This is a genomic window from Paenibacillus dendrobii (genome assembly GCF_009807035.1).
GTDB lineage: Bacteria > Bacillota > Bacilli > Paenibacillales > Paenibacillaceae > Paenibacillus_AQ > Paenibacillus_AQ dendrobii.
This window is the reverse complement of sequence record NZ_WUBI01000001.1, coordinates 288,358-346,028: the sequence shown is the minus strand read 5'-3', so window position 1 is coordinate 346,028 and position 57,671 is coordinate 288,358. Positions and strand designations below refer to the sequence as shown.

At 44.1% G+C, this 57,671-nt stretch carries 62 protein-coding genes (2 of these 62 only partly in view); 10 read left to right on the top strand and 52 right to left on the bottom strand.

Annotated elements, in window-relative coordinates; translation table 11 throughout:
• From GRF59_RS01450 to metH, 19 genes are all read right to left on the bottom strand, one after another.
• Positions 1-538: the 5' portion of a hypothetical protein gene (locus tag GRF59_RS01450; RefSeq protein ID WP_160495895.1), read on the bottom strand. It extends 461 nt beyond the left edge of the window; only the first 538 of its 999 coding nucleotides appear in the window; it begins with the start codon at positions 536-538; its stop codon lies beyond the left edge, outside the window.
• A complete protein-coding gene (locus GRF59_RS01445) occupies positions 525-1,079 on the bottom strand; it encodes a hypothetical protein (protein WP_160495894.1) in 555 nt (184 codons plus the stop codon). Before GRF59_RS01445 ends, GRF59_RS01450 begins: the two co-directional genes overlap by 14 nt.
• The gene (locus GRF59_RS01440) at positions 1,076-1,483 is read right to left on the bottom strand and encodes a hypothetical protein (RefSeq protein WP_160495893.1); all 408 of its coding nucleotides are present in this window, start codon (positions 1,481-1,483) and stop codon (positions 1,076-1,078) included. Before GRF59_RS01440 ends, GRF59_RS01445 begins: the two co-directional genes overlap by 4 nt.
• 28 nt (positions 1,484-1,511) lie before the next feature.
• Positions 1,512-1,994, bottom strand: coding sequence for an ABC transporter permease (locus GRF59_RS01435; protein WP_160495892.1), 483 nt, complete (start codon positions 1,992-1,994; stop codon positions 1,512-1,514).
• Between the two features lie 14 nt (positions 1,995-2,008).
• Entirely contained in the window at positions 2,009-3,889 is a 1,881-nt protein-coding gene (locus GRF59_RS01430) for a hypothetical protein (protein WP_237391584.1), read from the bottom strand.
• A gap of 184 nt (positions 3,890-4,073) precedes the next feature.
• Positions 4,074-5,984 carry a P-loop NTPase family protein gene (locus GRF59_RS01425; protein ID WP_160495890.1) on the bottom strand — a complete coding sequence of 637 codons (1,911 nt, stop codon included), beginning with the start codon at positions 5,982-5,984 and terminating at the stop codon, positions 4,074-4,076.
• Positions 5,985-6,833, bottom strand: coding sequence for a hypothetical protein (locus tag GRF59_RS01420; protein WP_160495889.1), 849 nt, complete (start codon positions 6,831-6,833; stop codon positions 5,985-5,987).
• Positions 6,830-7,546 (bottom strand): hypothetical protein, encoded by a 717-nt coding sequence (locus tag GRF59_RS01415; protein WP_160495888.1) that lies wholly within the window; start codon positions 7,544-7,546, stop codon positions 6,830-6,832. The genes GRF59_RS01420 and GRF59_RS01415 overlap by 4 nt, the downstream gene beginning before the upstream one ends.
• A 55-nt stretch (positions 7,547-7,601) precedes the next feature.
• Positions 7,602-8,729: an SAF domain-containing protein gene (locus tag GRF59_RS01410; RefSeq protein WP_160495887.1), complete on the bottom strand. Its 1,128-nt coding sequence runs from the start codon at positions 8,727-8,729 to the stop codon at positions 7,602-7,604.
• Positions 8,730-8,758: 29 nt separating this feature from the next.
• The gene (locus GRF59_RS01405; protein ID WP_160495886.1) at positions 8,759-10,240 is read right to left on the bottom strand and encodes a protein kinase domain-containing protein; all 1,482 of its coding nucleotides are present in this window, start codon (positions 10,238-10,240) and stop codon (positions 8,759-8,761) included.
• A gap of 237 nt (positions 10,241-10,477) precedes the next feature.
• A complete protein-coding gene (locus GRF59_RS01400; RefSeq protein ID WP_202128462.1) occupies positions 10,478-11,533 on the bottom strand; it encodes an SAM-dependent methyltransferase in 1,056 nt (351 codons plus the stop codon).
• A 6-nt stretch (positions 11,534-11,539) separates the two neighbouring features.
• Positions 11,540-12,313, bottom strand: a complete 774-nt coding sequence (locus GRF59_RS01395) for an ABC transporter ATP-binding protein (protein WP_160495885.1) — start codon at positions 12,311-12,313, stop codon at positions 11,540-11,542.
• Positions 12,310-12,630 (bottom strand): thioredoxin family protein, encoded by a 321-nt coding sequence (locus tag GRF59_RS01390; protein WP_160495884.1) that lies wholly within the window; start codon positions 12,628-12,630, stop codon positions 12,310-12,312. The genes GRF59_RS01395 and GRF59_RS01390 overlap by 4 nt, the downstream gene beginning before the upstream one ends.
• A 2-nt stretch (positions 12,631-12,632) precedes the next feature.
• The gene (locus tag GRF59_RS01385) at positions 12,633-12,968 is read right to left on the bottom strand and encodes a cyclic-phosphate processing receiver domain-containing protein (protein WP_160495883.1); all 336 of its coding nucleotides are present in this window, start codon (positions 12,966-12,968) and stop codon (positions 12,633-12,635) included.
• A gap of 45 nt (positions 12,969-13,013) precedes the next feature.
• Entirely contained in the window at positions 13,014-13,865 is an 852-nt protein-coding gene (locus tag GRF59_RS01380; RefSeq protein ID WP_160495882.1) for a deoxyribonuclease IV, read from the bottom strand.
• Entirely contained in the window at positions 13,855-14,670 is an 816-nt protein-coding gene (locus tag GRF59_RS01375) for an Fpg/Nei family DNA glycosylase (protein ID WP_160495881.1), read from the bottom strand. Before GRF59_RS01375 ends, GRF59_RS01380 begins: the two co-directional genes overlap by 11 nt.
• A gap of 40 nt (positions 14,671-14,710) precedes the next feature.
• The gene (locus GRF59_RS01370; RefSeq protein WP_160495880.1) at positions 14,711-15,526 is read right to left on the bottom strand and encodes a TIGR01457 family HAD-type hydrolase; all 816 of its coding nucleotides are present in this window, start codon (positions 15,524-15,526) and stop codon (positions 14,711-14,713) included.
• Between the two features lie 452 nt (positions 15,527-15,978).
• Positions 15,979-16,908: a ribonuclease Z gene (gene rnz, locus GRF59_RS01365; protein WP_160495879.1), complete on the bottom strand. Its 930-nt coding sequence runs from the start codon at positions 16,906-16,908 to the stop codon at positions 15,979-15,981.
• Between the two features lie 154 nt (positions 16,909-17,062).
• Positions 17,063-20,506 (bottom strand): methionine synthase, encoded by a 3,444-nt coding sequence (gene metH, locus GRF59_RS01360; RefSeq protein ID WP_160495878.1) that lies wholly within the window; start codon positions 20,504-20,506, stop codon positions 17,063-17,065.
• 170 nt (positions 20,507-20,676) lie between these two features.
• On the opposite strand from metH, the gene GRF59_RS01355 reads away from it, so the two are divergent.
• Positions 20,677-21,219 (top strand): 1,2-dihydroxy-3-keto-5-methylthiopentene dioxygenase, encoded by a 543-nt coding sequence (locus GRF59_RS01355; protein ID WP_160495877.1) that lies wholly within the window; start codon positions 20,677-20,679, stop codon positions 21,217-21,219.
• A gap of 138 nt (positions 21,220-21,357) precedes the next feature.
• On the opposite strand, the gene GRF59_RS01350 is transcribed toward GRF59_RS01355, so the two are convergent.
• From GRF59_RS01350 to GRF59_RS01330, 5 genes are all read right to left on the bottom strand, one after another.
• Positions 21,358-21,768: a FixH family protein gene (locus GRF59_RS01350; RefSeq protein ID WP_160495876.1), complete on the bottom strand. Its 411-nt coding sequence runs from the start codon at positions 21,766-21,768 to the stop codon at positions 21,358-21,360.
• Positions 21,769-22,000: 232 nt separating this feature from the next.
• Positions 22,001-22,792 carry an HAD family hydrolase gene (locus GRF59_RS01345; protein WP_160495875.1) on the bottom strand — a complete coding sequence of 264 codons (792 nt, stop codon included), beginning with the start codon at positions 22,790-22,792 and terminating at the stop codon, positions 22,001-22,003.
• A 30-nt stretch (positions 22,793-22,822) separates the two neighbouring features.
• On the bottom strand, positions 22,823-23,365 hold the full coding sequence (locus tag GRF59_RS01340) for a hypothetical protein (RefSeq protein WP_160495874.1): 543 nt from the start codon (positions 23,363-23,365) through the stop codon (positions 22,823-22,825).
• A 33-nt stretch (positions 23,366-23,398) separates the two neighbouring features.
• On the bottom strand, positions 23,399-23,593 hold the full coding sequence (locus GRF59_RS01335; protein ID WP_160495873.1) for a DUF896 domain-containing protein: 195 nt from the start codon (positions 23,591-23,593) through the stop codon (positions 23,399-23,401).
• 96 nt (positions 23,594-23,689) lie between these two features.
• The gene (locus GRF59_RS01330; protein ID WP_160495872.1) at positions 23,690-24,073 is read right to left on the bottom strand and encodes a LysM peptidoglycan-binding domain-containing protein; all 384 of its coding nucleotides are present in this window, start codon (positions 24,071-24,073) and stop codon (positions 23,690-23,692) included.
• Positions 24,074-24,361: 288 nt separating this feature from the next.
• Here GRF59_RS01330 and lexA point away from each other — a divergent pair, with 288 nt between their 5' ends.
• Complete coding sequence (gene lexA / locus GRF59_RS01325) at positions 24,362-24,988, top strand: transcriptional repressor LexA (RefSeq protein ID WP_136605957.1); 627 nt, start codon at positions 24,362-24,364, stop codon at positions 24,986-24,988.
• A gap of 71 nt (positions 24,989-25,059) precedes the next feature.
• On the opposite strand, the gene GRF59_RS01320 is transcribed toward lexA, so the two are convergent.
• The 7 genes from GRF59_RS01320 to GRF59_RS01290 all read right to left on the bottom strand — a co-directional run bounded on the left by GRF59_RS01320 (position 25,060) and on the right by GRF59_RS01290 (position 33,289).
• Positions 25,060-26,106, bottom strand: coding sequence for a serine hydrolase domain-containing protein (locus GRF59_RS01320; RefSeq protein WP_237391583.1), 1,047 nt, complete (start codon positions 26,104-26,106; stop codon positions 25,060-25,062).
• Between the two features lie 241 nt (positions 26,107-26,347).
• The gene (locus GRF59_RS01315) at positions 26,348-27,541 is read right to left on the bottom strand and encodes a response regulator (protein WP_160495871.1); all 1,194 of its coding nucleotides are present in this window, start codon (positions 27,539-27,541) and stop codon (positions 26,348-26,350) included.
• A complete protein-coding gene (locus GRF59_RS01310) occupies positions 27,519-29,258 on the bottom strand; it encodes a sensor histidine kinase (protein WP_341479988.1) in 1,740 nt (579 codons plus the stop codon). The genes GRF59_RS01315 and GRF59_RS01310 overlap by 23 nt, the downstream gene beginning before the upstream one ends.
• Positions 29,259-29,422: 164 nt before the next feature.
• The gene (locus GRF59_RS01305; protein ID WP_160495870.1) at positions 29,423-30,301 is read right to left on the bottom strand and encodes a carbohydrate ABC transporter permease; all 879 of its coding nucleotides are present in this window, start codon (positions 30,299-30,301) and stop codon (positions 29,423-29,425) included.
• Positions 30,302-30,316: 15 nt separating this feature from the next.
• Entirely contained in the window at positions 30,317-31,207 is an 891-nt protein-coding gene (locus GRF59_RS01300) for an ABC transporter permease subunit (RefSeq protein WP_160495869.1), read from the bottom strand.
• Positions 31,208-31,300: 93 nt separating this feature from the next.
• Positions 31,301-32,653 carry an extracellular solute-binding protein gene (locus GRF59_RS01295; protein WP_160495868.1) on the bottom strand — a complete coding sequence of 451 codons (1,353 nt, stop codon included), beginning with the start codon at positions 32,651-32,653 and terminating at the stop codon, positions 31,301-31,303.
• Positions 32,654-32,905: 252 nt separating this feature from the next.
• Positions 32,906-33,289, bottom strand: coding sequence for a hypothetical protein (locus GRF59_RS01290; protein ID WP_160495867.1), 384 nt, complete (start codon positions 33,287-33,289; stop codon positions 32,906-32,908).
• Between the two features lie 222 nt (positions 33,290-33,511).
• Here GRF59_RS01290 and GRF59_RS01285 point away from each other — a divergent pair, with 222 nt between their 5' ends.
• Positions 33,512-33,700 (top strand): hypothetical protein, encoded by a 189-nt coding sequence (locus GRF59_RS01285; protein ID WP_160495866.1) that lies wholly within the window; start codon positions 33,512-33,514, stop codon positions 33,698-33,700.
• A 115-nt stretch (positions 33,701-33,815) separates the two neighbouring features.
• On the opposite strand, the gene GRF59_RS01280 is transcribed toward GRF59_RS01285, so the two are convergent.
• Positions 33,816-33,938, bottom strand: coding sequence for a dihydroorotate dehydrogenase (locus GRF59_RS01280; RefSeq protein ID WP_160495865.1), 123 nt, complete (start codon positions 33,936-33,938; stop codon positions 33,816-33,818).
• A gap of 202 nt (positions 33,939-34,140) precedes the next feature.
• Here GRF59_RS01280 and GRF59_RS01275 point away from each other — a divergent pair, with 202 nt between their 5' ends.
• Both GRF59_RS01275 and GRF59_RS01270 read left to right on the top strand, forming a co-directional pair.
• A complete protein-coding gene (locus tag GRF59_RS01275) occupies positions 34,141-34,344 on the top strand; it encodes a hypothetical protein (RefSeq protein WP_160495864.1) in 204 nt (67 codons plus the stop codon).
• Between the two features lie 59 nt (positions 34,345-34,403).
• Positions 34,404-34,805, top strand: coding sequence for a hypothetical protein (locus GRF59_RS01270; RefSeq protein ID WP_160495863.1), 402 nt, complete (start codon positions 34,404-34,406; stop codon positions 34,803-34,805).
• A 225-nt stretch (positions 34,806-35,030) separates the two neighbouring features.
• On the opposite strand, the gene GRF59_RS01265 is transcribed toward GRF59_RS01270, so the two are convergent.
• Positions 35,031-35,456, bottom strand: coding sequence for a hypothetical protein (locus tag GRF59_RS01265; protein ID WP_160495862.1), 426 nt, complete (start codon positions 35,454-35,456; stop codon positions 35,031-35,033).
• 355 nt (positions 35,457-35,811) lie between these two features.
• On the opposite strand from GRF59_RS01265, the gene GRF59_RS01260 reads away from it, so the two are divergent.
• A complete protein-coding gene (locus tag GRF59_RS01260) occupies positions 35,812-36,069 on the top strand; it encodes a hypothetical protein (protein WP_160495861.1) in 258 nt (85 codons plus the stop codon).
• 860 nt (positions 36,070-36,929) lie between these two features.
• Here GRF59_RS01260 and GRF59_RS01255 read toward each other — a convergent pair.
• The 5 genes from GRF59_RS01255 to GRF59_RS01245 all read right to left on the bottom strand — a co-directional run bounded on the left by GRF59_RS01255 (position 36,930) and on the right by GRF59_RS01245 (position 39,971).
• Positions 36,930-37,385, bottom strand: coding sequence for a hypothetical protein (locus GRF59_RS01255; protein ID WP_160495860.1), 456 nt, complete (start codon positions 37,383-37,385; stop codon positions 36,930-36,932).
• Positions 37,386-38,016: 631 nt separating this feature from the next.
• Complete coding sequence (locus GRF59_RS01250) at positions 38,017-38,397, bottom strand: hypothetical protein (RefSeq protein WP_160495859.1); 381 nt, start codon at positions 38,395-38,397, stop codon at positions 38,017-38,019.
• 523 nt (positions 38,398-38,920) lie between these two features.
• Positions 38,921-39,022 (bottom strand): YjcZ family sporulation protein, encoded by a 102-nt coding sequence (locus GRF59_RS29595; RefSeq protein ID WP_237391582.1) that lies wholly within the window; start codon positions 39,020-39,022, stop codon positions 38,921-38,923.
• Between the two features lie 189 nt (positions 39,023-39,211).
• Positions 39,212-39,328 (bottom strand): YjcZ family sporulation protein, encoded by a 117-nt coding sequence (locus tag GRF59_RS29590; RefSeq protein ID WP_237391581.1) that lies wholly within the window; start codon positions 39,326-39,328, stop codon positions 39,212-39,214.
• Between the two features lie 430 nt (positions 39,329-39,758).
• Positions 39,759-39,971, bottom strand: coding sequence for a DNA adenine methylase (locus GRF59_RS01245; RefSeq protein WP_423802941.1), 213 nt, complete (start codon positions 39,969-39,971; stop codon positions 39,759-39,761).
• Between the two features lie 98 nt (positions 39,972-40,069).
• Between GRF59_RS01245 and GRF59_RS01240 the strand changes: the two genes are divergently transcribed.
• Complete coding sequence (locus GRF59_RS01240; RefSeq protein ID WP_160495858.1) at positions 40,070-40,294, top strand: hypothetical protein; 225 nt, start codon at positions 40,070-40,072, stop codon at positions 40,292-40,294.
• A gap of 141 nt (positions 40,295-40,435) precedes the next feature.
• Complete coding sequence (locus tag GRF59_RS01235) at positions 40,436-40,648, top strand: hypothetical protein (protein ID WP_160495857.1); 213 nt, start codon at positions 40,436-40,438, stop codon at positions 40,646-40,648.
• A gap of 897 nt (positions 40,649-41,545) precedes the next feature.
• Here GRF59_RS01235 and GRF59_RS01230 read toward each other — a convergent pair.
• The gene (locus GRF59_RS01230; protein ID WP_237391580.1) at positions 41,546-42,541 is read right to left on the bottom strand and encodes an NmrA/HSCARG family protein; all 996 of its coding nucleotides are present in this window, start codon (positions 42,539-42,541) and stop codon (positions 41,546-41,548) included.
• A 210-nt stretch (positions 42,542-42,751) separates the two neighbouring features.
• The gene (locus GRF59_RS30200) at positions 42,752-43,114 is read right to left on the bottom strand and encodes an LLM class oxidoreductase (protein WP_423802916.1); all 363 of its coding nucleotides are present in this window, start codon (positions 43,112-43,114) and stop codon (positions 42,752-42,754) included.
• 660 nt (positions 43,115-43,774) lie between these two features.
• Between GRF59_RS30200 and GRF59_RS01220 the strand changes: the two genes are divergently transcribed.
• On the top strand, positions 43,775-44,101 hold the full coding sequence (locus GRF59_RS01220) for a winged helix-turn-helix transcriptional regulator (protein WP_160495856.1): 327 nt from the start codon (positions 43,775-43,777) through the stop codon (positions 44,099-44,101).
• 1,001 nt (positions 44,102-45,102) lie between these two features.
• On the opposite strand, the gene GRF59_RS01215 is transcribed toward GRF59_RS01220, so the two are convergent.
• The 6 genes from GRF59_RS01215 to hflX form a co-directional block, all read right to left on the bottom strand.
• A complete protein-coding gene (locus GRF59_RS01215; protein WP_160495855.1) occupies positions 45,103-45,642 on the bottom strand; it encodes a hypothetical protein in 540 nt (179 codons plus the stop codon).
• Positions 45,643-45,859: 217 nt separating this feature from the next.
• Positions 45,860-46,957: a serine/threonine-protein kinase gene (locus GRF59_RS01210; protein ID WP_160495854.1), complete on the bottom strand. Its 1,098-nt coding sequence runs from the start codon at positions 46,955-46,957 to the stop codon at positions 45,860-45,862.
• 543 nt (positions 46,958-47,500) lie between these two features.
• Entirely contained in the window at positions 47,501-48,829 is a 1,329-nt protein-coding gene (glnA, locus tag GRF59_RS01205; protein WP_160495853.1) for a type I glutamate--ammonia ligase, read from the bottom strand.
• Between the two features lie 32 nt (positions 48,830-48,861).
• Positions 48,862-49,275 carry a MerR family transcriptional regulator gene (locus GRF59_RS01200; protein ID WP_160495852.1) on the bottom strand — a complete coding sequence of 138 codons (414 nt, stop codon included), beginning with the start codon at positions 49,273-49,275 and terminating at the stop codon, positions 48,862-48,864.
• Positions 49,276-49,359: 84 nt separating this feature from the next.
• Positions 49,360-50,613, bottom strand: coding sequence for a methionine gamma-lyase family protein (locus GRF59_RS01195; protein WP_160495851.1), 1,254 nt, complete (start codon positions 50,611-50,613; stop codon positions 49,360-49,362).
• A gap of 31 nt (positions 50,614-50,644) precedes the next feature.
• Positions 50,645-51,934 (bottom strand): GTPase HflX, encoded by a 1,290-nt coding sequence (gene hflX / locus GRF59_RS01190; protein WP_160495850.1) that lies wholly within the window; start codon positions 51,932-51,934, stop codon positions 50,645-50,647.
• Between the two features lie 428 nt (positions 51,935-52,362).
• Between hflX and GRF59_RS01185 the strand changes: the two genes are divergently transcribed.
• Entirely contained in the window at positions 52,363-52,716 is a 354-nt protein-coding gene (locus tag GRF59_RS01185) for a hypothetical protein (protein WP_160495849.1), read from the top strand.
• A gap of 103 nt (positions 52,717-52,819) precedes the next feature.
• Here the strand turns inward: GRF59_RS01185 and GRF59_RS01180 are convergent, their stop codons facing one another.
• The 6 genes from GRF59_RS01180 to GRF59_RS01155 all read right to left on the bottom strand — a co-directional run.
• Complete coding sequence (locus GRF59_RS01180; RefSeq protein ID WP_160495848.1) at positions 52,820-53,023, bottom strand: hypothetical protein; 204 nt, start codon at positions 53,021-53,023, stop codon at positions 52,820-52,822.
• Positions 53,024-53,110: 87 nt separating this feature from the next.
• Complete coding sequence (locus tag GRF59_RS01175; protein WP_160495847.1) at positions 53,111-54,043, bottom strand: AAA family ATPase; 933 nt, start codon at positions 54,041-54,043, stop codon at positions 53,111-53,113.
• 455 nt (positions 54,044-54,498) lie between these two features.
• A complete protein-coding gene (locus GRF59_RS01170; protein WP_160495846.1) occupies positions 54,499-54,672 on the bottom strand; it encodes a hypothetical protein in 174 nt (57 codons plus the stop codon).
• A 77-nt stretch (positions 54,673-54,749) separates the two neighbouring features.
• A complete protein-coding gene (locus tag GRF59_RS01165; protein WP_237391579.1) occupies positions 54,750-55,409 on the bottom strand; it encodes a YdcF family protein in 660 nt (219 codons plus the stop codon).
• The gene (locus tag GRF59_RS01160) at positions 55,406-55,963 is read right to left on the bottom strand and encodes a ribonuclease FAU-1 family protein (RefSeq protein ID WP_160495845.1); all 558 of its coding nucleotides are present in this window, start codon (positions 55,961-55,963) and stop codon (positions 55,406-55,408) included. Before GRF59_RS01160 ends, GRF59_RS01165 begins: the two co-directional genes overlap by 4 nt.
• 164 nt (positions 55,964-56,127) lie before the next feature.
• A protein-coding gene (locus tag GRF59_RS01155) for a penicillin-binding protein 1A (protein WP_160495844.1) crosses the window boundary here: on the bottom strand, positions 56,128-57,671 show its 3' portion. The gene runs 1,132 nt beyond the window's last position; the window shows 1,544 of its 2,676 coding nt (coding positions 1,133-2,676); its start codon lies off the right edge, out of view; its stop codon occupies positions 56,128-56,130.

The window sequence follows — 57,671 nt, the reverse complement described above, 5'->3', positions numbered from 1 at the left end:
GCTCTTTCTGTAAACCTTGAATCCAGCTTCCTGTCTGTTCCTCATAAATCTCCACGACATTATCCAGGGTAAACCGGATGAGATTACCATTCTCGTCACTGTAAGTGTAAGGTTTCTTGGGACTCCAAACATGCCTGATTAACGTCTCATGATCTTTGCCTGCAAACTCTTCGTCAGCATATATGTAATATCCGTCATAGTCTACGACTGCGATGGCTGGGATGTAATAATCCAGCGTCTGCTGTGCAGGCAAATCATCCTCAATACCAAGATTAGAGTACAAACTGCGATAAAAAACAGCAACGGCAAGCTCCTTGTCAGAGCGAAAGAATTTGGAGGAGCCGTATCCAGCCTCCCACTCCTGTTTCTCATTCGTATTCAGAACGCTTGCACCATCTTGTACGGCCGTACGCAAAGCTGTTACATACTTCATCTCCAAATAATGTACCGATTGCTGATCCTTGATTTGGAATCCACTCAACAGAAACAAAGGTATAAAAATGATAACAAAGACAATCGAAAAATCAGTAATCTTCATTAAGCACCATACCCCCGTACGGATATGCCAAGACTGGAACATTCCCCGATATCGAGCCGGTAACAAAATCCATCATCAGGGTACCTGCCGTACGATTGACGTTCTTGACAGTGACCTTAAAAAAATCCCCGACGTTCACTTTATATTTTCGTAATTCATCGTCCTTTGGCAGCGCTTGATCCGGAAAGAGTACCGACATAATATCGACCGTGTAATACCCTGCGTAAGATACATCAATATCATGCTGAAACGTAGACGGATCCGCAGCATCCGTGTACACCGGGGTATATTTTTTATGTAAGTGCTCCATTTGAACATCGAAATCATTTCCTGTCGCATGGATCTCACTCAGGAAATCTTGATACATGGTTGGCGTAAGATATCCTTTGTTTCTGACTGCATCCACGAATTGCGTGAGCGCATTATACACCACCAGCCGAGACAAATCATCCTGCTTCTGATACGCTTCTGCTGACGGGTAAACGAACATCAATGCCACCGCAATAAGTACAGCTACGAATTTTGAAACCGCACTGGTCATAAGTCATCCTCTTCCAGAAGAAGCTTGTAAAACTGTATTTCGATCAACTTCCCATTTATGTCCCTGTTATACACCGCACGATAATTCGCATCGATTTGAAAAATGGATTGGCTAATAAGCTCAACAGCAACCGTCTCCAAAACCATGGTATCATCTACTTGTATTTTCACGCCGCTATTAATATGGTCCACCGTCATCACGATCGCCTGAGTGCCGCTAAAAATATCCGGTTTTGCTGTTTTTAACGTGGTATGAACACTTCTTGTCTGTCCACCTAGAGTCATTACCGCATGATTTAATACAAGATTAATCTGGCTCGTTAAACCCAGCGTGTAGAAGCAGGCACTTAAAAATAAAACGACGACCACGCTAAGGGTTATCATATTTTGCGCATTATCGTTCAACAGCCCAGCCTCCCTTCATTCTTAAGGACTACTGTTCAAAAATGAGACCGCGAACGACATTGGATTTATCCTTGATGATACTTGCTTTAAACTTACCGCTTGGATTTACATACTCATTGCTGGATTCCAAAAGCGTATTTTTCAATTCTCCTTCCCTGATTTCCGTGCTGATTACGGAGCCGTACTTATCGTCATTTAGGTCCCCGCTAATGTAGAGGCTGTTTCCGTACCATTGACCGACCTTGTTTTTTCCCGTTTTTACCAGAATGCCAAACTGATCTTTGTCCCTGAATTTGCGGAGTGCGTTTGTAACTTGTGAGCCGCTGATGCTCGTTCCGTCATATACGGTAAAGGAAGCTTGTGACAGTTCGGTTTGAATGTCCGAAAAATTGTTTTGCGCGGTTTTAGTAGCCTCCTGTGCCGATATAAACAGAATCACAACAATGGTAATTAATGCGATCGTCAGGAAGATGCCAGCGGCAACCTTTAATGCGCTTGAAGCATTATTCATTTGACAACAACTCCTTATATTTTTTGAATTTGCTCATAATACACATTCATTTGCATGAAGCTCATTACAATTAGCGGGATTACCAGATACATAAATATCAGGGCGTACATGGGAGCAAAACCGAGCATCTTACCCAGTCCAGCTTTGGTATCAATCATTTTCTCGTATTCCTGCTTTCGCTGCTCAAAATAAAAAGACATCTCATTCTCAAGATCGTCAAAGGCCTGAACGATGGGGATTTTGTCCACGCATAACAGCAGCTTGTCCACGATCCTTTGAAATTCCGTCAAAGTGACATCCTCTTTCAATTGAACGAGCGCCGCTTCCGCACCATGATCGAAATGCAAAACGCACTTCTGGATCGGTGTCTTAAAAATAATCGCGAAACGGTTCATCCACTCCAAGATCTCTTCAACCGAAATCCGTTCCATTTCACGCAGCATGGATATGACCGTCTGAAACTGATAGACTTCGTGGCGCATATCCATATAACGGATCTTCCGCTGAAAATAGAGAAGCCAAAGCGGAAATTGATAGCCCACCCAGCCAATAAGAATTGCCGCCAAAAGTTCCCACCACTTCATATATTCCTCGTTATATGCCTTTAGCTTGGATAAAATCCGATTTGTCGAGGCGACCCTCAGATCTTTGCTTTCAGGAAGATGCTCCTGCTTGTCGTTAAGCCTTGTGGCGATCTCCTCATAGCTGGCGGCGGGAGACATACCGACGTCCTTCATGATCTCCAGGTCCTGTTTACTGAGACTCGTTCCCGCTTCTCTCTGATCGCTGGACACCTGACCGAAAAAGGTCGTACCGTTAACGGGATCATGCAAAATATGATTTCTGGCCGTTTGATGCAATATCATTATCGTGGTCATCGTAATTGCAAAAGCCAGAACAAAAAACACAATTCTCCGGATATAGAACCACTCATACCTCAGATGCGTGCTGCTTTCCTTTAGTAGACGAATGATCTTGGCATAAGCCGGTGTCGCAGGGCGTGGAGCCATGAATGAAGCAGCTTGCCTACCCCAGCGAAAGGAAGAAAGATACTGTTCCCAGGACTTTTTCCTGTTTTCCGAACGAAATGCCGTTTCATTATCCTGCTGAAGACGTTGAAGCAATACGAAGGAAAGAATAATGACCACATAGATAACGATTTTCGTGACATAACCCAGCTTGCTTGTGTAAAACTCATCCATAGCCGGAAAGCTGCTACGAGCCCATCTTTCAATTGGCTTGGTAAAAAACACAGGCGCTAGGGAGATGACGTTCAAGCCTTTCAAAAGATAATCCAGTTTGTCTCTCCGCAGGATTTCAAGATGTATTTCCTTGGTTAAACCACTGAGTCCCTGCAGATATATCGATCCTTGCTCTTTGACCTTATCGCCAAACTCCATAATCATATAAGAGATGCCCGCGAAAGCCTTCAAGAATCGGTTAGGTGCGGTTTCATAGAATTTCTCCAGTTCCTGTGACGGATCTTTGGCATTTAAGGCTTCGTATATTTTGCGTGTGTGCAATGAAGCTTCGTATCCAGCCGTTTCTGCCGCTTCATACAGTGCTTCATCTATCATTTCGTGCTGCTGATATCGATGCCTGACCTCAGAGAATAAATCCACCATTTGAACCAATAGACGTCGCTCAAGGCGATTGACGTACATATCAATCAACAAGCTGTTGATGATAATGGCCGACAAAAGAATCAACAACAGGAAGCTGATGCTGGGATTGAGTAAAAACAGGACCAAAACCGATAGTGTCAATAAGCCAAGGATAGTGAGTGTCAGCTTTGCCGTTTCATGTCTCAATCTGAATTCGTCATATGCGTGAACCCCCGATAAGCGCTTTCGAATTCTGCGTAAATATCCCGATAACCACGGAATCTTGGACATGATGACATACGACTTTTGTAAAAATCGTTTCCATCGCTCCCGCATATGTACAATACGGAACTGAGTGTTCCCATGGAACTTCGATTGAATTTCTTGCCTTTGCCTGCTCGTATTCCAGGCTAAGACAGCAAAGACTACTCCAAAAAGAATAAGGGACGATATCAGAACGAGGATGAGTACAGATTTAATATTCATACGCACCACTCCAGTGCTGAGCTAGAAAGTCTTTAAACTTATACGTTTCCTCCGGCCCCATCTGTTCTGCCATTTCATTTGCATTCCCCTTTGAAATCGGATGGACTGCGATGTATGTCCCATCCCTATACTCCACGATATTGCGGGAAGTAAAGCTTCTGTTGTTCGCCTGCTGACTGGACGCATAATTCAGCTCCAACAATTGACCCAGCATTTGTTTGAGCGTACCGTCTCTGCGAATCCTTGGATCAGGCAGCGATGGATGGTTTTCCATTGGGATGCACTCTGTTATCCTCTCAATATACCGTTTGCCAGCAGCATCTCTTTTCATGTGAATATCAAAATTAATCACCTGAATGACCTGTTCCTCGGCGATATGCTCATTGTGAAACACGCCGATTTTCAGCAACGAATTCCGTAGTGAGAAAACCAAATCCCGAAATGTCTTGGCGTGGTGTGTGAATACGGTAAACAAGCTAGCTACTTGCGACATCTGAATCATCCATGCGGCCACCTCGTCACTCGCAACCTCGCCCAAAATATTCACGGTGCCATCCGTTTTCTTCTGCAAATCCAGGCCTTCTTGTCCCGATATCCGCTCCGTTTCACGAAATGAGAGGATGTTTCTACGACTGTATATTTTTCGCAAATGAAGCTCAAATGCCATTTCCTGAACCCTGAGCGTATAGGTTGGATCGATATGCTCTACCATGGCCATCAATAGCGTCGTTTTACCGGATCCTTGTGCCCCCGTTATGGCGGTAATCCGGCTTCCCTTCATTAAATAAGCAAGAAGTTCAATGGGAAGCTCAGCATTTTCCCCGGTCACTAACTGCTGAAGTGATGCATTGGGTATATCAAACTTGCGTACAAAGAAAGCCCAGGATTCAGCAAATGGTGGCCTGACGACAACGACGCGTGATCCATCCTTCATTTCATTGACCTTATAACCATTGGATTCAGACAGCTGCCCGGGATGATTATATTTATAAATATTTTGACACACTCTCTTGAGCTCCAGCGCCGAGCCGAAGGATAAGAAAGCCATATGAACCGATTTGCCTTTGTAAAATACCCATATGCTCTCCGTTGATGAAAGCGGCTTGTGATCATCATCTTCTAAGAAAAGCGGCAACGGATATCCTTGGCTTATATAACTATCCATCATTCCGTCGTCCGTTAAAATGCCATTGACGCCTCCGCTTACTCCATCGATGCGTTGGTCACGAAGATCATCGACTACAGAAAAACCTTTGTACTGCTGGTAAATCCTTTGTATGACAATATCCAGCTTGTCTTGAAAATGAAGAGAACCATATTCAGCCATAAATATTAGATCAATATCGTCGGCCGTTACCGCATATACCGGATATTCTCCGTAACCATTCAGAACACGCGGCTCACTCAGCCCATAGTTCTCTAAGATTTGGGACAGAGCTTCTTGCCCGTACTGCTTCTGGTATACATAAAAAATGATTTCAAATTGATCCTGTGGCGTTAATCTTCCTGGTTCATCAAAAGGGATCGCTTCATCAATATTTTCCGCCGTTAATCCATAACTCCTGACAAGAAGATCCGCCATAAACTGTTTCACATATTGCTTTTCACGCAGATCACCGGAAATACATTCCTTCAAAGCTTTTCGAAGCTCGCTTCTTTTGTTGAGTCTGCGTTTGTATTCTTCTTCATGAAGACCCAGATCGGTAAGTTGGCTATGAGTCAGCTCATGTAATGTTTCTTTTACAAAATCAGTCATTTTTTCGATCGTGAAATGTCCGACAGCATAATTCTTTCCCACAGCAGGACGCCTATAATCAAGCCATTTGATATAGACAATCAGAGCCGCAAAAAGAATAATCAGCATAATCAGCAGCGTATTCACGAGCATTCCGGTGATCATTCACGCCCCCCTTTCCACCAGCTTCAGCACGGATGTCATCTCCATTTGCGTTAAAATATCTTTGGTCAATGAACGGATGCTTCCCAAAAATGCGGCTGTGGGATGACGATTGTTCAAGTTACGGCTTCGCTGCAAAAATGGTAGCACTCCCCTCATATTCCACGCATCCATAAAATCCGTGGTATACGGGATACCATGTATGCTTCCTTTGTATCCGAATCTTCTTTTTACGTTGTTTAACGTACAATGGGAGTACTTGTCATACCGTCCAAGGACAATAATGTGAGGCTTGTCCTGTATAACGGCCGCACAGCGCCCGTCCTTGAAGAATGATTCCAATCCCTCAATACATTGATTTAAGCTCACGACAACCAAATCCGCGGCCTCCAGAAAAGCATGATCGCCGCTTCCTTCTTTCGGATGCATACCGCATCCGGCATCGGCTATCACAAGATCGTATGATTGTGCCGCAACCGTACAAATCGATTGGATCAACTGACTGCGATATCCGGGCATCGTCCCTTCCGGTTTGGCATTGCCCTGAACCAAATCCAGTCTTTCAGGAAGCAGCGGCAACGTGTAATCCTGTAAATTCTCACGGGTTAACCTGCGGTTCAGACAGAGTCTTTCTATGGCATCCATGCCATGATCCTCAAAGGAAATCAAAGAGTGATCCAAAGCATAAGCTCCTGTATGAAAAGCCCCCTCAACTCGTTCCTTTGCCATTCCCCCATGCGCTAAAAGTAATTTCAGACGGTAATCCATCCCCATACTAATGGCAGCTGCTGCTGCATGAGCGGAGTTTCCGCTTCCTCCTTGAAGCGGACTCCAAAACGCGACCATACTCATGCTCTTCTCCTTTCTGCATTCCGCAGTGCGCGGTTCACCTGTTTCTGATTCCAATCCGTGAGACTTTGAACTAACTGACACAAGTTCTTTTTGTACCTTCGAGACAAGGGTTTCATGTGTAATTTCCTGATGTGCTCATTTCGGAGTTTCAATGCCATATCCAACTCATTCCAAGGGATGATAATCGGTTCTTGTTTCCATGTTATCGGCAAGTGGCTAAAGTACCCGTCCAAATAGTCTCTTCCAAACCACTCATCAACAGCCCGTACAATGACTTTATGCATTTCAGGATTCTGTTTCCCTGAAAAATGGCGGTGAACTGCATCTTTCAACCAACGGCTCCCTTGTTCAAGCGTCCAAATTTCATAATCGGTAATCCATACAAGGGCTGAAGCCTTCCGCCATTGCTCTGATGAACAAAAATCCTGAAGCTCCAAATCATAAATCACATAGTCATACTTTTCCAGGCTGCTGCCTGCCTTTTGTAAATATTCATCCAGCGCTGCAGCATGTTCGAATCCGCTTGCCACATCAAACCCCGCAAACTCCGTCAGCAATAGATCCTCATCGAGGTATCCAATGTAAAAGGGATACTTTCTCTTTTCCGTTGCATCCACCAGCAAAACGCTATGGTCACTGGAAGCCAGCATTTTGCACACGTAGATCAGCGTCTCGCTCTTGTCGCATAATCCTGCGAAAATCCATGTTTTCAAAAACTTCCTGTCTCCTTTCCCCTTTCGGTTCGCCTTAAGTAGCCAGTTCACAGAATCAAGGTTGAGTCGTGGACTCCGCCTGTTCCGCTTGTTTCTCTTGCAGGCTTTGTTCAAGCAGCTTATTGTCCTGAACCACTCCTGAAGAAAGCGTATCCTGATTCTTATTCGTAAAGGCAGGATTGGAATTCTCCGCTGGATCTGTCGGTGCATTCCCTCCACCTTCAGTCCCTGCCGCCGGTGTTAAGTCTTCAAAAGTAAACCCGGTGGAATCGCTTCCCCCTGTGCTTTGGCTGGATAGAGAGGAAGCCGCAACGTTTGAATAAGAAGGAGCAAACTCGCTACCCGTGAAATTCTCATTCGATTTCCCATTGGCTGATGCTTTTTCCAGATCCTTTTCAAGAGATGCTCTGATGGCTTCTGACAGCTTTTGTTCCGCTTTTTTTATTATGTTAGGATCGCTATTTATCAACTTGAGCACTTCTTTATTAACCGGATAAGTCGGCAAAGCTTTGTCCTGCATTTCAGGTTCAACGTATGTAACGGCGTACAACTTGGCGTCATGCAGGTAAGCATCTACCATTGCACTGGATAATGCCAATATCTCCTGTTCGGTCATTGTGATCCACATCGCCGGAGTCATCAGCTTATCAATTTTTTTCTTGGATAAAATAATGTAATCCTGACCTGTCGGAAACTGGATACGCACATCAACGACATCACGCTCCAGAAGATCGGAAGGCAAAGCGACAGCCTTGATCTCCCGGTTTCTGAGGTCTGCGAGCAGTGGTTCTTTATCATATATCATCGCTTGGGTGATTGCCGTGCCTTTCTTCAATTCAATCTTGGCAATCTTTATTTCGATTCCCTCCGGGCCTTCTATCAAATTGACCGGCGCTGCCCCCTGAGGCAATTTGACTTGAACCAGATCCTTCCGAGTAATAACCTCTCCTGCTAAAATATCCCTCGAAAGGACCCAACTTGTTGCCATTTTCTTCTCCTCGTCAAGCCGTGCTTGTTCGAGCCTGGCTATCTGTTCACGATATTCCTGCCTGATTCTATTCTCCTTCGCATGATGTTGTACGCTGCTGAAAATCGCGTAGCCTGCGAATAAAATGCCCATTACGGCAGCCCCTGCCAGACCGGCATAGAGCATATGTCTCGTTCGCTGTCTCAGCTTTGACATGTAACCCTTCATTCTCCTCTCGCTTGTGTTTAGCTAAGACCGAATCTGAATCTCCTCCGCCGCTTCGTTTCGCCTAATGTCCCTTGAAAAATACGATTCAGTGCCCTTTCCATATCCTCGCTTTTATCAAAGGGGTCCATGTGGAGCGGCAAGGAATATAACTGACTCGTGTTCAGCTCTTTACGCAATCTTTGGACGACATCGGATTGGGCAAGCGGCAGAAAATACATCCACTTCTGCTGCGGATAACGGGACAAGTTTTGTGCCATATCCGTTACATCCTGCAGGCGCCACTCCGCACCGGAAGCCACGATGACAGAAACATCCGCCCTTAGAAACTCTTCCAAACGTTCACGCTCCCTGTACGTTCCCAAGTCGATGACGACATAGTTGTAGCTGCCGGATAAGAGACTGATCACTTCGGCTCTCGCGGTCTGCCGCCAGTAGTCTACCCCCTGTACTTCAAACTTGCGGTTTCCACCGTTCGGTGCAAGTCCCCTATTCGCAATCTGCTGAATTCTGCGGAAAGCAGGAGATCTCACATTCATCTCAACAAGAGCTACTTTTCCATGATTCCTCGCGAGGAAGTGGCTGATCGCAATCGCTGTATGCGTTGTCCCTGTGCCATTGCTTGCTCCCATGACCGCCACGACTTGCGTGCTTATCCTGCCGGTAATATTCCGGACATGCCTGTGATCCGGTGCAAACTCTTGTCTCACGGCAGCAGCCAGCTCTTGACGAACTTCTGCTGCCGATCCATAGCGGTCCTCGGGAGCAACCTGCAATAACTTGCGTAAAACGGGAATAAGCTTGCGCGGCATATCTTGCCGAATGCTCTTCTCAGCCTTGGGCGTCCACTCGCTGAATGCTCCTCCTGTAGTCAGATAGAGCATAAGTGCCCCTAAACCGTAAAGATCCGATCTGGCATCGCTCTGTCCTGAACCGTATTGCTCGGGAGCAGCAAATCCGACAGTACCAAGCTTCACAGTATCCTGCGTCTGCTCCTGCTTATAATTCCGGGCGATCCCAAAATCAATCAATCTAAGCTCAAGCTGTTCCGTAAGCATAATGTTGGACGGTTTCAAATCCCTGAAGATGATGACAGGTTCATGGGTGTGCAAATAATCAAGCACTTCAAGCAGCTGATCGGTCAACTGAAGGATGGAATCCATTGGAATCCTGCCGCGATACCCACTAAAATACTTTTCAAGGGTAATTCCCTGGATATAATCCATAACCAGATAGGTATATCCCTCTGAATCCGGAGGAAAAAAATCCACAATCCTCGGGAGTCTGGCATGACTCAGTGAAATAAGAAGCTGCGCTTCATCCCGAATACTGTTGTAATCATTCGGTTGGGAGACACTCTCTTTGACGGCCCACAGCTTTCCCGGGAGCTTCAAATCTTCCGCGAGATAAACATGGCTCATTCCGCCCTCGCCAATCTTCCGAATGATCTCGTATCTCCCTCCAATCGTTAGACCGATAAGCAGTTTGGAAGGATGATGCATTCTCGTTCCCTCTCTTTCAAGACAAAAAAAGGAAAGCCTCCCTGGAGACAGCAATTACGAACAATCGTAATGCCATACTCCGGGATGCTTTCCCTTTATTTATCGTGTGGTTAATTTGTTTATATTATAGAGCAACGGTAATATATGTGTAAAGAACTATTTTAAGGGACGTATCTAATTACTTGCAGTCTGCATGTAACAACGGCAAAAGATCGACCCGTTCGGTTGTTAATTGCATTAATATTTAATCATATACAATGTAATTTCGTCCCGGTTGTGAAACAACTGTTTCGCCCGTTGGATCTGCATGTTGGCATGCTCAAACGAAGAAATAACATCATCGATCAAAGCCATTGGCTTTTTATGCATAAGTTTAACTGTCACGACCGCCGTTCCGCCTGGTCTCAGGCTGGGCAGCAGTTCCGTAACCAGCTTAACCATCTGTTTCGGACTCCAGCTCATATCGCAAACCAAGAGATCGAATTCGCTGTCACGGAACTGGACTTCTGAAGCGTTCTTTTTAAAAATCCTCAGCGATGGATGGTTCTGCAGGGACTCATGCATGAAGGCAGGGTCAACTGCAGTCACACGCAGTCCGCGTTCTAGCAGAAACGAAGTCCAGCCTCCTGGAGCAGCTCCAATATCGAGACCTGTATCGAAGGACGCAAAATCAATGCCAAAGCTTATCTCTGCTTCAAGCAGCTTGAACTTAGCCCTTGAAATTTGCCCTTCCTCCCTCTGAAAACGGATCGCTCCACCACTCCAGTCGGACAAATTAAGGCCCGGTTCAGATACACCAATATACAGCATTTCTTCGGCAGCGAATACGGATATAACCCACTCGGCATCACGCACGACAAATTCGGCATTCAGCTCCGTTAATTGTTCCTGCAGCTTCTCACGAAGCACTCCCGCACTCTCCTCAAGCGTACTGTTATCGGCTTTACGGACTTGCAGTGACACTTTTGAGCCATGCAGCTTGTCCTGGCGGGTCAAATAAAGAATCATGTTTGCAAAAGCATCTTCTGCATCCGCGTGCAGTTCAAACTGAACAGGTTGGATATGGCGCAAGAATATCGGTGGATTAGATACAATCATGTCCACTGCTCTGTCCGCGTCCTCAAAAAAGGTCGCCAGGAAAGCTTCGCCCGATATCAATGTTTTGCTTTTCAGCTTGCCGAATCTGCGGCGAAGTTCCTCTTGTGCATACGGGGCAAAGCCGTGGTTGGCCGTGCAAATGAACCTCGAAACTTCATTACTCGTCTCTTCAATCGTTAATTGTTTATCATCCAAAATGGATTACCCTCCAGAAACCACTTTAATCCAAGGCCGGCCGCCGTCCCATTCGATCCGGGCCGGAATATCGTAGGTTTGTTTTATCATATCATTGGTCAATACTTTTTCTTTAGGGCCGGAGCCCGCAATTTTGCCGTCACGGATGAGCGCCGCATGCGTAAACATCGGCATAATTTCTTCAACATGATGCGTAACATACACGACGGTTATATCCCGTTCACTAAGCCGCTCTACCTCGGCTAGCATTTTCTCGCGCTCATATAAATCAAGGCCTGCGCAAGGCTCGTCCATAATCAGCAGCTTGGGCTCACTCATCAAACTTCGAGCCAGCATCACCTTTTTTCGTTCTCCTTGGGACAAGGTTCCCAGCGGATGGTGTGAGAGCTTGCCCAGATTCATTTCTGCCAGTAGCCCCAGCGCCTTTTCTTTCACTTCGCTCGGAATCTCCTGATAAAAACGAAGGAATGCATAAGCACCAGTGGCAACGACCTCCCACACCGGATCGATCAGATTCAGCTTTTCCAGCAAATTGGGACTGATATATCCGATCTCCTTGCGAACTTCACGTACATCGCATTCCCCGTATAGGTTCCCAAGCACTTCAATCCTGCCTTCACTCGGAAAAAGATATCCGGTAAGCATCTCCAAAATCGTCGTTTTCCCTGAACCATTTCGCCCTAAAATAACCCAGTTTTCTCCCTTTTTGATTTCAAGGGATACATGATCCAAAATCTGATTCTCTTCTCTCCGCAAAGACACATCCCGCATCGAAATCATGATAGCACTCCCCTTATTTGAGCTAACAAGTCTTCAACAGATCCCATGGAATATACGATTTCAGGTTTACCGCTGCGCTCGGCATTCGCAAGAAGCAGAGCGGGAACGCTGCGGACCTTATACTGCTCCACGACCTTAGGCAGCATGTTTACATCTGCTTCTGCGATCATTTCTCCCGGCAGCATGTGCTCCGTAATCTCAAGCATTCTCCGAGCTACCTTGCATGTTCCGCAAAAAGGGGTATGAAGAAACACGGCTAATGGCTTCCCCTTGCTCCACAGCTCTTCCAGAAGCTGCTTTTCGTCCAGTGATCTCATTTCTATTCCCCCTTGGCAATGCTCGCAAGCACTTCTGCCGGCATGGGACCGTTATGCAGTTTTACATGCTCGGGCACAGACTGATAGAGGAGCTCATACATCTCTTTTTTCCCCCACATGCTCGACGTGTGCAGGTATATTTCTTTAGGATACAACTGTTTCGCGATCATTCCTTGCACGACAGTTTTGCCTGTCGATTCCCCTGGGCCAAGGTCATAATCCAGCGACAAAATATCAACCTCGCACTCTTGAAGCATTAGAAGACATTCCTGTACATTTCTTGCCAGAGCGAAACCTTGCGGACAGCGCCGGCAATCATCCAGATAAACATGTATCACAAACGCTCCCCCTTCCTCGCGACCTTCACAGCACGATCCGTTTTTCTAGGTCAAGCTTTGATATAGATATTCGATCTCTTCCTGGTGAGTTCCATCATGGCCGGGCTCCGTTTCCAAAACCAGCGGCTTATGGGCAAATTCAGGATATGAGATTAAATCGACGATAGCTTCTGTTCCGATGCAGCCTTCTCCGATTCGGGCGTGACGGTCTTTGCCTGAACCTGAAGGATATTTAGAGTCGTTCAAATGCACCGCGGCAAGATCATTCCAATATCCCAGATCACGGCCGCGTTCTATCCATTGATCGGTTTTCCCCGGAATCCAGGTTCCTGAGGCATAGGCGTGGCATGTATCCAGGCAGAAGGCAATTTTATGCGGCTCATCGGACAAGTTACGGACGTTCACCAACTCTTCGAGCGTGATTCCCATCGATCCTGGTTGTCCCGCCTGATTTTCAAGCAGTATCTTTGCGCTGCCCTGCCACCCTGCCAACGTCTCATTTAAACATTGTATTATATTTTTATAGCCTTGTAACGGGTCACTGCTTTTTAGATGCCCGAAATGTACGACAATCCCTACCGAACCGCAAGCTTCGGCAATAATCAAATCATTTTTAAGCGATGCAACCGTCGCTTGATAGAGCTCATTCCCCTTGGTCCCTCCGGCCGCGATATTTACCGGATAGGGGGTGTGGGCAATACTGGGCATTCCCTTTTCCCGGCAAAAACGAAAGCAATCCGCCGCAGCGGAGGCATCAAGATCTTTCCATGCCAGACTGCGCGGATTCTTAGGAAAATATTGAAATGCTCTGGCTCCCATGTCCCATGCCCGCCTGGCTGCTCTCCCAAAACCACCACGGGTACTGACATGACAGCCGATCAAACGATTACTGTTCATGCTGGCAGGACGGGCAGAAGAACGCCTTGCGCCCCGTTAATTCCACTCTGTTCACGACGCCGCCGCAGCGATAGCAGCTCTCCCCTTCGCGATCATAAACTTTACACTTATCATCATATCCACCCGTTAAGGTGTCCCCCTCCATAAAAGGAGCCTCCATGTAACCACCATGCTCCAAAGCTTCAGGCAAAACCTTGATGGCAGCATCGTATATCTTGCCAACAGACTCTTCCGATAAATCCTGAATCTTGACGGCTGGAAGGATACCGGCTTCAAATGCAATCTCATCTGCATAGCAGTTCCCGATTCCCGCGATCACATGCTGATTGACTAACAGACTCTTCAGAGCACCGCGGCGTCCTTTCAGGAGCTCAATAAAGCGTTCCTTACTCATGCGCCGGTCAAACAGCTCCGGTCCAAGCGGTTTCAGAATCTCATCCACTTCCTTGGCCGATAACAGATGGAGATATCCAAGGCGAAGACCGATAAAATACAAGGTTTGCTGTCCAAAAGTAATCTCTACCTGCGTACTCCTGCTCGGGCGATTCTCATCGGTTCCGTAATACAGGAGTCCGCCCAGCATAAGATGCAGCAATAGACGGCGACCATTGTTCATGTGGAAAATAATGAATTTGCCTCTTCTCTCCACAAAAATGGCGCGTAATCCCGTCAGTTCTTGAATGAACTGTGCTGCAGGTACATTGACCGACTTCTCCCGATTGATCACAACCTGGGTTATCGGTTCATTGATGATATTCTCCGAAAGCAGTCTTCGGTAATTTTCCATTTCCGGTAGTTCCGGCATTTGTACATCGATCCTTTCGTAATAACAATGATGGCCTAATTTATTGATTCATTTGAGTTCCTGGACATATTTGATCGATCAGTTCGAATAAATCTTTGCATATCAGATCCGGCTCAATACCCGCAGCCTGAATTTGCGCATACACATTCTCCACGGTCGTAAGTCCGGTCAATACCAAAATGGTCTTACAGCCGGCAGCAGCACCAGCAGCAATATCCGTGCGCATATTATCGCCGACAACGATTGCATCGGCTGGAGATATCCCTAACCGATCTGTCGCAAAGGTTATCAGATGACTGGCAGGCTTACCGATAACCACCGGTTCTATTCCAGATGCAGCCTGGATAGATGCGCTTAGGGCTCCTGCTCCCGGCACCAACCCATGGTCCGATGGAAGCAGCAGGTCGGGATTAGTCAAAACGTAAACAGCCCCTTCACGAATCCAGCGAACAGCCTTGGATAGCGTTTCGTATGTAAAAGAGCGGTCGATCCCCTGTACAACATACTGGGGCTTTTCTTCCACGATATGTAACCCCGCTTCCAGCAGTGCCTGCCTTAGTCCTTCTTCTCCTAGCATAGCCACGGCAGCACCCGGAGATTCTTCGGCAATGTATTTCGCGGCAGCCAGTGAGGAAGTACAGACATCCTCCGGAGCGGCAGGTATCCCCATCTCGTTCAGATGCGATGCGACTCCCTCGGCTGTTCTCGATGAATTGTTCGTTACGAACAAATAAGGGATATGGTGCTTCTTTAACGTATGAATTAGCGTATCCGCACCCGGGATACGATTTATTCCATGATAGAGAGTTCCGTCAAGGTCGATCAACAGTCCTTTGTTTTCTTTGTGAAGTGTCATCACTTGTCCTCTTTCCCATTACCTCTGACAGGTAACTATTGCTGATACCAGAGTATGTCACGGGTTTTTGGGGTTCAAACCAACCCGCTATATGCTCAGTATTTCCCTGAAGGAAATAGAAATGTCTCTGATTTCCAACGAATGTGCATGTTCTATTCTAAGAAAAATGAGGAAAAGCCGCAACTCTTTGTGGCAACTCTTTCGCAAAATCGCGATGATTTTGATTTTTTCAACGCAGTTCGTCAAAGATATCCTGGGCAGTATTCCAAAAGGGAACGAAGCTGGTACCTTATGTCATTTCCTGCGCTTTCCCGGAAAATAATTATTCCCGCAATCCATATTCCCCCCAGGCTTTCCTTGTAAATAACCAGTTCTGAACGCTCATGGATCCAATATAGAAAAAAGCTCCTTCAGGAGCTTTTCCCAGTCTTCTTCGTTAGCTTTTTCCGATATTACACATGTCTTTGGACCGGAAACAAAACGAGCTCTTCAGCAAGCTTGGTATTCTGAAAAACGGTTTGAGCTTCCTCCAGCAGTGGCTGCAGATGTTCAATATCTTTATAGCGAGAGCTGAAATGGGTCAGTATCAGTTCTTGAACCCCTGCCTCCACAGCAGCATCCGCCGCTTGGATCGACGTGCAGTGATGATAATTGTAAGCCGATTCTTTTAAATCATGCATGAACGTCGCTTCATGTACCAGTAAATCCGCATCTTTTGCAAGTATAACCGCATTATCGCAAGGCCGGGTGTCACCCAGTATCGTAACGATTCTGCCTTTTTTGGGAGATCCCAAGACGTCTTCAGGCTTCAAAACCTGTCCGTTTTCAAGGTCAATGGTCTCTCCCCTCTTCAACCTGCCGTACACGGGTCCAGGTTTAAGCCCATACTCGGCAAGGCGTTTGAGGTCTAGGCTTCCTGCTTTGTCCTTCTCCACAATGCGATAGCCGTAACTATCCACCCTATGGTCGAGCAGCAACGATTCAACAGTGAAATCCTGATCCTCGAAAACCGTGCCTCCAGTATGTTCAATGACCTCAAGCTCATACTCGATTCTGGACTGACTCAGCGTGAGGCTAACCTCAACAAACTGCTTCAACCCGGGAGGTCCGTATACCGTAAGCTTAGTTGTTCCTCCCTGATATGCACGGCTGGACAATAAACCAGGAAGCCCAAAAATATGGTCCCCGTGTAAATGCGTTATGAACACCTTTTCCAGTTTGCTGAGCTTTAACGAAGATCGCAGTATCTGGTGCTGCGTTGCCTCCCCGCAATCGAATAACCAAAACGTCCGCCGCTCCTCAAACATCCTTAGGGCCATAGACGTCACATTCCGTTGCAATGAGGGCACTCCCGCATTGGTCCCCAAAAATTCAAGTTCCATAACAAGCAACCTTCTTTCTATGTATGTCAGCAAGCAGAAACGGCCGCTCCTTCATTAGCAAGCAGCTCCGTTCCCTTATAACTTATAAGATTCACAGGCAAATACCCTACTAAAACATAGGCTTTTTGCTCGTTTCGTCATGTGTACGATGATATCATTTTACCTTATCCACATTAAAGTACCTGGCTTCCGGATGTGCAAACACCATGGCCGATACCGAAGCCTCTGGCTCCATCATAAATCCTTCCGTGAGCTCAACGCCGATGTCTTCCGGCTTCATCAGCCTAAACAGCGGTTCTTGATCCTCCAGGTCCGGACATGCAGGATAACCGAATGAAACGCGGATTCCTTGATAACGTGCTCCATGGCGCTGCTTCATGGTCATATCCGCAGGGTCAGGGAATCCCCAGCTATCCCGCATCATATGATGAACGCGCTCCGCGAGAGCTTCTGCCGTTTCCAGGGCAACCGATTGAAGAGCATGAGAACGCAGATAGTCGCCTTTGTCTTTCCATTCGGAAGACAACTTGGAAATGCCATGGCCTGCCGTCACCACCAAAAATCCAACGTAATCCATCTGTCCACTGTCCGCTGATTTCAGGAAGTCCGCAAGACACATGAACGGAGGCACATTTTGACGCGGGAAACTGAAGGTGTGCAGCACTTTCGTTGTATCTTCAGGATCATAAATAACGATATCATTGCCTCTGGATTGCGCCGGGAAGAAGCGGTACATCGCATGCGCCCGGATGATTCCTTCCGTGGCTGCCTGATCCAGCAAACTGTCAACCGTTGCTTTAAGTTCGATGGCCTTTTCATTGCCTTCAGCCAAAAGCTGTTCTACCTGTCCGCGCAGACCCAGATGATGACCTAGCAGCATCTGCATGTTCATATATGGAATGATGTGCCCGATCGGATAGTTCCGGATAATATGCCGTTCCAGATCAGGTGGATTAAACACAGGTACATCCGTCGACACGCTCGACTTAGCCGCTCTTGTCAGCTCCGGCATCACTCGCGGCTTCTCCACCTCGGCGGCAAGCGCCTCAAGCTCAGCCTGCATCTCCGATTGCATGATCTCCCGCTGAACCGGATCCATCAACTTATTGGCAATATCCAGACCATCCATGGCATCCTTCGCATAGACCACCATACCCTCATATTCCGGGCGAATCCGGTTCTTGGTGAATTTACGGGTCAGTGCGGCACCGCCAACCATGATCGGAACGTTCACGCCGGCATTCTTGAGATCCTGAGCCGTAACGACCATCTGCTGCGCGGACTTCACCAGAAGCCCGGACAAACCGATCATATCCGCTTTCTCTTTGCGGTATGCATCAATAATTGTTTCCGGTGCTACTTTTATACCCAGATTGACGATATGATAACCATTATTGGAAAGGATGATCTCGACCAGATTTTTCCCGATGTCATGCACATCCCCTTTAACGGTTGCCAGGAGCATCTTGCCTTTAACAGACGATTCGTTCTTTTCCATGAACTGTTCCAAGTACGAAACCGATGCCTTCATGACCTCGGCGCTTTGAAGCACTTCAGCGACAATGAGCTCATTATTATTAAACAGGCGGCCTACTTCTGACATCCCTGCCATTAATGGGCCATTGATGATTTCAAGTGCCCCGTATTTTTGCAGTGCAGCGTCCAGATCAGGAATCAGCCCTTCCTTGGTACCTTCAACCACGTAAGTTGCAAGGCGCTCCTCCAGACTTAGGCTCGAAAGCTTCTCCTTCTTTTCCACCTTTTTGTTCCGGAATGCGGCGACAAAAGCAGCAAGCGTCTCATCATTCGTTTCATAGATCAATGCTTCCGCAAGCTTGCGTTCTTCTTCCGGAATGGAGGCATAGCGCTCTAGCTTTTCGGTGTTAACGATCGCATAATCGAGACCGGCTTTCGTACATTCATACAAAAATACCGAGTTCAGCACTTCACGTCCTGCCTCTGGCAAACCAAAAGATACATTACTGATTCCAAGAATGGTATGACATTCAGGCATGGCTTCTTTGATGAGACGAATCCCCTCAATCGTTTCCTTCGCGGATCCGATATATTGTTCATCGCCGGTACCCACTGGAAAAACCAGCGTATCAAATATCAAATCCTCCGGTGAAAGCTTATATTTGTTCACGAGAAGGTCATAGGAACGCTGAGCTACCTTCAACTTGTCATCCCTGTGAATAGCCTGTCCGGTCTCATCAATCGTGCCTACGACGACCGCAGCTCCGTATTTATGGATTAACGGCGTGACCCGCTCGAATTTTTCTTCGCCGTCTTCAAGATTAATGGAGTTAATAATCGATTTCCCTTGCGAATACTTCAATGATAGATCGATAACCTCCGCATCGGTGGTATCAATCATCAGTGGCACTTTGACCTTTTTCGCGACCAGTTCAAGAAACTTTTCCATGTCCTCTGTTTCATCACGGTCAGGATCTTGTACGCAAACGTCAATCACATGGGCCCCATTTTTAACCTGAGCACGGGCAATTTCCGAAGCTTCCTCATATTTGCCTTCCACGATCAAACGTTTGAATTTACGTGAACCCAGAACATTCGTGCGTTCGCCCACCATATAAGGCCGGTTTTCCGATTCCACATAAACAGGATCAATACCCGAAATTGCCGGCGAATGAGTTCCTTCCATTGGGCGAGGCTCATACTGGCTCATCACATCAGACAAGGCGCGAATATGATCCGGCGTCGTACCGCAGCATCCGCCGGCGATATTGAGCCAGCCCTGCTTCGCAAAATCCTCCATTTTACGTGCAAGGGAATCCGGGGATTCATGATAATTCCCATTTTCGTCCGGAAGCCCGGCATTGGGATAACAGCTGACAGCCGTTTTTGCCATGGCCGATAGCGAACGGATGTGATCCCGCATAAACTCAGGACCCGTGGCACAGTTCAACCCAACGGATACCGGATTCAAATGCTCAAGTGAAATATAAAAAGCTTCAATATTCTGACCGGCAAGCGTGGTTCCCATAGGTTCAATCGTACCTGAGATCATGACCGGAAGCGTGACGCCGCTGTTATCAAAAGCACGACGGATACCAATGCTTCCCGCTTTTACGTTCAGAGTATCCTGGCTTGTTTCCAAAAGTAGAGCATCAACGCGGCCCTCGATTAAAGCAAAGGCTTGCTCTTCATAGCTGATCACTAGTTCTTCGAATGTAACTCCTCCGGTAACGGACAGTGTTTTCGTTGTCGGGCCCATCGCACCGATGACATATCTCGGTTTATCCGGTGTGCTGAACTTATCGGCTGCCCGGCGCGCGATTTCGGCTGACTTCAGATTGATCTCTCTAGATTTCTCAGGTATATCGTATTCCGCCAATACAACGGAAGTGGCACCAAAGGTATTGGTTTCGATCAGATCGGCTCCCGCTTCCAGATATTTTTCATGAATTTCTTCAATGACATCCGGGCGTGTCAGCACGAGCATTTCATTGCAGCCCTCTAAGTCTTCTCCGCCAAAATCTTGGGGACCGAGGTCGACCTGCTGAATCATGGTGCCCATCGCACCATCAAGTATTAATATTCGTTCTTTCATTATTTCCTGCAAGCCAGGTCTGTTCATTGGTTATCCTCCCTGCAAAACGTTAGATCTTAGTTTAACAGAATACCCTCTATTAGAAAAGTGTTAGAAAACGCAGTCATACCTTATTATGATAAGGTAGATGGCATCGACAAAGAAAGAACGCTTCGTTATAATATAAATTAAACCAAGTGGAAAAGAGGGGTAAGCTCATGGCAGAAATCGTAATTCGCAACACGAACGAAAGAATCACCGGCGACGATAATGTTCGTGATTTCTTAAACAGCCAAAATGTATTATATGAAAAATGGGATGCTTCCAAGCTTCCTATCGAACTTCAGACTAACTTTCAATTGAATGATGAGCAAAAAAGTGAAATTTTAAGCGTTTATGATGAAGAGATTCGCGATCTGGCTGCACGCCGCGGCTATCAAATTTGGGATGTCATTACCTTGTCCGATTCAACTCCCAACCTGGAGGACTTGCTCAACAAATTCGAAGAGGTTCATACGCATACGGAAGATGAAATCCGTGCAATCGTCGGCGGCAAAGGCATCTTCGTGATCAAAGGCAGCGATGATCTTGGCTATTTCAACGTTGAGCTTGAAGCCGGCGACGTCATCTCAGTGCCTGAGAACACCAACCATTTCTTTACGCTGATGGACAATCGCAAGATTATCGCCGTACGTCTCTTTATTGAAAAGAACGGCTGGGTTGCTTATCCGGTGCAAGATCCAAGCTTCCAAAAGGCATAATTATTTATGATATAAATGATTCAATAGGTTAATTCTAATAAAAAAGAACCTGCTCTTCGTTTTATCAAAGAGCGGGTTCTTTTTTAGCGTTAGATCATACGGTCATAGAACTTGTTACAAATATCACGATTCTTGTTTTTATTTAACTGTCAGTTTCTTGGTAGGCATCGTATGCTGCGGTCCATAGGTAACATGGGAAGTAATGCTGTAGGTTCCAGCGCTATCAAACGTTTTTTCGAGAACGTATTTTCCGTCTCCTTTGTTTTCAGCCGGCACCTTCTCATGGGCACTGATATCTCCCTCTTTGGTGATTTCGATCATTACTTCATCTGCTTTATCAACCTTTTTATCTTTCTGTGCCACATTCACCTCGATGGAGACTTTATCTCCAACCTTCACCTGTTCAGGTGTCAAGCTTAGATCCACTGTCAGCGGTTCCATCATGCCTTCGTCCATATTCATGCCGTCATGCCCACTTTTGCTTCCGCATCCTGCCAGAGCCAATACAACCAGTAAAACAACTCCCGTCAGCAAGAATCTATTCTTCATATGCTGTCACTCCCCAACATCGTTCTTCGTTATGTACGCCTTTTTTACCGCGTCTTCTATAGTATACATACTTTTAACTCTTTCAAAACACCGTCCTGTTCACAATTCAGTGACAAAAAACACATGAAAAGTCACACCAATGAGTTGGATTCCAACCGGATTCAAAAAAAGTCTGTCATGGCGCAGCAACGATTGTGCACCCTGACAGACTTTTATTTTATCGTATATGCATTTAGATGTTATCCAAAATAGCATGAAGCTCAGACAGGTTCTTAATTTCGTAGTCTGGTTCAATGTTAGAGTGCTTAGATCTGCTATTTCGATTGATCCAAACCGTCTTTAACCCAGCGGAAAGCCCGCCGATGATATCCGTAGACAGCTTGTCTCCTACCATAACCGCATCCTCAGGAGAGAGATTCAATCGGGAAAGGGCATGCTCGAAAATGCTTGGATCCGGCTTGCCTTTGCCGAAACTACCCGAAATCACAATTTCATCAAAATATGGAGACAATTCAGGAACGCCATCCAGCTTTTCCTGCTGCAATCCTGGACAACCGTTTGTAAGGAGAAGAAGCTTGTAGCGGCCTTTCAGCTCATCAAGCACCTGAAACGTTTCTTCATACACATGAGGACGTGAACGTCTCTCCGCACCAAACTGGTCTGCGAGCTGCTGAGCCAAGAGCTCGTTCTCTACCCCCAGGGAGCGAAGGCCACGCAACCAGGATTCCTTTTGGTAACCGGGAGCGATTTCAGACATCCGGCGGAATTCAGGCTGCTTCCCTACTGTAAATTGACCCCATAGCGCCTCAAAAGGATTAATTCCAATCATAGCGGTAAAGGCATAGGTATCATATGTCTCATACAAAGCCCGCGCTTCGCGCCGTACCGCAGCTTCGAGCGCCTCAGAATCAATACCAGTTTTTGCAGCGGCAGTATCGCAGGTTGCTCGGAAGGATTCCTCCACACTCCGTTCATCCCAAAGCAATGTATCGTCCAAATCAAAAAATACAGCAGTAGCCCCCATCTTATCCATCCCTCTCCCAAGTTTTATCTTTTATTTTTCAAATGGAATATCAAAGGTATTCGCGAATCGTTCCAATCGTTCACCCATGGCGACTGTATCATAACGATTGATGAGTTTGGTGAATACCCAGTTGCCGCCTTTGCTCGTTTTGCCATTCTTGCCCTTGGAACCCTTAAGTTCAATTACCACAGAGCCGGCTCCAACTTTGATCTTAGCGATTTGATCGGCAGTAAGACGGCGGTCTCTATTAAATTTAATGGTGGAAACTGAATTTTTGTCGACCTTAAGAAAAGGGCGGCGCAGAAAGATAACGATTGCGAGCAGAATGTACAAGCCGACGACGATCCATGTTAAAGAAGTATTCATCACTTGCTGCTGGCTGGCTAGTCCGAGCAAAACATATATCGCTGCTAGTGCTACCAGTGTCACGGGAAGGACGAAATTCCGGCCTCTGAAGATATCTGCAGTTGCAGTTCCTTTCGAAGCGTATAGCGATGGTTTGCCTTGCTTTTTAAGCTGCTTGTTTAATTGAGATGTGTTTTTCTGAACCATTCGTTCCCAGGAACGGGACATTGTTGTTCCCCCTTAGCCATCTTTTCATGTATTTTATTTGCGCTTGCCATCCTGCTGGTCCTCTACAAACTCAATAGAATCCAATTGGGCCTTAAAGTTGCGGCGGACATTCTGGAGGTATTTTTCGCGCAGTTTGGCACGCTCCTCAGTTTCTTCCTTTGTGAGACCCGTTTCCTTCTGTTTACGGGCAAGCTCATTAATCCGCTGAACTAAGCTGTCGATATCCATACTCTACTCCTCCATTAATCGATTCATACCTAACTTTGCCATGAGAAAAAGAGCTTGTCAAGGTATACACCTTTCCAAGCTCTCAGGGTTCAAAAATCATTCATATATAGGAAGAGATAATACATCTCCGGCTTCGATTCCACTCGTCTTCAGGTGATTCGTCTTCTTAATAATGCGTATATAAGCACGCGTATCCATATCCTTCGGTTTATAGTCCACTGCGATTTCCCAGAGGGTATCTCCTTTAGATACGACTACTTGTTCGATCGGAATCGAATCATGCGGAGAACCTGCGAATACTCGTACCATTCCTGTACAACCAACGAGAATTATGACTGCGGTGAGCAACAACTTAAAAAGCAGGCGGCGGGAGAACATCTTTTGCAGTGTCTCCATACGTTCTGTAGACTTCCAGCTTCCGGCTCCAGCTTCTATGGCTTCATTATTATAAATACTTTGATATGTAGTGTGTTTTAACATGGTTCGTTCCTCCAAACATTTGTTCTTGTATGATAACAATATAACACGAACACATGTTTTGTTCAATACTTTTTTCGAACGATTGTTCCCCTTTTTTCGTCCGAAATACAAACCTGCAGAATCTATTTGATCAGTAGCTTTCATCCGAAGTAGAGATATCCATCTCTATCTCGCTTTCATTAATATGTGCACCGAAATTTCCCCACCCGTATTTTAGAACTTGTGTTTGTACGAACGGTAGTTCTATGTTATAATTTTACCAAACGTTACTAATGGGGTTGATGGGGAATGTCGAAGATATCTAGCCGGCAGCAAGCGATATTGGAATTTATCAGAAACGAAGTGCGGGCCAAGGGTTATCCGCCTTCCGTTCGAGAGATCGGTGAAGCTGTAGGTCTGGCTTCAAGCTCAACTGTTCATGGTCATTTGGACAGACTCGAGAAGAAGGGCTTAATTCGCAGAGACCCTACGAAACCTCGCGCCATTGAGATTTTGGGTCAGGAAGAGTCCGAGAGCAGCAACCTGTTCACGCATACGATTGCGAGAGTTCCTGTGGTTGGAAAGGTTACAGCCGGCGTGCCAATTACCGCAACAGAGAACATTGAGGATTATTTCCCTCTTCCCCAGCATTTTGTCGGGGATGAGAAAGTATTCATGCTTTCGGTAATGGGAGACAGTATGATCGAGGCAGGCATCCATAATGGGGATTACGTCATTGTTCGCCAGCAGCAAACAGCCGATAACGGTGACATCGTCGTCGCGATGACAGACGAGGATGAGGCTACAGTGAAAACTTTTTATAAAGAGAAGGATCACATTCGCCTGCAACCGGAGAATCCATCCTATACGCCTCTGCGACTGAATCATGTTACGATTCTTGGCAAGGTCGTCGGATTATTCCGGGATATTCATTAATTTAATATTGCCGTACAAATGTACAAGCCCTTGTTCCTTCGCTGGAGAGAACAAGGGCTTTTTATTATTCATTAGTCAAACTGCCCTTCCTGCCACTGCCTTGCTGCCTCACCAAGCAGACTTTGCGACTGATGAACTCCAGGATCTGCGTTCATCATCCATACCGCTCCTTTGCCCGTGTCAGGATACGCGATCAGCACGCATTGATATCCCTCTCCCCAGCCAAGAGAAGAAATTTCCAGTTGGCCGTTAAAAGAATCCAGAAATACGCCGAGTCCTGTCCACTGAAAACATCCTTGCGGGACGATCATTTCACTGGCGGTTCTGGCCGAGATACCAATGCCCCCCTCTCCGCGAAGGGAGGCCATAAGTTCGGTCAACAATAAGACTAAGTCCGATGGCGTTGCCCACAACCCGGCTGCTGCCGGATATGGATATACGGTATAAGGCATATGAAGCCTCTCGCCATCCTTGCTATGTCCGATAGCTGATCCCGGAAGGATCTCTGAATGCGACGTTACGATTCTGCTGTGATTCATATGTAATGGTTCAAATATCTTTTCACGCATAAGATCATCATAAGATTCACCGGTTACATCCTCGATCATCAGTTGAAGTATGCAATAACCTGTATCCGAGTATATGAACCGGCTGCCAGGCTCCGTCGTTAACCCAGCAGGTTCTTTACGATAATATGTTGTTCCTCCCAGAAGCTCAGCCATAAAGGGAGCGCCGTGCTCTCTGGCATAGTGGCTGAAGCTACCTTTCGGATCAGCGAAACCGGCTTGATGACTAAGAAGCCTGCGCAGCGTGACTTTCCTGGTGTCATACATGGGATGTTCGGGAATTCTCCATGCAACCAGATGATCGCTCACTTCCCCATCCAGCCCCAGTACCCCTTCTTCCACTAACACAAGAGCTAACATAGCCGCAGCAAATTTGCTGATCGAGCATGCGTTAAACATCGTATCTGGTCGAACAGGTTGTCCATCTCCCATAGCCAGTTCCCCCAAGCATACGTGACGACTCAACCTACCACTTTCGATAAAAGCCATGCTTAATCCAGGTATCTTCTGCTCTCTCATCCGTTCAACAGCATTCCAAGTTTCCTTTTTCAATCCGGGTAACTCCCCTCAATTGCTGCATCATTGCTCATACATCAATTATAGAACATTTGTTCGTAATTTTCAATAAGAAGGTGCTTCTACATATGACCTTATCTTAAAACACACTCAATCAACTCATTGGGAGCACAAAAGTTCCATTTTAACAGCAAGTCCGAGCACATCAAAAAGCCCTGCCTAAGGGTGGACTTGGCAGAGCTTTAATCCGTTAAGAAAAAGATACAGTATGATTGAATTAGGGGCATACCCGGCATATATCGGCATCCCCAGCCAAACGCTGGCGGAATTCTGTCGGTGTAACATTCATGCGTTTGCGGAACACCTGCGTGAAGTGCTTGGCATCCTGATAGCCGATCTTCTCGGCGATGTCAGCCAGCTTTAGCGTGGAATGCTCCAACAGATGAAGCGCCTTTTCCATTCGAAGACCCGTTACATACTCCTTAAAACCGCTGCCAGTCTTCTGTTTGAATACCTGACTTAAATATGCCGGATTCAAAAACACAACGGATGCCACTTTTTCAAGGGTAACATCGGTATTATAGTTAGCACGGATATATTGTACCGCTACTTCCATCGCACGGTTTCCGCCCGGAGCATAATAATCAAATTCCAGCGCCCCCGAATCCCTTCCCATTTGCTGAATGACTGCCGGTATGCTGTGGAAGTTCCAGATTTCATCCGAAAGTTGGATCTGGAAAGGGACCTTTACATATTTTTTCAGATGCATCCTCAGTTCATCAACCAAGCTTTTCATGATGTCTTTGGATTCCACGGTAATCAGACCAAGCAAACTTTTACCGTCCAGGCTGGTGACGAATCCCTCACCATACCTATCAATCAGCTCGGTCATTACATTTTCCACAATATAATGTTCCAGATGAACGGCTTTGTCGCTTTCCATCTTAATCAATGCCAACTGAAAATGGGGATGCCGCTCCACAAACGGGGCGATGTCCATATTTCCAATATCCAGACCCATCGCCCACCGCTGAAATACCGCCTCCCGCAAAAACTTCAGATTGGTGCGAAGCATCTTCGCTTCCTGCTCTTGCTCCGCTTCCCTTTCGACTTCCTCACTCAGCTGTCCGATCATGGTAACCAACAAATCCTTGCCGATCGGTTTGAGCAGATAATCCTTCGCCCCGAGTCTCACGGCTTCTTTGGCGTACGCAAATTCCGAATAGGCAGAGATGATGACCCATTTGACATGCGGATAACTGCCTCTCGACAGCTTCATGAATTCAAGGCCTGTCATTCCAGGCATCAATATGTCTGTGAGCACCACATCAATATTGCCGCTTCTCAGGATGTTTGCTGCTTCATCCGGACTTTCGGCCAGTTGAACCCCATGTTCGGGAAACGCTCTCCGAATCGTCCGCTTAATCCCTTCCCGGATTACATTTTCATCATCCACGATCAATATGTTCAATATCAGTCTCCCCTTTCGGCGGAATCGGAATGGTGATCACTACCGTTGTACCTTGATTCATTTCACTGTTGATATTTAAGCCGCAAGCTTCACCGAACATCATGACAATCCGGTCATGAACATTCCGGAGCCCAATACCGCGCCTTGGTCCGGAGACTCCTGAACTTGATGCTCCCGATTGTCTCTGCGACAATGTCTCTCTCACTCTCTCCAGTGTCGGTCCGTCCATTCCTACGCCGTTATCTTCAATGATGATTTGGAGCTTACCTTCGTGTGCCTCCGTACTGACTTTCAGGAAACCTATACTTCCCTGCGGCTCCAATCCGTACTTCACCGCATTCTCAATGATCGGCTGAATCGTCATTTTGGGAAGTGGGACACTTAGCCAAACTTCGTAAGCAGCAATTTCCGTATGAAGCCTGCCGCCAAGTCTCGTTTCTATAATTGTGAGATAATGACGTATTTGTTCCAGTTCACGCCCCAGCGTCGTCCGCGACGCTTCTTCCCAGTTGCTGCTGTATCTGAACATTTGCGATAAAGAAAGCACTACCCGGCTCAGCCGTTCATTCTCCTGTTCATCCAGCATCCAGTAGATCATGTCCAGTGTGTTGTACAGAAAATGGGGGTTCACCTGTGACTGCAGCGCCTGCAACTGCGCGTTCTTTTCACTAACCGTAGAAATTTTGATTGTCTCGATCAGCTCATCCATCCGGTGTACCATTCGATTGAAGGACGATACCAAGCTGTTAATCTCATCGAAGGAATTCACGTTGACCGAACCGCTAAAGTTCCCCATTTCCACCTTTTTCATTTCCCGGATGAGCAGCTTCAGCGGCGAGGCAATATTACGAGAAACGATCGATGCCAGCACCGTGGACAATATGATCAGCATCAGCACCACGATAATCAAAAATTTCGTCGTTTGATACACTTCAGCCCTGATATCTTTTTTAGGCGTGAGACCATAGATGGTCCAACCTGCCATCGATGTGTTGGCAGCCACAATTAACTGGTTTGACGTGCTGTCGACCACGATATTCTCATCCGGAGAAGGTCTCGGCAGTTGATCAAGCTCCGGTCGCTTCGCCCCCTTCTGTCCGGATGATGCAATAATCTTATTATCCTCGCCCAGAATGTATACCCGTGTTCCAGGACTGATACTGACATTCGATAGCGCTTCCATGATCGGCGATGGATTCGTCTCAATCACGAGAATACCGATTTCCTTATGATTGGTTAGGTCATACAGCTTGCGTCCAAAGACGAACACCTTATCCTGCTGCTGCATCGTGTTGATCGGCGATCCGGGATACAGACCCAGCCATACCATATTTCCGGATGACTCTCCTAGTTTTTTGTACCAATCGGTTTGGGCATAGTTATTGTCGATCACGCCTGCAAACTGTCTTTCGTAACTGTACACTTTACCATCTTTCGATAAAATATGAATGCCCACGACTTCGCTTCGCGAATAGTAGGCAGCTCCGATAATATTGGTAATCGTCCGTTCATTAATAACCCCGACGGCCGGATTGGATTCCGTTTCCTGCAGCAGCCGCGTCAATTCATAGTTACTGTTGAGCGATTTAGACAAGCTGTTATAGCCTTGAAGCATCAGGTTAAACAAGCCTGCGGTTTGGGATATATTTTTCTCGGCAATATCGCTGACTTTCGAATGAATGATGGCCAGCGTACGATTATAATACAAAATGCTCATAAGGATCAAAATACCGGTCATGCACCCCAAAAATAGAAGAAACAAGCGGTTGCGTATGGATCGGAAGCGTCTCACAAAAATGATGTGTTCTCCTTTCGATAATCGACATTTCGTGTCAATTTTAGCATACTCACCGCTTGTCTCGTACTATCTTTTTTGTAAGTTTACCCTTTTACTGCTCCAGCCACCATACCCTGCGTGATCTTGTCCGCGAGCAGGAAGTAAATAATGATCACGGGAAGCGCGCCGAGCACAAGATACGCACCAATCGCGCCGTAATTCACGGAATATTGGCTGACAAAACTGTTGACTCCGAAAGGAAGAGTCTTGAGCTTCTCAGATGAGATAAACGTCGCTGCCAGAATGTATTCGTTCCAAATATTAATGAATGTCAGAATACATACCGTCATCACCGGAGGAACGGATACAGGCAAGATAATGCTCCAGAAAATCCGTCCAACATTCGCGCCATCCATGACTGCCGACTCTTCGATCTCATGCGGAATGGACCTCATAAACCCGCTCAAGATGAACACAGCGATCGGCATGGCGAAGGCGACATAAGGCAAGATCAGCGATAAATGGGTATTCAGCACATGAATATTCTTAAAAATAATCATCAGCGGCAGCAGGGTTGCCTGCATCGGAATCATCATACCCACAAGGAATAACAGCATGACGACTTGGCCGTACTTCCAGCGGAAGCGGCTGATAGCAAAGGCACAGAGAGAACTAAGCAAGATAACTGCAGCCATGGTCACGGAAGTGACGAACAAACTGTTCAGAAGATAACGCACATAGTTCCCTTCAAGCGCCGCACTGTAATTGCTCCATTGGAACGAATGCGGCAGGGCAAAAAAGCTGCCTGACAAGATTTCTTCATTGGTTTTGAGTGAATATAGAACCAGCCACAATAGCGGATAAACCTGAGTGACTACGAGCAGGGACAAGAACAGGATCACGATGGTCTTCGCAACGGAAAACCGTCTGCGTCTGGCTGTTGCCGTCTGCTGATTCAGTTGAACTACAGAGCTTGTATTCATGGCGATTTTCCTCCTTTACGAGAATCGTTTCTCCAGTTTGCTGAAGATCAGGTTGATCAGGAATGTAGCTGCGAGGCAGAGCACAACCAGGAAGGCCGCAATCGAACTGCCGTATCCATATTTCATGGACAGGAAGGACATGTTGTACATATGGGTTGAAATGACATCCGTGGCATGGGCCGGCCCACCACCCGTCATAACCATAACCATGTCGAAGGACTGCAGCGAACCGATGAACGCCAGCACAATTGAGATTTTAAAGATCGGGATGATGTTCGGGAACGTGATGTAGCGGTCGGCGGTAAAGCCTTCAGCTCCATCAATTCTCGCAGCCTCATAAATTTCCTCAGGAACATTCAGAATTCCCGTGTATTGTATCAGCGTGTGATAGCCCAGGTATTGCCAGAGTGCCACAAAGTACAAAGAGTACATTGCAACCGCCGGTTCCGTCAACCAGGTATGAGTCCAGGATTCCAAACCAATGGTTGTCAGTACCTGATTCAGCATACCGCCCATCGAGGCTGGATTATAGATGGTTTTCCACAGCTGTCCCACGACGACAACCGATAGAATGACCGGCAGAAAATAACTTGAAACCAGAAAATTAGGACGACGCACATATCTTTTCAGCAAAATCGCCACGAGCAGTGCCACAGGAATTTCCGCCATGGAAAAAACCGCAAACATCAGCGTTCTGCGTACGGAAGGCCAAAAAACAGGATCATGGAAAAACAGATTCCGGAAATTCTCAAGACCGATAAACTTCGATTCTCCAATTCCGTTCCAGTCCAGCAAACCACTGTACATGGAGACGATAATCGGCACAAACACGATACCTACATAAATGATTAAGCAAGGCAGTACAAACGCGGCAATCGTCAGGCGGGAGACCTTCAGCACGTTCACAACTAACCCCCTCCTTCTCTGGCTGGTTCATCATGGAACTGAAGGGAACGGCATGCTGTTTTTTCGCACGCGTTCCCTTCTCCACGGTCATGCTTATTTGTTATTTGCCTCAAAAGCGGCTTGATGCTCCTTAGCTACCTCGGTTGCATCCTTTTTCTGAGCGAAAAGGTTCTGGATGCTGGTCAAGTGAACTTGAGCTGTGCCCGGATTCATCGTATTATCGAATGCCAGGTCTCCACCCTTCACGTCTTTGAAAAGACCGAGAACGTCCATGGCCATATCGGAATATCCGGCTGCCTTAAAGTCGCCGTCCACTTTTTGACCGATACCGACTGCGCCTTTCGCTTCAAACGCTTCTTTAGGGAAATTAATCATGAACCAGTTCAGGAATGCTTTGGTTTCATCCAGGTGTTTGCTGTCTGCCGAAATCGCAAATGCGGATCCTGGAGCGAGCATGAATTCATCCGGATTGCCCTTGCCGTTGATGGTAGGGAATTTGAATACGCCAACCTTGCCGTTTACGGAAGAGGTTTCGATACCGCCTGTTGCCCATGTTCCCATGTAGTACATCGCTGCTTTACCTGTCTTGAACAGGTTTTCGCCGGCATTGTAGTCAAAGGAAGTAGCCCCGTCCTGGAAAGCACCCGCTTGAACCAGGTTTTCGAAAGCGTCTACCGCTTCTTTGAACGCAGGATCGTCAAACGTTTTCTTTTTATCCACAACGTCTTTCAGGAATCCAGGACCGTTGTTTGTGCGGAGCAGCATGTTCATGAACAGGAAGGAACCGGTCCAGCTGTCCTTCTCACCGATTGCCATCGGTTGAATCTTTTGGGATTTCAATGTCTTCACGACATCAAGCATTTCCTCGAACGTCGTTGGTACTTTCACGCCGGCTTTATCAAACAGTTCTTTGTTGTAATACACAACGCCGATATTATTGCCGTCTGGCAGAGCGTATGTATTACCGTCAAAGCTGTACCAGTCCAAAAGTCCGTCCTGGAACGTGTCTTTCAATCCGTTTTGGTCGAGCATGTCATTCAGCGGTGCAAGAAGCTTGGCATCGACAAAAGGCTGCATTTGAGCTGCTGGATTCACCACCGTGATATCCGGAACTTCTTTGGAAGCGGCCTGTGTTTTGAGCTTCAGCTTTTGCTGGTCAGTGTTCAGGGAATCCAGTTCGATTTTAATATTCGGATGGTCCGTTTCATACTGCTTCACGAGCTTGTTCATCAGCTTGTTTTTTGGATCCGTTGGATCTGGGTAGATATTTTGGAAAGTGATTGTGACGTTCTTTTCCTTCACCGTTTCCGTGGTGTTACTGGATGTTCCCGAAGCATTGGAAGAGGTGCTTCCTTCATCGGTCTTGCTGCCACCGCCGCATGCTGTAAGGCTGAGCGCCAACGTGCCTGTCATCACCAGGCTTAATAATTTCGACATCTTCGCCATCGTTTAATCCCCTTTTGTTTGGTATGAACTCATTATGCAGGGAAATGCCGATAATAGGGAGGTGTGAAATTCAGGTTTTAGGATTGATTTCTATAGATTCCATAGCATGTCATAAAAAAATCCCCCTCTTCAAGGGAGATCGATACACTGTTATACGAATTTCGTGCTTCCGAAAATGAGAAGTAAAATAAAAAAAGAAAGCATGTCCAACACCCTCGGAAGAAAGGCTTGATGCTTAACTTACGGATGATTTCACGTATGATTCATCACTAAAAAGAGCTGGATATCAATCTGACGTTTGATCTCATCGGCAACGTCCTGTATTTTTTCAACAAAAAGAATCGATTGCTGCTGGATCATATCCGCAACATATTCACAACTTTGGCTATATTGTTCCATATAAGGTGAGTTCATCTGTTCGAGTTTAGTTCGAACCAAAGACGTGACACTCATATATTCCTGATAAAGATCATGTTGAATGCGCTCCCCGTCAGGGCATAACGTCTCCCATTCATACGCTCCGTCACTCACGACTTCCGATGATCCTTTAAGATACTTAATGCCCGATAGTTCCTTCACAAAAAAACTTATTTTTTCTTCAATGCCGCGATAATACAAATGTATATCTTCGTTCATAGTGCACCCCTAACTAAATATAAAAAGGGAGCCTTCATGAAGTTTAACAAATGAAAGCACCCTTGATGTGAAAACAACACTTGTATCATACCATCATTATACGCTACCTCATCTTCGTTGTATATATGACAACTTTGTAAATATTTTTTTGTTTACATGACAAGCATTCGGTTTAATATATATCTGGACTTCCAGAAATACGTATGTAAGGAGAAATGCACGATGGGATATAACTACATTCAACAAGCCATGGAGAACCGTTCGGATACAATTGTTCATCTGGTTAGCGGTGAATTCTTGCGCGGTATCTGTCAAAAAAATGATTCCAGTACCTTTCAGATTGTAACGAAAGATAATGAAACCATCACCATTCCTTATTGGACCGTAAAACGGGCTACACCCCAAAGATAACAGACCCTGGATAGTACAACTGTACGCCGGGTCTTTTTTATATTCATTTGGATGCGATGTTAAGGAAAGACCCTGCCGGCATTTGCCAGCAGGATCTTCGGATATCCAAGTGTTCTTAGAATATGAATGCTTTAGAGATGATGACCAGCAGAATGAACAGAACCAGAATCGCGCCAACACCGCCGCCACCAAAACCGTAACCGTAACCTGCGCCTACTCCTCCAACAACTTCGCTCATGAAATTCTCCTCCTTTTTTTAAAACACACCATATCTTATGGATAAATCGTCAGATGGTAAGGGCTAAATGGAAATTATGTTAAAATCACTGCAAATGTCTCGATATCAAATACACATTCTTCCCGCTTAGCTGAGATCATATATGGATGCGGATGGATATGTCTGGTAAAATTAAACGATGATGTCTACATGGGGGTATAAGATGTTTGAGACTGATTTTGCACCATTCATCATAGGAGCAGTTCAATACGAATATCATGTTATTCTTTTCCTCCAAACAGGAGTTATCATTAGGGGACAAGCCAAATCAATCAGGAGAAAGAACTTATTGGTGAAAACAGATGATGGTGAGATCGAAGTGGATCTGAGCGCCATTGCGCAAGTCTTTGTCCTTCCGCAGTCATAGTCTCATCTCTAACTAAAACAAATCGTAAGCTTGCCTCAACCCTCTGGGAGGTGCAAAAAATGTTGGGTTTTCTGAAGCTGAATTACATAAGTGCACTGTACGCCTTTGTTCTATTTGCTCAATCTGAACTGATGGTTAACGTCTATCGTCTTCAACGACTCACGGGTTTGCGCGATATAAATACTTGGGTTGGCCTGGCCATGCTGTTCATTTTTATCAGTTCCACGATCTTGCTATATATTCTGACAAAACGCCAACTCCATAATCGAAAAATGAAATACTTCACTTCAATTCTGTGGGCCCCCTATTTTTATTTGTTCGTTTATGTCTTCGCTTCTTTGTTTCCCATTACGGACCCCCAAGAAGAGCCGCTGGGAGGAGTCGGGCTAATCATCATAGGGATGGCAATACTCTTCCCCATCTATATCGCTATAATGAACTATATTAGCTCAATAAAATGAACTTTAGAATTTAGTAACTAGTAACTAAAGTCCTGATTAGTCGAAGAGGAAAATCAATCATTGTCCTTCAAGCGTTCGGATACGAATGATTAACATGCTTGTTACGAGAAAAAGCAGACAGACGATTCACGTGATCGCTGTCTGCTTTTTTTGTTATTGATCATGCTCCGTCCACTTTTTTCATTTCATTGCATTTCATCTATAAAGGTAAGGAGCATTACGGCCTTAGTTTAAGTTTTTATCTACCCAACCCTCATAAGTAACACTAATCTCAGAGCCCTCTTGTACGATATTTGTCATGGTAAGTGTTCCTCCATATCTTTCTTCTGGCCAAGTATAGGTGCCTGGAATAGTATCTCCCATTCGGTATGTAAGGTAAGCAGTTAGATGTTCTTTTGCATTTTGATCTACAACTTTTCCTGCATTAGAAGTATTTTGATCCGTCAATATCGCAATAGAAGTTGGTGGGCTAACATTAAAAATGGGGGTCAAGTGAATACTACGATCCAAAATCATCTCTTGTCCATTTACAAATACACGATCAGGGTAAAATTCCTCAGCAAAAGCAGAGCCTGCAACGGATACCAACATGATTGTTGCGACAAACAACGTTTTACCAATTCTAGCAGTCTTTTTAATCCGTAATACCAACACCTCTTCCTATTTATCTTTGTAACTTCTCTATATTTAAACAATCATAAATTTACTAGGTAACGTACTTTTCTTAAAATGCTATATAAAAATTAGATGAATGGATCACAAGTCATATTTAAGCTCAGAATACGTTGAACCACATTCAGTACCTTTCACAGCAAATTAAGCCAATGCTCGATATGTCCTTTTTTATCATCCGTGCTGACATGGGCTCAGTCCGCTTAACTTATTTGAAACAACTCCCCCTCGGCACTGCCATATCAATGACAATTAAATCTAGGGTTTATATCCAGAACGTTTCCTTCCCTCTTTGCATTTAATATACAGATAAACTAGTAAAGAGGTGATCCAAATGGCTAGACTCAACGCAACCCGACAGCCAGATCTTGTCTTGATTAGCTGGTCAAGAAATCCTCTGATTCCAGGTTCCTCGCGTCGAATTATTGCTGCACGTATTATCGGAAATGCTTCGCCCTGCAGACAGGATTTACATCCCAATGCATTGCTAAGCACAGCTTTAGCCTGTTTGCTGGATAACGATGTAGGATTTAAAATCGTTTTCAGTAAAAAGACGTCTGCAATTAGCGGTTATTTGTTGTTACAACGCTAAATGATGCTTCATACGGGGGAGGAGAGAAACAAGCCTCCTCTTTTTTATTGATTATGACGCTTCTCATCTTATTCCGCAGCTAATTGACTACATTACCTCATGATTATAATCTCCCCCCCATTTGGGGAGTATTATTGAACAAAGAACCTGTTGTATGATTCATTTATTCCCCATTAATTCCGCGCCCCCTGAAGCAGGTACCGGCTCAGGCGGCTTTCTTCAAATCACTTTCTGACTCTTTATGTACTCTCGATACTATGCCCATATTTTCATAAACTTTAATCAACTCAGCGTCTCCCTATATTTAACGTTCCTTTGCAGGGCTACGCCTCTACCATCTAATTTCCGCGTACCACTCTACCTGATTCGTCAAAACAATTTCATATTATATCGTAAGCTGGTTTTTTTGAATAATCATCCCGCACAATCCCACATTGATGGAAAAGGTCCTCTTTGGAACTATCTGCATCCCGAAATCTAAATAGCTTGTAATAGGAAATATTAAGTTCATGTGGATAACCGTCTCAAGTAAGATCTTTCTATATTGGCAGCAGGGTTCTTTCCCGTAGGACATCCGTTTTCTGTAACTCGTATAAGGACATAATCTGGTACACTAGAACGAAGAGCAAGAAATTCTTTTTGACATGATTCAAGGAGTAACTAACGTGCGGTATATAATCCGAGTGCCAAACTTACCACGTCATCTCGCACTTATCCAACACAAGAATCAACATAGCGGTATTTAAGATGTTCATTAGTCCGATATTACATAAATGTGCCTCTATGAACAACCTGTTTTCGCTCCGTTGTACCAGGACAGAGGCAGGCCAATGCCTCTATCCGTTAGAGTCTTTGTCTGCTTATACATTGCTACCCGCAACGGCAATTCCACTAAAGCTCCGAGCTCCCAAAGTTACTCCATAATTTGTCGTTACGCTGATAGTGTATTGAATCAATCCATTCTGTACTTCAGCAGCAGAGGGAAAATCAACCGCAGTGATCGCAGCCATCTCATAGCTCATATCGGTTTGACTCGCGGCTTTTTGATATGTCGTCGTAAATATCAAAGTACCGTTCCGCCAAATGGTAAAGGTGGCATTTGGAATAATACTCGGCGCAGCTGTGAGCGCCATTTGTAAGCGTGCATACGCATTGAGCGTTACGCGTACCAAACTTATATTGCTAGGCGAAACACCAGCTGTTTGTAAACCGATATCTCCAAATCTATAAGGTTGAGAAGAGGAGGTTAGTTCTACCCCAGGTGAATCTTGTTGGCTATCTAACGAAATTCTCATATCTATAAACTGAATGCTCATATTATTCAATCCTTTCATATTAGATATTTCATAGTATGAAAGGACGTAGAAACCGGATTAGACAAAACAAAAACTGATGACATAAATCTCTAATCTAGGGGTGCCTTTTTCTCCGTCATGTCCGTTCATCTCTCCCTTGCTTATTCATTCATTACAAATCACAGTACCGTGTTATTTCAATTGACCATTATTCGTATATTGTGCACACTCCGTTTAAGTGATTGCCAGGTGAAAGGAGTTGGTTTGTCATTATTAATCCCTATTTGGCCAATTATGATAATCCCCACATTAATAGCTTTAAGAATTTTCTTTCTTCAGCGTCGAAAAAAAATAGAGATGGATATAAAATAAGTGCTTGAAGCAGGAACAGATATGAAATTTGTTCGAGAATAACCCGGTCATGATAGTGCACAAATGACGTCAGATGGATATTCGTATATCTCAAAAAAACTCTAAAAGCTTATTAATGGGAGACTGGACCAAGTCAAGGATTCTGCGTAGTCCAGTTTTCATTCGGTTTATTATTAAGCTCGCGTAGTTAAAAGTGCATATATCTCCGACGTAAAAAAAACGGCTCTTTCGCACTTTGTGCGAACAAAGCCGTCTTTGTTTCTGAGGTCTTCAAGATTTTTTACATAACTGGACTAAGCGCAGGAATAAGACTCAATTCTGACTGAGCATAACGTTGTTCCGTGACAAGGTTTCCGAATTCATTTATGCCGAAAACAGACATTAATACATTTGGAGTTGGTACTGAAGAAGTAAGGTTAATTTGAACTTCATAAGCTACATTTCCTGCAATAAAAAACTCTCTTACATTATAAGAATTGGGAGGTACTATATACGAAGTCAGGTACGCTGTATAGAATGTGCTGGAATTAACAGAAGCGAATATCTCCACGACAACCGTAACTGGATTTACCGCATCTAAATTTCTTGTATTCACAACGATATTAGAAGCCGCTGTACCAACATCTCTAGTATTTGTTACTGTACCCGTTGAGAATGCCATCTCAAGTCACCTCCTTCTATTAGACATGCTCTATTATATTGAAAGAAAGATAATATGATTGGGTTTTATTAGAAATTAATTCAATTAACGTATTTTTTTAAACAGCTTTCTTTTTGCTTAAAATGAACATCAAACAACAAGAGCCACAGAAAAAGACCCTATCCGCACATAGCCAGCCGGTTCTTTGAATATTCTTATCTATTTTAGAATATGGATTCGAAACCTTCTCGTGAATAATTTACATCAGCAATCTTATAATTGTAGTTCGATGGGAACCCGTGAGCGACGGTATGCTTGCAGCCTGCATCAGCATCATTATATGTATTGTAAACACGAGCCGGAATAATAATTGCCTATATAAAATAAGTGAAAGGCCCCCTGAGATTGCAGGAGAGCCTTTTTCCGATGCTTTCGGATCGCCAAGCGCTTCCGTTTACATTTTGCGTTAAAATCACAAGCTATGATTTCGTTTGTAAAAGTAAAAGCCCCATCACAGCTAGTAAGAGCGTTTAATTTTATTTTCTTACCAAGAACAGAAAGAACTAATTATGATTACTAACAAAATGAAAAGAACCAAAATAAATGCTGAAGACTTGTGTATATGATGGTGGTGAAAATCGCTCATCTTTATCCCTCCCATCCGCAGTATTACATTCATAGTTTATGTACCATAACTAAAAACGGATACTGGATAAAATCCTAATTTTTAATCATACACTGATAATTATTATTTGATGGATTAATGGCCCCCTGTAAATCACCTAGCGTTTAAATAAGAAGACCCTGCTTGGCAGAGTCTCAAAGTGTTATTTACTTAGAACAAAAAGGATTTGGTAATGATAACGAGCAAAATGAATAGAACTAAGATAGCTGCAGTATTTCTGCCGATACCACCATATCCATATCCTACTCCACCTACAACTTCACTCATGAGTACATCCTCCCTTATGATTAAGATCATCATATATTATGATTGTATCGAAAGGTGGTAAGGGCACAGCGGTAAATAAATGAAACGGTTGGAGCAAAACAACGCTTAACCATATAACCTAATTAATGACTCAATCCAAGATGAAGACATTATATAGGAGTCCAACAAATGAACGGATTGTTAAACCCTCTACATTCTACGTTGCTGCTTACAATCGTAAAAAAAGCCCTCCCATAAATTATGAAATGAACTTTTTCTCCTTCATTTTTCACTTCAATTTCTTATTGCTTCTGCTCAGTTCCCTTTAATTGTTCGCTCGAGATTGCCTCTAAGCGAATGGAGGAACCCCGACTCAATAGGATTTTTGTTCATATCTCCCTTGCTTAAAATAGGGTTAATCGCCCTGCTGCTTTGCTGCCACGTGGTTCATTCAGAGAGCTTCCGTCCTGCCCCTCCCGTTCTCAATCACTTGCTGATGGTTCGCATAATCCCAATCGCCATCGTTTACCGTCTCCAGTATCGAAGGCTCTTTATTGAAAAGAACTGCGCCGGATCCGAAGAATGGCTCCAAATATACTGAATGTTCCGGCATATGCTCTATAATCCAATCAGCCAATTTCCATTTGCCGCCGGGATAGTGTATGTAGTATTCGCGATGCTTTCATTCTCCTTATCCCCTCCTATGCTTAAATGTAACTTTTTAGCATTTTATTGCGTTCCCTATATAAGGAGTTGATTTAAATGGGATTAGGTATTTTAATGATTTTGGTTGGTGCTCCCTTGATTACAATTGGCATATGGGCTATTAAAGATTCAGATAATTGGTGGTTCAGAATGTTTAAACATATACTTGATGATGTTGAGCAGAATGATGTTACCTTGTCATCAATGAAGTTACGTGGAGTAATGGCTTTAATTGTTGGTATTTTAGCTACCTTTTTTGGTATACAGCGTTGTTTCCTTTAACTCAAAACATGTTTCCCTCGTATCCCCTCCTGTGCTAAACCCAAGTTAATTTATAATAGGGTTGCAATTTGTTCACGTATCAACACAACTGCTTATGTGATATTGTTGATTTATACATAACGAAGTGAAGGGTGAAATCTATTGAAAGAAAAAGAAATTAACTGTTTAAGATGCCAAGAAAAAATGACTCAGGTTGATAATATATCAAAAGTAGGAGAAGCTGGTCTTGTTATTACAAAGTCAACTGGTTTTTTCAAATCAAAAATGTCGAGAGTACTGCCATTTGTTTGCCCTAGTTGTGGGCACATAGAGCTTTTTGCTGTGGATAATCCTTCGCAATTTTATGATTTATGATCTTCTTCCTGTTTTCACCGAACTCCCGGCCTACTTTATTTAGTAACAGGTGGATTAAAGGACGATACCCCAATGACGTGTTGGTCGGGTAGCGTTATAGGTCATTTTCTCGGTGAATTGCTTGCTCAAGATCGATTCCGTATCGGCCGTAGGCATCAAACACGCGGATCAATATATCTGACAGTTCGAATGGGATACCACGGGGCTTCCAATGCAGCTAACGAGCTTCGCTTCGGGGCTACAATAAGCAACTCAAACGAACCAGAGTCAGAGCATGCAGTAGCTGAATTTTCAAGTAATCTACAACTAGGTTACGAGCAAATAAATCTCACCTTAGTAGACTATTTAAAATCATGGATTGAGAACTATAAGAAAGATGTTGTACAAAAAAACACGCTGAAGTTACACAATAACAGGTTACTACTCTCATCGCCCCTAACTTCAATCGAATAATATACCCGGGAAGGCGATCGGAGTCACTCCGTATATTGAGGGTGCCGGTGAAGAACTGTTTACGCAGATTGAAGCAAAGGCATGGAGGATATGGTCGGCAAGCGTAAAAACAGCCAGTATGTAAGCCGCCGATCGCATGGCTCGGAAAAAAGAGCATTAATTGGCCATATGCTGAGGTATTGATCACGGGATATCGTAAAAAGGAGTTTGGATGGAAATGATAATGTTCAGTTGTACGATGTTTAACATTAAAGGTCTTTTTGTTTGCAACCGCAAATGATTCATTTGCATTTGTTCGAAGATGTAACATGAGTAAATAATGTGTATAGAAAATATAGTATTAGACTGTCAATACATTATTAAGTTAACGGGAAACGTTAGTTCAATAAAACCAAGAAAGCAGCCGCTCATTATGATCGGCTGCTTTTTTCATCTAACTGGCGGTTAATCTATTTTAAACTTGTCTTTATATTTTTCTGCAAATTCTTTAAACGAAATTAATTTGATATTGTAAGTCTTTAATAAATCAATATCTACATTATAACCAGCTACGTTATTCCATTGCTCACCTCGTACAGATAATGGATGAATTCCTTGCTCTAATGCTTCTTCAATACTAAGTGTTGTAATTTTAAGCTCTTTTCCTGTTACCTCCGAGATAATCTCGGCAATTTTTTTATATGAAATCGATTCGGCAGCTAACTCAATATTATGTTTATTGAATTTTTCAGGATTTGCAAAGACTGCACAAACAAAAGAAGCAAGATCTTCAACTGCAATGTGATCTATAGGTGTATCCGCAAACGTAACCGTTTTTATTTCCCCTTGTTGTAAATCAGGATACATGAACCCAGATTTTTCAGCAGTGAAATTTTCCATAATAGCTGCTGGTTTCACGATAGTCCATGTAGGAAAGCCTGCTGAACGAACAGCCTCCTCTATATCCCACTTATCTGTCCAATACTTCTCAAACCAATAACCTGTTCCCCAATCAGGGAACTCAGTATATCTGCTTGTGGCTGCAACAGAAGTGTGCACAAATTGTTCTACGCCAACTTTTTTTGCGCTTTGAATTAATGCAAAAGCCTGTTTTCTCTCTCTATCCGTTTCATTAGTATCCACTCCAGAAATCGGTACAGAGAAAACAGCATCGACATTTTTCATAGCATTCTCCAAAGAGGATGGGTCATCGAAGTTCCCTACTACAGCTTCTGCCCCTTTTTGAATAAGCGCCTGGGCTTTAGAAGAATTTATATCTCTAACTAAAATACGAACTTTAAATCCCTGTTTTAATGCTTCATTTGCAACAGCACCGCCTTGTAATCCAGTAGCGCCCGTAACTAAAATCAATTTTTGATTGTTAAGATTCATTTTAATATCACCTTTCATGGGTATAGTTTTAGTTTCGTTGTAGATTATAGAGCTCAGCAAGTTTCTCATACAATTTTAATCGCGTATCAAAGCCTTCTTGGGCAGTTGACACGATGAGTTCTTGGACACCTAGGGTATCCGCCAAAATGTCCAATTTTGCCTTCAATTCGCTCCACGTACCAATTACAACAGTAGATAAATACGATTGTGCCGCTTGATGATGCGTTTCAGAAAACTTTAACTCATGTGCCTTCAGTGGATCAAAACCGTTGAAGTGCCCTAAGCTGGTGCCCTAACGTTATGGTGTTGAAGATAAAGGTTTAGATACTTCGTTACGGCTTCACGTGCTCCAATAGAATTGAAATTGTAAGCAAACGAGTAATTAATAGCTTCAAGCGCAGCAAGTTCAGCACTATAAGAACTTGAACTTAAAATCCATAGCGGTGGAAGCCGCACCTCCCGTGGGACGGCAACTATATCCGCAAATGGATAGCTTGGATCCGTCTCGCTATGCCCTTCATATCCTTTCAACTCATGAAGTAGTTCTTGAAGATTATCTGCGTGTAAAGGCTCGAAGGATCGGCGTAAAGCAAGTGCTGTTTTGTAATCTGTTCCAGGGGCACGTCCAATCCCTAAGTCCACGCGATTAGGAAAAAAAGTCTCTAGTAATTTGAAACTTTCGGCAACTCTTAGTGGGGAATATTAGGAAGCATTACACCGCCTGATCCAACCCGTATTCGTTTTGTATGAGCTGCAATTTGACCAAGTAAAACTTCAGGAGAAGAGCCTACAATGAATTTGCATATTGTGATGCTCAGTAACCCAGTATCGTGTGTATCCCAACTCATCAGCGGTTTTCGCTAATGTAACTGAATTTAACAATGCATCCTTGTCTGTGGAACCAGCGTCTACTGGTGCCATATCTAAAATCGATAAATTCTAAAGTATTTAAATCACCTCCTTACGTTAATAATGAGTACGTCCATATTGATAAGGTACTCCTAAATGCTCCCGTAAAATTATTCCTTCGTAATCCTTATGGTACAAGTCTATTTTGGCTATAATTTAGTAATAAATTTACAATGAAACTTACTTTTCTCTGTCCATTTATCAAGATTGGCCAAATGATCAAAGTTTTATTTCCATTCCTCCATCATGAAACAAATTATTTTAAAACCACAGCAAACGTGGTACTATTACCTTATTTCTTACAAGCGATAATAACAAGTACTGTTATTTTTAATAGGTACTATGTTTTTTGATAGTAATGAGATTTTAATTGGCTATTTTAGGAGGAGAAATGTGACTAAAAATACTAAGTTTCGTACACCTGACTGTGGTTTAACAAAAGTCCAACAAATGTTAGGAGGGAAATGGAAACTATTGCTACTGTGGTATCTTTCAGAGGAGACTAGACGTTTTGGAGAGATCCGTCGATGTTTTCCGGAGATTACAGAGGCCATGTTGACAAAACAGTTGAGGGAACTAGAGCAGGATAAATTAATCCATCGTGAAGTATTCAAGGTAGTTCCGCCAAGAGTAGAGTATTCATTAACAGATTTAGGATCGAAATTTTTTCCAATTATAGAGGCAATGTATGATTGGGGTGAAGAGAATTTGAAGAATTAAACCCATTCGATAATTTCTTGATATACTTGTTTTTTGATAGTCGCTAAACACAATTAGCGTTACTATTAGGGGATTTGTTTCTCATATTATGTTATTCATTATTTATTCTAACGGGAAACGTTAGTGGAACGACAACAGCAGCGGCGAACCAAGACTTTATTTATCAAGTCTTGGTTCGCCGCTGCTTTTATTAATGGATCAATCTAAATCTTATTTTTCAAAAGCTGACGATTCTTAAATCAATGACTCCAGTCTAATACTTTATTTTACCGAACAGTAATAACGCTTACTTGGGTTGGCTTAGTAAGCAGATCATGGTTATTACTTCTGTATTAAAGCCTCGGGCATTTCAAAACCTAATTGGATTGGCTGATGCCTAAAAAATATTTTAGTTAATAAAAGCAGTGGCAGCTTTGTACTTCTCTCTCCAAAACTGCCACTGCTTTTATTATTCGGTCCTGTCTGATTCTTAATTGAAAAGCTGTTCATAGAAACAAATCAAAGCACCTTCTGAGTTTTTATTTCTTCCTCCAGTAAGTAATCCTCAAACTTTCCGAATCTCTTAGCGTTAGTAATTGAAAGTCCAAAAGCTTCTATTAGAATTTGTGGCCCATAATTTGCTGCAAAAGAATCAAAACAATTCATCCTTAAACTTCTTGGAGTGTGCTCTGTTAATGATTTAACTAATGAGCAATAAAATCGGGGCTCACGGGCTTGTCTTCATATAAACCCCTTACTCCAATGTTCCTTATAAATAAAAATGTTCTTAGTTCTTCAGATTTTATATTTGATCTTTCAACAAGATATTTCGTAATGCCTCATATTCCTGATTTGACAAAAAAACCGGAGGACGACCATATACGTATAACTTTGTTGAATCGAGATCTACATCTTTAAGTTTAATTTTTGATATTTGGCTGGTTGATAATCCATGATAAAAACATAAACTGCTTAGTAAGGCCTCTAGAGCCTTTGATTCTAAGCTTTCTTCGATAACCTTGCTATTTCTGAAGTTCCTCGAAGGACAATGCCTGTGTACGTGGAGGAAGCTCACGGATGGGAGTGTCTATTAAAGGGACGTGAGTAATAATGCTTTTCTTCCTGGCTAAATCAAACAACAGCAATAGGTTCTTAATGGCTAGTTGTCGTACCGAAAGACTTAAAGATAATAAATAGTCTTGCACGTGTCTTTCCTGTAGCATATCCCAAGAAGTTACCTCATTAGAGTTAAGTTGAATCCAATTTATCAGAAGGTTAAATCTTTGAATATCAGACAGTATGGAATTTATTTTCAAAGGTTTTAAAGCACCCATTTTAATCTGTTTCTCTCGTAAAGATAACATTTCTTCAAAATATAACTGAATCAATCTTCTAAAGGAGTCTGGAATTCTTTCGACTAGTTTTGTGATCTTTTCTAAACCGATAGTCCCTTTTGTGAAAGGCAAGAGTATTTTTTCTTCTACAAGAAAAGGAAAAAAAGAAAGGCTCCCTGCAAATTGCAGGTGAGCCTTTTTTACCGATGCCTTCGGATCGGATTGCATAACGATGCGTCCGTGTATGTTAGAATATCTTACGAAATATTATTTGGAATGTAAACAGACGAATCTCAACTGGACCAAGTGGCTTCTGCATAGTTCTAAATGATGGGTTCACTTTACTGGTGTTCCGATTTAAAATTATAGTTTCTCCGACACCTCCTACGAAGGAATCAAGAGTACTTTTATAGACTTGGCCAGTAGTTGCCGGAACCAACTATGCTCAGATGATGAGTAATGACTCAAGATCAAATTTTATGTATTTACTATAGAAATCTCTCCATACCATATATTCATCACTATTATATATAAATCTCAGATTAAGGCTGTCGTACATTTGAAGGGCATTATCAACAGGAGTCATATTACTGATTAGATCTTTAAATTCTTCACTCATGAGCTCAATTATATGACTTTCAGAAAAGAAAGCATGATCCCAGAATCTATCAAAGAAATAAGTGACCTCTTTTTTACTATACTCTCTTTCTAACAGTTCAACCAGATTGTTAAGTTGCAAAAATGGAGCTCTCATTAAATAAAGAGCTAAATCATTATATAGTCTATGAACATCCGTCAGTTTCCCAAAGTAATCCATATCCGCAGCAATAAATTCGATTAGTACTTCGAAACTTCCTAACACATACTCTGGCGAAACATAGTCATTTGTGCTGTACATATCTCTGATGACGTTCCAATTTTTGGTTTCAATAAACTGTACAATTTGAGGATGAATTAATGAATAATATTTTTCCGGGATTAGCTTCCCCAAGGTTTGAGACATAAGATATGACGCTCTTAACATGGATGAGGCAGGACTAAAGATACTGGTACCAAAATCAAGTATTTTAACTTGATCATCATTAATCATAATATTTTCAGCATGCAAGTCACCATGGTAGATCCCTTCAGCATGGGAATACTCCATGACCTTAATAATTTTTTGAGCATATTTCAATTTTTCTTTTTCATTTCTAGATCTATCCAGCCATTTTTCTAGTGTAACTCCGGGGATATACTCCATGACCGCGTAACAGTAACCATTTTGATAGTCCCCAGTAAAAACTGATACAATAGCTTCATTTTCTAGAGCAGCCAACTTTTGTACCTCTGCCTTGAAACGGTCCGGATCGGGATATTTCTGCCCTTTTCTAGGCATCCATAATTTTAATGCTACTGTCCGATTAAATAGGGTATCCAAACATTTAAAAACAACACCATTTGCGCCGTTCCCCAATTGTTCTTGAATTTGCAAATTATTAATTACAATTTGAGTTTTTTTATTCACTGTAATTATATTATTGTGAAAAGTTATATCGTGCATAAATTCCATTAGCTCCTTTTGTAGGTTAAATGTTAGACCTCATTTTATTTTTATTGTTTCTGGCTATGGTGTCAACCATAATTTAGATCATCTGGGGTGTTCCACCAGAATAACGTTTCGGTCATCACCACCGCCTACGAAAAGCCTGAACGAACAGCAGAAGATTGCCCTGCAGATCGAAATCCGCTCGTCATCTGTCAATTTGATCAGCTTGAACATCACATGAGTACAAACGATAGATGCTGTGGGTTTCGACCATCGCGTACCCGTCCACGGGATTTGATAACATTAAATTGACCTCTCTCATCACGAACATGGTCTTTAAGTTGAATCTTCTCCAGGGATATTTATGCTCACATCTCTAAGAAAATTGAAGATAAGAAAATATTAAGCAAATTTGAAAAGGAGAAATTTTCTGAAGTAAAAACCTCTGATAATTTTTGTGGGCGTTTTGCGGGCATTTAATATCCCCGCCAGCATCCTCTTCAATTCCCACAAATCAAAAAACCCCTCGCACCATTAGTGCAAGGGGTTTTTCAAATCCTAGTACAGAGTCATGTATTGATCGCGTTCCCATTGGTGAACTTGCGTCCGGTACATATCCCATTCGATTTCTTTCAATTCGTAGAAGTGGGACAATGCATGTTCGCCAAGTGCTTCGATGACCACTTCATCGCGAACCATTTCGTTGAGTGCTTCTTTCAGATCAGCAGGCAGGCTTGGAATGCCTTCTTCGATGCGCTCTTCTTCGGACATCACATAGATGTTGCGGTCGATTGGAGCTGGAAGAGCCATCTCTTTGCTGATACCGTTCAAACCGGCGCGCAGCATTACAGCCAGTGCCAGGTAAGGGTTCGCAGCTGGATCCGGGTTACGAACTTCTACGCGGGTACTAAGACCACGGGAAGCCGGGATACGGATCATCGGGCTGCGGTTGCTGCCGGACCATGCTACATAGCAAGGGGCTTCATAACCAGGAACCAGACGTTTGTAAGAATTCACGGTTGGGTTGGTGATTGCGGCAAAAGCACGTGCGTGCTTCAGAATACCCGCCATGTAATAACGCGCTACTTTGCTAAGGCCAAGTTCATCAGACTCATCATAGAATGCATTTTCGTTGCCTTTGAACAGCGATTGGTGACAGTGCATACCAGAGCCGTTCACGCCGAAGAGCGGTTTAGGCATAAAGGTTGCATGGAGGCCATGCTGACGGGCAATGGTTTTAACAACCAATTTAAAGGTTTGGATTTGATCCGCCGCTTTAATAGCATCTTCATATTTAAAGTCAATTTCATGCTGACCAGGAGCCACTTCGTGGTGGGAAGCTTCGATTTCAAAGCCCATTTCTTCCAGGGTAAGCACGATTTCACGACGACAGTTTTCGCCGAGATCTGTTGGCGCAAGGTCAAAGTATCCGCCTTGGTCATTCAGTTCCATCGTTGGGTTGCCTTTTTCATCGGTTTTGAACAAGAAGAATTCCGGTTCCGGACCGACGTTCATGGAAGTGTATCCCATAGCTTCGGCTTCCTTCAGGTTGCGTTTCAAAATACCGCGCGGATCTCCGTCGAATGGAGTGCCGTCCGGCATGTAAACATCACAGATCAGACGTGCAACACGGTCTTCGGTTACCCAAGGGAAAATAACCCATGTATCGAGGTCCGGATACAGATACATATCGGATTCTTCAATACGAACATAACCCTCGATGGAAGAACCATCGAACATCATTTTATTGTCAACTGCTTTTTTCAATTGGCTTACTGGAATTTCTACATTTTTAATTGTTCCCAGCAAATCCGTAAATTGAAGGCGGATGAAACGTACATTCTCTTCCTCGGCAATGCGCAGAATATCTTCTTTAGTATAGCTCACAAGAACCTCTCCCTTTCCATTATTGAATCATATTATTTTTTATTAAAAAACCGGGATAATTCACCTTGGATCAGTGATACCTGCCCCGGTCTCTTACCTGAAACGAGCTGCTGCTTCAGCAAGCGGTGCAATTGGGATTCTGACATTTCTTTTCGTTTCACTTCCGTGTCCGGAGTAATTACGGTCGCTTCCTCGGATTCCTTGGATACCGGGTTCATCACCTGTTTAATACCAGCGATATTAACACCCTTCTCAATCAAAGACTTAATCTCCAGCAATCTTTCAACGTCATTGAAAGAGAATAATCGTTGATTGCCCGAGGTGCGCGCAGGAACAATCAGGCTATGCTGCTCATAGTACCGGATTTGTCTGGCTGACAAATCGGTCAGTTTCATAACAATACCAATCGGGAATAATGCCATGTTTCTGCGAATATCATCACCCATGACTCATCTCTACCTTCCAGTAAACTTTTCTCACTCATATTGTACATTTCCTGATCTTATGCGTCAATAACATGTCAGATAAACTTACAATAATTTTTGTTCTTTCATCGTTTGCAGAGCTAACATGACTCCAAATTTGACATGAGAGTATGTCAAGCCGCCTTGCATGTACCCGATGAAAGGTTCCCGGATCGGTGCGTCAGCAGATAATTCGAGACTTCCGCCTTGGATGAAGGTGCCCGCAGCCATGATCACTGGATGCTCATAACCAGGCATGTCCCACGGTTCGGGGACCACATGGCTGTCGACTGCAGCCGCACGCTGGATGCCTTGCACAAATGCAATCAAATGCTCCGCGCTAGTGAACGAAATCGCTTGAATCAGATCGGTTCGCGTTTCATTCCATGCCGGCTTGGTGACGAACCCAGCTTGTTCAAACATGGCCGCCGCAAAAATACTTCCCTTTAAAGCTTGTCCAACCAACGTCGGTGCCATGAACAAACCTTGATAAATTCCACGAGTCGTGCCAAGCATGGCCCCCACTTCACTGCCGATGCCAGGCGCTGTCAGGCGGTATGCGCAGAGATCCACGTAGTTCTGCTTCCCGCAGATGTATCCTCCTGTTTCGGCGATGCCTCCGCCCGGATTTTTAATGAGCGAACCTGCAATTAGATCCGCTCCAACCTGCGTTGGCTCCAGCACCTCGGTAAATTCCCCATAACAGTTATCTACGAAAACAATCACGTCAGGTTTGATTTCTTTAACCCTCTTCACCATTTCACCAATTTCATTCACCGTAAAGGAGGAACGCCAGTCGTAACCGCGTGAGCGCTGAATTCCAATCACTTTCGTTGATTCTTGAATTCCGCTACGGACTGCATCCCAATCGATTCCACCGTCCTCCGTTAATGCGGCTTCTCGATATGTAATGCCAAAATCCTGAAGCGATCCGGTCCCATCCCCTTTTTTTCCGATGACCTTATGCAGCGTATCGTAAGGGCGCCCCGTGATATAAAATAGCTCGTCTCCAGGTCTGAGCACGCCAAAAAGTGCTGTAGAAATGGTATGCGTACCCGAAGCAAAATGCGGGCGTACCAGAGCGGCTTCCGCTCCAAATACGTCCGCATATACCAAATCCAGCACCTCTCTGCCACGGTCATTATAAGCATAACCTGTAGAGCCGGCAAAATGGAAATCACTAACCTTATGATGTTGAAATGCTTCAATAACCTTCCATTGGTTCTGATCGATAATACGGTCCAGCTTGCGAAATTGTCCCTCGATCCGCTCTTCAGCGGTTTCCATCCATTGTTCCAGCTCATCTGTAAATTTTATCATGTCTCCGAATTTCTCCTCCAAGTCATTGCATTCAATCTTTTACAAGATACGGATGAAGCTTATATCCCCATTTCTCGTAATCAGGCTTGTGAACCTGTACTTTATAGATCATATCATTTTCTTCGGCCTGCTGCCCAACCACATCTCCTACACGGTATAGCACAGACATGGCGTTGCCGTCTTCCGGCGGTATTCGAAACGTCAGAATCCCCCCGGATAAACGGTTTTGGATTTCATGCATTAACCTCTGCAAATCCTCTGAATTCAAGGCACTGATTTTCAAATATCCCGGCCCGGAAGGCAACATTTCAAGCTGCTCCTTCGTACAGATATCGGTCTTGTTAAAAAGAATCAGCTGCGGTTTATCCGCAGCTCCCAATTCTTCCAGAATGGAGTCTACGACAACCATTTGTTCGTCCCGCATCGGTGAAGAAGCATCCACCACATGCACAATCAAATCTGCCTCATTGGCTTCCTCGAGGGTAGCGCGAAAGGCAGCAATGAGATCATGCGGCAGGTTTTGAATGAATCCAACCGTATCCGTTAAAATAACCTCGCTGCCCCCTGGCAGCTCCAAAATACGTGAAGTTGGATCCAGCGTTGCAAACAGCTGGTTTTCAATATATACCTCAGCACGGGTAAGCTGTTTGAGCAGTGTGGATTTACCGGCATTGGTGTATCCGACGAGAGCAATTTGGATCACACCGCTTTTTTGCCTCCGTCCACGGTACAATTTACGGTGTTTAGTCACAGCTTCAAGCTGCCTTTTCAGTTCTCCAATCCGTCCACGGATATGACGTCTGTCCGTTTCCAGCTTGCTCTCGCCCGGTCCACGGGTTCCGATGCCCCCGCCGAGGCGCGACAGATTTTTGCCATGTCCCGACAAGCGCGGTAACAGATAAGACAACTGAGCCAGCTCAACCTGTATAATACCTTCTCGCGTCTTGGCGCGTTGGGCGAATATATCCAGGATCAGCTGCGTTCGGTCAATAATTTTGACATCCAGGCTTTGTTCCAAATTGCGGACTTGGGCTCCGGACAAATCGTGGTCAAATATAGCTGTGTTCGCTTGGAGGGTATCAATCGAGATTCTTAGTTCCTCAACCTTTCCCTTCCCAATCAGCCAGCGAGCATCAGGAACATCCCTGTTCTGACTAATCACATCCATCACTTCGACGCCTGCTGTTTCAGCCAAGCTGACCAGCTCCTGAAGGGAATGCTCCGGGTTGATTCCTGACCGTTTAACTTCATCCGTTACCAGACTAACCAAAACAGCGCGATCGAGAATTTGTGTATTTGTATCATGAATGGTATGTGCCAATAATGAGTGCCCCTTCTCCATTACCCTTCAGTGCTCGTACCCGGCATTGCTGAAGGCATGTTAGGTTTCGTTTTTTATATCAGATGTTTTTTTAATTTTATTATCGCCCTCGGTAACCAAACGTAGTCTCTTTCCTTGGCAATCAGCTCCGATATCTCATTTAATATTACCTTATTTATAAAGGCTCTTGTAATCATTCTTTTGAATCCGCTAAATAAGTTTCATATCGCTTTTCTCATGGAGTACTAAGGATAAACTTTACTTAATGGAAACTAATAAAAGCATTTCATACATGTTCTTGGCGCCTAACAGAATTAAAAAATTAAATATATATGCATTAAATCTTTATTTTGATACAATAGTTAAAATATTACTTTTTTACAATTTTTATCTTATTCATGCATCATAAAATGAAAGGAGGTGAAAAAATGAAAAAAGTTATCCTGATCTTATTAATAGCGTGCTTCTCTTTCTCTACCAGCGCATTTGCTGCCTATACTGCAACATCATCTGATTTAACAGTTAGCCAATCAGCTCAACATAAATTGAGTGTTGGACTATGGAGTACTACAAATGAAACGGTTGAATTGTCGCTTTATTCCAAAGGACCCGCCGGTCAACTTAGTAAAGTCTTCTCAACTACTGTAAATATTGGGCCTACCACTCCAAGTCCTGTCGAGTTATCAGTAGGTTATATCGGTTCAGGAACATATGTCCTTAAAGGCGAATTCCAAGGATCTTATGGTAGTTTAGGACCTGTTAGTTTGTATCGAGTCTATTAAGATGAAAACGGCCAAACGTATTATTTCAATCGTTTGGCTGTTTTAGTTATGAACTAAAATAGCCATTGCTTTTTAGACATAAGTGTCCATCTACATCGATTATTCATTTTTTCTGTCTAGCACTAACTACTCTCGGTATCTTTGCCTCGTAAATAGATAATACATCTGAAATCAATTTTTCACTCGGAATATCATTATCCCTCAGAGTTGCATATATCAAATTCAAGAAAGTCTTTGCATCTTGTTCTGTTAGATTTTTAATAGATTCAAAAATGGTATCCTTTGAGTGATGATCCTTCATCTCCATAACGAATCCTCCTTCTTTAGTTTGTCGATGCTCCTCATGGAATGAGTGAAGCCCCTCTTAAGGATAACTCCTTTTGAGGGGCTTTTTCTATGATATTGCACTTTCTTGGTTCATGTCTCTTTCTTTCTCAGTGTCAATAAAATCTCTAGGAAGAATACACATCAAATCCTGTCTCGATAACTTCACATGTTTACTCATCAATCTAACAGCTTGATGGCGAACGGACTTTTCAATCATATTCCGTACAAACCTGGCGTTGCTAAAATGGAGTTCATTGATTTTCTCATCGAGTATGATGTCTCTTAGTTTTCGGCTTGACTCAGCCGTTAAAATATAGTCCCGCTCTTTAGCCATTTTGTTGGCAATTTGAATTAATTCATCAATGGTGTAATCCTGAAAATCGATTTTGATGGGAAACCGAGATGGGAGTCCTGTATTTGTCTCGAGAAAAGTATCCATTTCATTAGGGTAACCAGCTAAAATAATGATCAAATCATCGCTCTTGTCTTCCATGACTTTCACAAGGCAATCGATCGCTTCCTTGCCAAAATCTTTTTCGCCGCCGCGAGCAAGACTGTAGGCTTCATCGATAAAAAGAATGCCTCCGATCGCCTTTTTAACCAGATCCCTGGTTTTCTGTGCGGTATGTCCGATATATTCGCCAACCAGATCCGCACGTTCCACTTCAATCAGGTGTCCTTTTGTAAGCATGCCCATTTGTTTTAGTAATTTGGCTACGATTCTAGCTACTGATGTCTTACCCGTCCCGGGGTTACCCTTGAATAACATATGATACGACTGATGACCTGACTTAAGCCCAATTTCCTGTCTCAATTTTTCCACTTGTAAAAAGGCATAAATTTCGTATATCAGATCCTTCACTTTTTCAAGCCCAACCATGTCATTCAGTTCTTGAAAGATATAACTGATCGATTCCAGTTGTTCGAGGTGAGCCGTATTTTCCTTGACTGGTTCACTCGATATCATTTTCTCTTCCTGATTTTTGAATGTAATATTCATTCTGGAGTCATTAATTGTTATTTGTCTTAGGTTCCCATCCAAATCAATCACCTCGCAGCAACATTGTATCCAATGGCTAAGCACGAACATGAAATAAATCTGACAGATCGTCACTGGTGCCGAACTTTATCAAAGAGCAAAGTAACTAATGATATGCCCAAAAGAATACAATCACCCCTCAGAAATCCGAAAAAGTGTGAGGGGTAATTTACTTGAGTCTGAGACCGTCCAGAATGGCTCATATTCGATTTTAACATCACAAGACAGTAGATTATGTCTCCTGAATGGCAATCTCGCTTAAAACCTGTTTTGAATAGGTAACTAAATCCATACGATCTTTAGTTTTCGTTTTAGCGAATTTTTTTTACTTTGTAAAGAGCATATACTTGGGGAAAATCCATTATCCAGTTTTGAGGAGAAGGCTTAGCTGGGCATAAATTTCAAATCCAAATTCCTTAATGCTCTCCAGGCTGCCGAGCTTTTTCAGCTCTTTTTCGAATTCCTGATGCAACATGTGCTGGAACCGAGCTGCTGAGTACAGGAGGCCCCTGGTTGCGCAGAATCACATTGATTGTTCTGGAAAGCCCGCCTTCCGGCTGGCCGTTCGCGGCCGCAACACGCCCGTTCATGCAACCATCACCTCATATCCACGCAAGATGTATTCTCTATTCAATGTATTCTACTTGAGGTGTGGTTATTAGCAGTTTCAAGGCTTTTTCCAGCCAAGCCAAAGCAGAAGTTCATCGACTTTCCATTTGGAGTAGGCCAGTACCTCTCTGGGCTTGTGATATTTCATCTGAAGCGTACGCGATTCCGTCAAACCGAGCTTAAGATCCGCATAGTTCAAATAATTTGCAATGTCTCTTGAGCGCATGCCATGATATTGATGCGTGATGATCACCGCACTAGCGTAGCCGCGCTCTTGCATGATTTTCTGGCTGTATAATAAATTCTCATAGGTGCTGCGAGCCTTATTTTCCAATATGATGGAAGACTCAGGAACCCCATGGGCTACCAGATAGTTCCTCATGCCTTCCGCTTCTGTATACTTGTATTCCGGCTTGTCCAATCCGCCGCTTACAATCATCATGGCAAACTTCTTTTCCTGATACAGCTTCAGTGCTTCGTCCAGCCGTTCCTTGAGACCCGGGCTTGGCGAATCCCCCCACATGGAAGCACCCAGAACAATACCGACATCGCTGGTGCCTTGCAGACTGGAGCTTTGAGCACTCTCCATCTTCCACCACACAGTTCCGGACCACAGCAGTCCGAGAATGACCAAGACAACAAAGCAATAAAACGTGATCTTCATCGGGGAGCGCTTCTTTCTAGACACGAGCACTGGCCCCTGTTCAGACATCGTCATGATTTCCTCCTGAACTCTCCATTCTCAAACAGCCGTTTTCGATGATCTAAGGACATCACAAAATAGGGAAACTTATGCGCCTTAATGTCATGCAGAACTTCCCGTGCTGTAGTCGTCGAAAGCATGTAGTCATCATGTGTGATGACACCTCGGTTTAAGGCTTCCTCCAGTTCATCCTCATCCAACAGGAAGACTTCTCCATTCCGAAGTACGACAATATCCAAATATAGATCGTCAAACCAAGGAACTCCCTGCTCGGTTACGCCTTGCGTCTTGCAGGTGTCTATGTACCATTGAACGATTTCCTGACGTTCATCGAACATAGCCGTAACGATATAATGGCTGTTTTTCGGAAAATACTGCAGCCATGAGTAGCCCTTATCGGCAATTCGATACGTATGTGTCCCGTAATGTTTCCATAGAGGTTCCTTCAAATTGTATATCGTGTAGAGCGTTATGTACCCGGTAAAAGCTTCACTTTCGACATAACGGCAGGCAAATCGCCGGCGGGAAATCCGGCGCCAATTCGCTCGATCTCCAAATTTTCGTTTCATGGAAATTTCCCTCTCCAATATGTTAGCTTCAGCTTATCACATTTATGAAACACACTCAAAATGTTTACATTAAATAATATATCGCAACCGCACACCATTGTATAAGTAAAAAATGAAAAAAGCCCCCGTTAGGGAGCTCTTTTCATGTACTACATTCCTTATTCTTACGGATTTGTTTCATCCTCAAACGGTCCTGAACCAATGTTATCCGGTTTTTTAGTGCCATTCACGTTACCACCCGTATCCGTTCCGCTTCCGTTATCCGGAGGAACGATCGTGCCGTTATCGATGTTGCCATCCCCGGCACCCGAGCCGCTGCCCTGGTCACCACCTTGATCGGTTCCATTGCCAGTTCCGCCACTTGGATTTCCATTACCATTACCATTACCGTTATTTCCATTGTTACCGTTATTACCATTATTGCTTCCGTTACCATTGTTGTTTCCATTATTGTTGCCGTTATTGCTGCCGTTCCCCTGGTTTCCATTACCCTGATCGTTACTCGAGTTTCCATCCGGATTTTGGCCCTGATCGACATTACCATTTTGGCCGTTATCCCCTGTATTTTCATCAGGTGGAAGCTGTTCTTCAGGTGGGCCCTGGATCTGAATCGTAAACACGTTGGATGGATCCGACTCATCTCCAGTATCTCTGGATACAGCCGTCACATAGTACTCATAATTGAGTCCTGTCAACGCTCCAAGATCTTCTACACTCGTCGAAGATATGTCACCTTGTATCATCGTATAATTCGGTTCCGATGACTCTTTCCGGTATAACCGGTAAGTAACGTCACCGCTTTCTACCGGATTCCAGGACAGGGATACGGTTTGTGTATCCGGACTATAGCTGCCTGTCAGCCCGCTGACAGAACCCGTTGTTTCTTCAACAGGTGGCGGTTCAGGCGTTTTCATGTTTTCCGGCTTTTTAAATTCCTTCGCTGGGAATTGAGTCAGAGCCTGCTCCATGACTTTACCCCAGAAAGCCGCTGCAAGCGGACTGCTGTTGTGAAGCAGATGGGTTTTGTCCGGATTATCATATCCCATCCAAACGGCTGCGGTAAGTTCCGGCGTATAGCCGACAAACCACACATCACGGTTTGACTTCGATCCGGAAATGCCGCTTTGCGTCGTGCCCGTTTTACCTGCTACGGGTCTGCTGATTTTAGCTTTTTTGCCTGTTCCGCTATTCACGACCTCTTGCATCATTTGGGTCAATTGATAAGCCGTATCTTCGCCCATCACCTTCTTACCGGCGTCTTTATGCGCATAGACCGTTTTATCGTCGCTGTCTTTAATCTGTTTGATCGAAAAAGCTTTATTAAACGTGCCGCCGTTAGCAAAAGCGCTGTAGGCTTGAGCCATTTCCAGCGTATTGGTACCTTTGCTGATACCACCAAGCGCCATTGCAAGGTTTTTGTCATCGTCCGTCAGCTGAATACCAAGCTTCGTCGCAAAATTGAAACCAGTCTTAACACCAATTTGATTAAGCAGCCAAACCGCTGGTATGTTTTCAGACTTCGTAATCGCATCGGCCATTCCGATGGTGTCTGAATAACCGTGGAGATTGCCAGGACAATACTTTCCAAAACATTGCTTTTTGTTGCTTAGCTGTGAGTTCATAGTGAAATTTCCGCTTTCCAGTGCCGGTGCATAGGAAACGATCGGTTTGAATGCTGACCCCGGTTGACGGCGGCTGTTGGTCACGC

What these genes read in the sequence shown, in the direction of transcription:
- GRF59_RS01445 (WP_160495894.1), bottom strand. Translation starts at nt 1,079, where the DNA reads ATGACCAGTGCGGTTTCAAAATTCGTAGCTGTACTTATTGCGGTGGCA.
- GRF59_RS01435 (WP_160495892.1), bottom strand. Translation starts at nt 1,994, where the DNA reads ATGAATAATGCTTCAAGCGCATTAAAGGTTGCCGCTGGCATCTTCCTG.
- GRF59_RS01430 (WP_237391584.1), bottom strand. Translation starts at nt 3,889, where the DNA reads ATGTCCAAGATTCCGTGGTTATCGGGATATTTACGCAGAATTCGAAAG.
- GRF59_RS01425 (WP_160495890.1), bottom strand. Translation starts at nt 5,984, where the DNA reads ATGATCACCGGAATGCTCGTGAATACGCTGCTGATTATGCTGATTATT.
- GRF59_RS01420 (WP_160495889.1), bottom strand. Translation starts at nt 6,833, where the DNA reads ATGAGTATGGTCGCGTTTTGGAGTCCGCTTCAAGGAGGAAGCGGAAAC.
- GRF59_RS01410 (WP_160495887.1), bottom strand. Translation starts at nt 8,729, where the DNA reads ATGTCAAAGCTGAGACAGCGAACGAGACATATGCTCTATGCCGGTCTG.
- GRF59_RS01405 (WP_160495886.1), bottom strand. Translation starts at nt 10,240, where the DNA reads ATGCATCATCCTTCCAAACTGCTTATCGGTCTAACGATTGGAGGGAGA.
- GRF59_RS01395 (WP_160495885.1), bottom strand. Translation starts at nt 12,313, where the DNA reads ATGATTTCGATGCGGGATGTGTCTTTGCGGAGAGAAGAGAATCAGATT.
- GRF59_RS01390 (WP_160495884.1), bottom strand. Translation starts at nt 12,630, where the DNA reads ATGAGATCACTGGACGAAAAGCAGCTTCTGGAAGAGCTGTGGAGCAAG.
- GRF59_RS01380 (WP_160495882.1), bottom strand. Translation starts at nt 13,865, where the DNA reads ATGAACAGTAATCGTTTGATCGGCTGTCATGTCAGTACCCGTGGTGGT.
- GRF59_RS01375 (WP_160495881.1), bottom strand. Translation starts at nt 14,670, where the DNA reads ATGCCGGAACTACCGGAAATGGAAAATTACCGAAGACTGCTTTCGGAG.
- GRF59_RS01370 (WP_160495880.1), bottom strand. Translation starts at nt 15,526, where the DNA reads ATGACACTTCACAAAGAAAACAAAGGACTGTTGATCGACCTTGACGGA.
- rnz (WP_160495879.1), bottom strand. Translation starts at nt 16,908, where the DNA reads ATGGAACTTGAATTTTTGGGGACCAATGCGGGAGTGCCCTCATTGCAA.
- metH (WP_160495878.1), bottom strand. Translation starts at nt 20,506, where the DNA reads ATGAACAGACCTGGCTTGCAGGAAATAATGAAAGAACGAATATTAATA.
- GRF59_RS01355 (WP_160495877.1), top strand. Translation starts at nt 20,677, where the DNA reads ATGGCAGAAATCGTAATTCGCAACACGAACGAAAGAATCACCGGCGAC.
- GRF59_RS01350 (WP_160495876.1), bottom strand. Translation starts at nt 21,768, where the DNA reads ATGAAGAATAGATTCTTGCTGACGGGAGTTGTTTTACTGGTTGTATTG.
- GRF59_RS01345 (WP_160495875.1), bottom strand. Translation starts at nt 22,792, where the DNA reads ATGGGGGCTACTGCTGTATTTTTTGATTTGGACGATACATTGCTTTGG.
- GRF59_RS01340 (WP_160495874.1), bottom strand. Translation starts at nt 23,365, where the DNA reads ATGTCCCGTTCCTGGGAACGAATGGTTCAGAAAAACACATCTCAATTA.
- GRF59_RS01335 (WP_160495873.1), bottom strand. Translation starts at nt 23,593, where the DNA reads ATGGATATCGACAGCTTAGTTCAGCGGATTAATGAGCTTGCCCGTAAA.
- GRF59_RS01330 (WP_160495872.1), bottom strand. Translation starts at nt 24,073, where the DNA reads ATGTTAAAACACACTACATATCAAAGTATTTATAATAATGAAGCCATA.
- lexA (WP_136605957.1), top strand. Translation starts at nt 24,362, where the DNA reads ATGTCGAAGATATCTAGCCGGCAGCAAGCGATATTGGAATTTATCAGA.
- GRF59_RS01310 (WP_341479988.1), bottom strand. Translation starts at nt 29,258, where the DNA reads ATGAGCATTTTGTATTATAATCGTACGCTGGCCATCATTCATTCGAAA.
- GRF59_RS01305 (WP_160495870.1), bottom strand. Translation starts at nt 30,301, where the DNA reads ATGAATACAAGCTCTGTAGTTCAACTGAATCAGCAGACGGCAACAGCC.
- GRF59_RS01295 (WP_160495868.1), bottom strand. Translation starts at nt 32,653, where the DNA reads ATGGCGAAGATGTCGAAATTATTAAGCCTGGTGATGACAGGCACGTTG.
- GRF59_RS01290 (WP_160495867.1), bottom strand. Translation starts at nt 33,289, where the DNA reads ATGAACGAAGATATACATTTGTATTATCGCGGCATTGAAGAAAAAATA.
- GRF59_RS01285 (WP_160495866.1), top strand. Translation starts at nt 33,512, where the DNA reads ATGGGATATAACTACATTCAACAAGCCATGGAGAACCGTTCGGATACA.
- GRF59_RS01280 (WP_160495865.1), bottom strand. Translation starts at nt 33,938, where the DNA reads ATGAGCGAAGTTGTTGGAGGAGTAGGCGCAGGTTACGGTTACGGTTTT.
- GRF59_RS01275 (WP_160495864.1), top strand. Translation starts at nt 34,141, where the DNA reads ATGTTTGAGACTGATTTTGCACCATTCATCATAGGAGCAGTTCAATAC.
- GRF59_RS01270 (WP_160495863.1), top strand. Translation starts at nt 34,404, where the DNA reads ATGTTGGGTTTTCTGAAGCTGAATTACATAAGTGCACTGTACGCCTTT.
- GRF59_RS01260 (WP_160495861.1), top strand. Translation starts at nt 35,812, where the DNA reads ATGGCTAGACTCAACGCAACCCGACAGCCAGATCTTGTCTTGATTAGC.
- GRF59_RS01255 (WP_160495860.1), bottom strand. Translation starts at nt 37,385, where the DNA reads ATGAGCATTCAGTTTATAGATATGAGAATTTCGTTAGATAGCCAACAA.
- GRF59_RS01250 (WP_160495859.1), bottom strand. Translation starts at nt 38,397, where the DNA reads ATGGCATTCTCAACGGGTACAGTAACAAATACTAGAGATGTTGGTACA.
- GRF59_RS29595 (WP_237391582.1), bottom strand. Translation starts at nt 39,022, where the DNA reads ATGAGCGATTTTCACCACCATCATATACACAAGTCTTCAGCATTTATT.
- GRF59_RS29590 (WP_237391581.1), bottom strand. Translation starts at nt 39,328, where the DNA reads ATGAGTGAAGTTGTAGGTGGAGTAGGATATGGATATGGTGGTATCGGC.
- GRF59_RS01240 (WP_160495858.1), top strand. Translation starts at nt 40,070, where the DNA reads ATGGGATTAGGTATTTTAATGATTTTGGTTGGTGCTCCCTTGATTACA.
- GRF59_RS01230 (WP_237391580.1), bottom strand. Translation starts at nt 42,541, where the DNA reads ATGAGAAACTTGCTGAGCTCTATAATCTACAACGAAACTAAAACTATA.
- GRF59_RS01215 (WP_160495855.1), bottom strand. Translation starts at nt 45,642, where the DNA reads ATGCAATCCGATCCGAAGGCATCGGTAAAAAAGGCTCACCTGCAATTT.
- GRF59_RS01210 (WP_160495854.1), bottom strand. Translation starts at nt 46,957, where the DNA reads ATGCACGATATAACTTTTCACAATAATATAATTACAGTGAATAAAAAA.
- GRF59_RS01200 (WP_160495852.1), bottom strand. Translation starts at nt 49,275, where the DNA reads ATGGGTGATGATATTCGCAGAAACATGGCATTATTCCCGATTGGTATT.
- GRF59_RS01195 (WP_160495851.1), bottom strand. Translation starts at nt 50,613, where the DNA reads ATGATAAAATTTACAGATGAGCTGGAACAATGGATGGAAACCGCTGAA.
- GRF59_RS01185 (WP_160495849.1), top strand. Translation starts at nt 52,363, where the DNA reads ATGAAAAAAGTTATCCTGATCTTATTAATAGCGTGCTTCTCTTTCTCT.
- GRF59_RS01180 (WP_160495848.1), bottom strand. Translation starts at nt 53,023, where the DNA reads ATGGAGATGAAGGATCATCACTCAAAGGATACCATTTTTGAATCTATT.
- GRF59_RS01175 (WP_160495847.1), bottom strand. Translation starts at nt 54,043, where the DNA reads ATGAATATTACATTCAAAAATCAGGAAGAGAAAATGATATCGAGTGAA.
- GRF59_RS01170 (WP_160495846.1), bottom strand. Translation starts at nt 54,672, where the DNA reads ATGAACGGGCGTGTTGCGGCCGCGAACGGCCAGCCGGAAGGCGGGCTT.
- GRF59_RS01165 (WP_237391579.1), bottom strand. Translation starts at nt 55,409, where the DNA reads ATGACGATGTCTGAACAGGGGCCAGTGCTCGTGTCTAGAAAGAAGCGC.
- GRF59_RS01160 (WP_160495845.1), bottom strand. Translation starts at nt 55,963, where the DNA reads ATGAAACGAAAATTTGGAGATCGAGCGAATTGGCGCCGGATTTCCCGC.